This is a genomic window from Klebsiella sp. MISC125 (assembly GCF_051131775.1).
Taxonomy (GTDB): Bacteria; Pseudomonadota; Gammaproteobacteria; order Enterobacterales; family Enterobacteriaceae; genus Klebsiella.
In genome coordinates this window covers 4,988,076-5,045,746 of record NZ_CP180448.1, presented here as the reverse complement: position 1 = coordinate 5,045,746, position 57,671 = coordinate 4,988,076, and the positions used below count along the sequence as shown (strand labels likewise).

General features: G+C 53.8%; 46 protein-coding genes (2 of these 46 cut by a window edge). 28 read left to right on the top strand and 18 right to left on the bottom strand.

Features of this window, described 5'->3' with window-relative positions; translation table 11 throughout:
- The 7 genes in view from gspI to gspC are tightly spaced (at most 20 nt apart) and all read right to left on the bottom strand, a layout consistent with a single transcriptional unit that may run on beyond the window.
- A protein-coding gene (gene gspI / locus ACMYSL_RS23660; RefSeq protein ID WP_434660082.1) for a type II secretion system minor pseudopilin GspI crosses the window boundary here: on the bottom strand, positions 1-144 show its start. The gene continues 222 nt to the left of window position 1, outside the view; only the first 144 of its 366 coding nucleotides appear in the window; its start codon is at positions 142-144; the stop codon falls past the left edge of the window.
- Positions 141-653, bottom strand: a complete 513-nt coding sequence (gene gspH / locus ACMYSL_RS23655; RefSeq protein WP_434660081.1) for a type II secretion system minor pseudopilin GspH — start codon at positions 651-653, stop codon at positions 141-143. Before gspH ends, gspI begins: the two co-directional genes overlap by 4 nt.
- On the bottom strand, positions 653-1,075 hold the full coding sequence (gene gspG, locus ACMYSL_RS23650; RefSeq protein WP_110272498.1) for a type II secretion system major pseudopilin GspG: 423 nt from the start codon (positions 1,073-1,075) through the stop codon (positions 653-655). Before gspG ends, gspH begins: the two co-directional genes overlap by 1 nt.
- Before the next feature lie 20 nt (positions 1,076-1,095).
- Positions 1,096-2,304, bottom strand: coding sequence for a type II secretion system inner membrane protein GspF (gene gspF, locus ACMYSL_RS23645; RefSeq protein ID WP_434660080.1), 1,209 nt, complete (start codon positions 2,302-2,304; stop codon positions 1,096-1,098).
- 1 nt (position 2,305) lies between these two features.
- Entirely contained in the window at positions 2,306-3,799 is a 1,494-nt protein-coding gene (gene gspE, locus ACMYSL_RS23640; protein ID WP_182236415.1) for a type II secretion system ATPase GspE, read from the bottom strand.
- Complete coding sequence (pulD, locus tag ACMYSL_RS23635) at positions 3,796-5,763, bottom strand: GspD family T2SS secretin variant PulD (protein ID WP_434664237.1); 1,968 nt, start codon at positions 5,761-5,763, stop codon at positions 3,796-3,798. The genes gspE and pulD overlap by 4 nt, the downstream gene beginning before the upstream one ends.
- Positions 5,764-5,778: 15 nt before the next feature.
- Positions 5,779-6,618 (bottom strand): type II secretion system protein GspC, encoded by an 840-nt coding sequence (gspC, locus tag ACMYSL_RS23630; RefSeq protein WP_434660079.1) that lies wholly within the window; start codon positions 6,616-6,618, stop codon positions 5,779-5,781.
- Between the two features lie 353 nt (positions 6,619-6,971).
- On the opposite strand from gspC, the gene pulA reads away from it, so the two are divergent.
- Complete coding sequence (gene pulA / locus ACMYSL_RS23625; RefSeq protein ID WP_434660078.1) at positions 6,972-10,241, top strand: pullulanase-type alpha-1,6-glucosidase; 3,270 nt, start codon at positions 6,972-6,974, stop codon at positions 10,239-10,241.
- An 81-nt stretch (positions 10,242-10,322) separates the two neighbouring features.
- The gene (gspB, locus tag ACMYSL_RS23620) at positions 10,323-10,862 is read left to right on the top strand and encodes a type II secretion system assembly factor GspB (RefSeq protein WP_434660077.1); all 540 of its coding nucleotides are present in this window, start codon (positions 10,323-10,325) and stop codon (positions 10,860-10,862) included.
- A gap of 29 nt (positions 10,863-10,891) precedes the next feature.
- Here the strand turns inward: gspB and pulS are convergent, their stop codons facing one another.
- A complete protein-coding gene (gene pulS / locus ACMYSL_RS23615; RefSeq protein WP_304256270.1) occupies positions 10,892-11,266 on the bottom strand; it encodes a GspS family T2SS pilot lipoprotein variant PulS in 375 nt (124 codons plus the stop codon).
- Positions 11,267-11,848: 582 nt separating this feature from the next.
- On the opposite strand from pulS, the gene mrcB reads away from it, so the two are divergent.
- The 5 genes from mrcB (at position 11,849) to fhuB (ending at position 20,760) form a co-directional block, all read left to right on the top strand.
- Entirely contained in the window at positions 11,849-14,407 is a 2,559-nt protein-coding gene (gene mrcB, locus ACMYSL_RS23610; protein ID WP_182236425.1) for a bifunctional glycosyl transferase/transpeptidase, read from the top strand.
- A gap of 430 nt (positions 14,408-14,837) precedes the next feature.
- Positions 14,838-17,048 (top strand): ferrichrome porin FhuA, encoded by a 2,211-nt coding sequence (fhuA, locus tag ACMYSL_RS23605; protein WP_434660076.1) that lies wholly within the window; start codon positions 14,838-14,840, stop codon positions 17,046-17,048.
- A gap of 45 nt (positions 17,049-17,093) precedes the next feature.
- Entirely contained in the window at positions 17,094-17,891 is a 798-nt protein-coding gene (gene fhuC, locus ACMYSL_RS23600; RefSeq protein WP_434660075.1) for a Fe3+-hydroxamate ABC transporter ATP-binding protein FhuC, read from the top strand.
- Entirely contained in the window at positions 17,891-18,781 is an 891-nt protein-coding gene (gene fhuD, locus ACMYSL_RS23595; RefSeq protein ID WP_434660074.1) for a Fe(3+)-hydroxamate ABC transporter substrate-binding protein FhuD, read from the top strand. The genes fhuC and fhuD overlap by 1 nt, the downstream gene beginning before the upstream one ends.
- On the top strand, positions 18,778-20,760 hold the full coding sequence (fhuB, locus tag ACMYSL_RS23590) for a Fe(3+)-hydroxamate ABC transporter permease FhuB (protein WP_434660073.1): 1,983 nt from the start codon (positions 18,778-18,780) through the stop codon (positions 20,758-20,760). The genes fhuD and fhuB overlap by 4 nt, the downstream gene beginning before the upstream one ends.
- A 42-nt stretch (positions 20,761-20,802) precedes the next feature.
- Here the strand turns inward: fhuB and hemL are convergent, their stop codons facing one another.
- Complete coding sequence (hemL, locus tag ACMYSL_RS23585; RefSeq protein ID WP_304256282.1) at positions 20,803-22,083, bottom strand: glutamate-1-semialdehyde 2,1-aminomutase; 1,281 nt, start codon at positions 22,081-22,083, stop codon at positions 20,803-20,805.
- Between the two features lie 372 nt (positions 22,084-22,455).
- On the opposite strand from hemL, the gene clcA reads away from it, so the two are divergent.
- Together clcA and erpA are read left to right on the top strand one after the other, a co-directional pair.
- The gene (clcA, locus tag ACMYSL_RS23580; RefSeq protein ID WP_434660072.1) at positions 22,456-23,874 is read left to right on the top strand and encodes a H(+)/Cl(-) exchange transporter ClcA; all 1,419 of its coding nucleotides are present in this window, start codon (positions 22,456-22,458) and stop codon (positions 23,872-23,874) included.
- An 81-nt stretch (positions 23,875-23,955) separates the two neighbouring features.
- Complete coding sequence (gene erpA / locus ACMYSL_RS23575) at positions 23,956-24,300, top strand: iron-sulfur cluster insertion protein ErpA (protein ID WP_110272482.1); 345 nt, start codon at positions 23,956-23,958, stop codon at positions 24,298-24,300.
- 87 nt (positions 24,301-24,387) lie between these two features.
- Here the strand turns inward: erpA and ACMYSL_RS23570 are convergent, their stop codons facing one another.
- Genes ACMYSL_RS23570 through mtnN form a run of 3 tightly spaced genes read right to left on the bottom strand, consistent with a single transcriptional unit; the run spans position 24,388 to position 26,529 of the window.
- Positions 24,388-25,011, bottom strand: a complete 624-nt coding sequence (locus ACMYSL_RS23570) for a TRIC cation channel family protein (protein WP_110272481.1) — start codon at positions 25,009-25,011, stop codon at positions 24,388-24,390.
- A 26-nt stretch (positions 25,012-25,037) separates the two neighbouring features.
- Positions 25,038-25,838: a vitamin B12 ABC transporter substrate-binding protein BtuF gene (gene btuF, locus ACMYSL_RS23565; RefSeq protein ID WP_110272480.1), complete on the bottom strand. Its 801-nt coding sequence runs from the start codon at positions 25,836-25,838 to the stop codon at positions 25,038-25,040.
- Positions 25,831-26,529, bottom strand: a complete 699-nt coding sequence (gene mtnN / locus ACMYSL_RS23560) for a 5'-methylthioadenosine/S-adenosylhomocysteine nucleosidase (protein WP_434660071.1) — start codon at positions 26,527-26,529, stop codon at positions 25,831-25,833. Before mtnN ends, btuF begins: the two co-directional genes overlap by 8 nt.
- Before the next feature lie 84 nt (positions 26,530-26,613).
- Here mtnN and dgt point away from each other — a divergent pair, with 84 nt between their 5' ends.
- The 3 genes from dgt (at position 26,614) to cdaR (ending at position 31,049) form a co-directional block, all read left to right on the top strand.
- Positions 26,614-28,128 carry a dGTPase gene (gene dgt / locus ACMYSL_RS23555; RefSeq protein ID WP_434660070.1) on the top strand — a complete coding sequence of 505 codons (1,515 nt, stop codon included), beginning with the start codon at positions 26,614-26,616 and terminating at the stop codon, positions 28,126-28,128.
- 134 nt (positions 28,129-28,262) lie between these two features.
- Positions 28,263-29,702, top strand: a complete 1,440-nt coding sequence (degP, locus tag ACMYSL_RS23550) for a serine endoprotease DegP (protein WP_182236443.1) — start codon at positions 28,263-28,265, stop codon at positions 29,700-29,702.
- 189 nt (positions 29,703-29,891) lie between these two features.
- On the top strand, positions 29,892-31,049 hold the full coding sequence (cdaR, locus tag ACMYSL_RS23545; protein WP_110272476.1) for a DNA-binding transcriptional regulator CdaR: 1,158 nt from the start codon (positions 29,892-29,894) through the stop codon (positions 31,047-31,049).
- A gap of 32 nt (positions 31,050-31,081) precedes the next feature.
- Here the strand turns inward: cdaR and ACMYSL_RS23540 are convergent, their stop codons facing one another.
- From ACMYSL_RS23540 to ACMYSL_RS23515, 6 genes are all read right to left on the bottom strand, one after another.
- A complete protein-coding gene (locus ACMYSL_RS23540) occupies positions 31,082-34,066 on the bottom strand; it encodes a putative mucin/carbohydrate-binding domain-containing protein (protein ID WP_434660069.1) in 2,985 nt (994 codons plus the stop codon).
- A 182-nt stretch (positions 34,067-34,248) separates the two neighbouring features.
- Positions 34,249-34,638: a DUF3461 family protein gene (locus tag ACMYSL_RS23535; RefSeq protein ID WP_110272475.1), complete on the bottom strand. Its 390-nt coding sequence runs from the start codon at positions 34,636-34,638 to the stop codon at positions 34,249-34,251.
- Between the two features lie 107 nt (positions 34,639-34,745).
- A complete protein-coding gene (gene dapD / locus ACMYSL_RS23530; RefSeq protein WP_110272474.1) occupies positions 34,746-35,570 on the bottom strand; it encodes a 2,3,4,5-tetrahydropyridine-2,6-dicarboxylate N-succinyltransferase in 825 nt (274 codons plus the stop codon).
- Between the two features lie 155 nt (positions 35,571-35,725).
- Positions 35,726-38,389, bottom strand: a complete 2,664-nt coding sequence (gene glnD, locus ACMYSL_RS23525) for a bifunctional uridylyltransferase/uridylyl-removing protein GlnD (RefSeq protein ID WP_434660068.1) — start codon at positions 38,387-38,389, stop codon at positions 35,726-35,728.
- A 62-nt stretch (positions 38,390-38,451) separates the two neighbouring features.
- Positions 38,452-39,246 (bottom strand): type I methionyl aminopeptidase, encoded by a 795-nt coding sequence (map, locus tag ACMYSL_RS23520; protein WP_110272472.1) that lies wholly within the window; start codon positions 39,244-39,246, stop codon positions 38,452-38,454.
- Between the two features lie 131 nt (positions 39,247-39,377).
- Entirely contained in the window at positions 39,378-41,105 is a 1,728-nt protein-coding gene (locus tag ACMYSL_RS23515) for a hypothetical protein (protein ID WP_434660067.1), read from the bottom strand.
- A gap of 349 nt (positions 41,106-41,454) precedes the next feature.
- Here ACMYSL_RS23515 and rpsB point away from each other — a divergent pair, with 349 nt between their 5' ends.
- The 16 genes from rpsB to dnaE form a co-directional block, all read left to right on the top strand.
- The gene (rpsB, locus tag ACMYSL_RS23510; RefSeq protein WP_110272470.1) at positions 41,455-42,180 is read left to right on the top strand and encodes a 30S ribosomal protein S2; all 726 of its coding nucleotides are present in this window, start codon (positions 41,455-41,457) and stop codon (positions 42,178-42,180) included.
- Positions 42,181-42,300: 120 nt separating this feature from the next.
- On the top strand, positions 42,301-43,152 hold the full coding sequence (gene tsf, locus ACMYSL_RS23505) for a translation elongation factor Ts (protein WP_110272469.1): 852 nt from the start codon (positions 42,301-42,303) through the stop codon (positions 43,150-43,152).
- Between the two features lie 148 nt (positions 43,153-43,300).
- On the top strand, positions 43,301-44,026 hold the full coding sequence (pyrH, locus tag ACMYSL_RS23500; protein WP_110272468.1) for a UMP kinase: 726 nt from the start codon (positions 43,301-43,303) through the stop codon (positions 44,024-44,026).
- 203 nt (positions 44,027-44,229) lie between these two features.
- Entirely contained in the window at positions 44,230-44,787 is a 558-nt protein-coding gene (gene frr / locus ACMYSL_RS23495) for a ribosome recycling factor (RefSeq protein ID WP_110272467.1), read from the top strand.
- 227 nt (positions 44,788-45,014) lie between these two features.
- Positions 45,015-46,214, top strand: a complete 1,200-nt coding sequence (ispC, locus tag ACMYSL_RS23490) for a 1-deoxy-D-xylulose-5-phosphate reductoisomerase (protein WP_434660066.1) — start codon at positions 45,015-45,017, stop codon at positions 46,212-46,214.
- Positions 46,215-46,456: 242 nt separating this feature from the next.
- Complete coding sequence (gene ispU, locus ACMYSL_RS23485; protein ID WP_181483504.1) at positions 46,457-47,215, top strand: (2E,6E)-farnesyl-diphosphate-specific ditrans,polycis-undecaprenyl-diphosphate synthase; 759 nt, start codon at positions 46,457-46,459, stop codon at positions 47,213-47,215.
- Between the two features lie 12 nt (positions 47,216-47,227).
- Positions 47,228-48,085, top strand: coding sequence for a phosphatidate cytidylyltransferase (cdsA, locus tag ACMYSL_RS23480; RefSeq protein ID WP_434660065.1), 858 nt, complete (start codon positions 47,228-47,230; stop codon positions 48,083-48,085).
- Positions 48,086-48,096: 11 nt separating this feature from the next.
- Complete coding sequence (gene rseP / locus ACMYSL_RS23475) at positions 48,097-49,449, top strand: sigma E protease regulator RseP (protein ID WP_181483502.1); 1,353 nt, start codon at positions 48,097-48,099, stop codon at positions 49,447-49,449.
- Positions 49,450-49,480: 31 nt separating this feature from the next.
- A complete protein-coding gene (gene bamA, locus ACMYSL_RS23470) occupies positions 49,481-51,898 on the top strand; it encodes an outer membrane protein assembly factor BamA (protein WP_182236454.1) in 2,418 nt (805 codons plus the stop codon).
- 124 nt (positions 51,899-52,022) lie between these two features.
- Positions 52,023-52,508: a molecular chaperone Skp gene (gene skp / locus ACMYSL_RS23465; RefSeq protein ID WP_110272461.1), complete on the top strand. Its 486-nt coding sequence runs from the start codon at positions 52,023-52,025 to the stop codon at positions 52,506-52,508.
- Positions 52,509-52,511: 3 nt separating this feature from the next.
- Positions 52,512-53,537, top strand: a complete 1,026-nt coding sequence (gene lpxD, locus ACMYSL_RS23460; RefSeq protein ID WP_434660064.1) for a UDP-3-O-(3-hydroxymyristoyl)glucosamine N-acyltransferase — start codon at positions 52,512-52,514, stop codon at positions 53,535-53,537.
- Positions 53,538-53,638: 101 nt separating this feature from the next.
- Positions 53,639-54,094 (top strand): 3-hydroxyacyl-ACP dehydratase FabZ, encoded by a 456-nt coding sequence (gene fabZ, locus ACMYSL_RS23455; protein WP_004145858.1) that lies wholly within the window; start codon positions 53,639-53,641, stop codon positions 54,092-54,094.
- Positions 54,095-54,097: 3 nt separating this feature from the next.
- Entirely contained in the window at positions 54,098-54,886 is a 789-nt protein-coding gene (lpxA, locus tag ACMYSL_RS23450; RefSeq protein WP_434660063.1) for an acyl-ACP--UDP-N-acetylglucosamine O-acyltransferase, read from the top strand.
- Positions 54,886-56,034 carry a lipid-A-disaccharide synthase gene (lpxB, locus tag ACMYSL_RS23445; protein WP_434660062.1) on the top strand — a complete coding sequence of 383 codons (1,149 nt, stop codon included), beginning with the start codon at positions 54,886-54,888 and terminating at the stop codon, positions 56,032-56,034. Before lpxA ends, lpxB begins: the two co-directional genes overlap by 1 nt.
- On the top strand, positions 56,031-56,627 hold the full coding sequence (gene rnhB, locus ACMYSL_RS23440; RefSeq protein ID WP_434660061.1) for a ribonuclease HII: 597 nt from the start codon (positions 56,031-56,033) through the stop codon (positions 56,625-56,627). Before lpxB ends, rnhB begins: the two co-directional genes overlap by 4 nt.
- Positions 56,628-56,665: 38 nt before the next feature.
- On the top strand, positions 56,666-57,671 hold the 5' end (the start) of the coding sequence (dnaE, locus tag ACMYSL_RS23435; RefSeq protein WP_182236460.1) for a DNA polymerase III subunit alpha. The gene runs 2,477 nt beyond the window's last position; 1,006 of the gene's 3,483 nt are visible here — the first part of the coding sequence; its start codon is at positions 56,666-56,668; its stop codon lies off the right edge, out of view.

Genomic DNA, 57,671 nt, shown 5'->3' with positions numbered 1-57,671 from the left:
CCAGCTGGCGAGAGTTTTCTCTTCCATTCGTCCCAGCTGGCGGGTTTGCTGGAGCGTAGCCTGCATCACCGCCAGCCCGGCGAGGGCGAACACCACCAGCGCAACCATCACTTCAATCAGCGTCATGCCGGACTGGGGTTTCATTGCGCCTCCTGCGATTCGGTCAGGCTTTCGCCGCGGGCATTAAACGCGATACCCGGCGCATCGCCTATGCTGAGCTGGAACGGCGTCATTTCGCCGCCGGGGAAAATCAATACGTCGGGATTGTTGCCAGGCGTCCAGACCTCGCCCTGTGGGAAAGTAAGGTTCAGCTTGCCCTGATTGAGATTGCCCGAGGTGGCGACGCGCCCGGCCTGCAGCGGTAGCCAGCGATAGCCGTTCCAGCTGTCGCTGGCGGGTGTCGGATCGTTGCTTTCACGGGCTTGCAATACCAGGAACTGCCAGCCATCGGGATGCACCGAGACGCCAAAGAACTGGCCGGTTTGCAGTCCTCGCTGCTGGACAAAACGCAGTTGCGCTTGAAAGCGCGCCAGCGTTTGTTCCGCGCCATCGTCACGTGAAGCCGGGAACGCCAGCATCACCATGCCCGCGCTGACGCCCATTAGCAGCAAAATGAGCATCATCTCCAGTAGCGTAAAGCCGCGCTGGCGCACTATTTCTTCCCGATCGTCCAGTTGCCGATATCGTCATTGCTCTCCGGGACGCCGTCCGGTCCGAGGCTGAAAATATCCACCTGTCCGTGCTGACCGGGGCTTAACAACTGGTAATCGCCGCCCCACGGGTCCTGCGGCAGACGGCGGATATAGCCGCCCTCCGGATAGTTTCGTGCGTGCGGCTCGGCGGACGGCGCAGTGACCAGCGCCTGCAGCCCCTGTTCGGTGCTTGGATAGCGGCTGTTGTCCAGTTTGTACATGTCCAGCGCCCCCTCCAGCGCGACCAGGTCGCTGACCACTTTTTGCCGGTCGGCTTTTTCCTTATTACCCATCAGGTTGGGCACCACCAGGCTGGCGAGCACGCCGAGGATAACAATCACCACCATGATTTCCAGTAAGGTGAATCCGCGCTGTCGTTGCATATTTTTCTCCATTAGAACAATTACATACTCATCAGGGTGTTGAGTTGCAGTATCGGTTGTAGGATGGCGAGGACGATAAACAGCACCATTCCGGCCATCGCCACCACCAACAGGGGTTCAAACAGGCTGAGCGCCAGCTGGATTTGCGCGCTCAGTTCCCGGTCCTGATTATCCGCCGCGCGTTCCAGCATGCCGTTGAGCTCGCCGCTCTGTTCGCCGCTGGCGACCATGTAGCGCATCATCGGTGGGAATAGCTGGGTCATTTCGAGGGCGCGGTGCAGGCTGACGCCTTCGCGAACCGCGTCGCTGGCGGCTTCCAGCTGGTGCTTCGCCCAGGCATTGCTTAACACTTCTGCGCTGATGCGCATCGCCAGCAGCAGCGGCACGGCGCTGGCGTTGAGAATGCTCAGGGTGCGGGCGTAGCGGGCGCTATTGACGCTGCGCGCGACCCTGCCAATCAGCGGCAGACGCAGCAGCTGCTTATGCCAGGCCAGCCGCTTTGCGGGCTGACGCAGCAGGTAGCGCAGCAGCAGAATGACCAGCACGATGACCAGCAGCAGCCATGGACCGGCGGTGCGAACCAGGTCGCTCATCGCCATCAGCAGGCGGGTGGAAAACGGCAGCGCCTGTTTGAGATGCACAAACTGGTCGACGACTTTCGGCACCACCGTCGAGAGCAGGATCACAATCACGCTGACGGCAACAAAGGTCAGTACGATGGGGTAAATCATCGCCTGCAGCAGTTTGGCGCGAAGCTGCTGGCGCTGTTCGGTGTAATCCGCTAGCCGGTTCAGCACGCCATCGAGGTGGCCTGAGGCTTCCCCGGCGGCGACCATCGCACAGTAGAGCGCGTCGAAACAGCCAGGATAGCCGCGCATGGCTTCCGCCAGGGAATGGCCTTCCAGCACTTTGCCGCGCACCCCGGCGATAATCGTTTTTAGCTGCGGTTTCTCACACTGCTGGGCCACCGCGTCGAGGGCTTTTTCCAGCGGGATGGCGGCGGCGACCAGGGTTGCCAGTTGGCGGGTCAGCAGGGCGAGATCGCTTGCGCTGGTGCGGCGGATAAAGCGTGGACGTCCGCTGCTGCTGTTGGTTGTCGGGTCGACTTCCAGCGCCAGCCATCCCTGCTCCCGCAGCAGCTGGCGCGCGTGGCGGGCGGAGTCAGCCTGCTGGACGCCGCGCCGGGTTTTGCCGTTTTCGTCGAGGGCCTGGTAACGAAAAAGCGCCATCTCAGGAGGCCTCCGTGGTCTGCTGCTCGGTGACTCTGAGCACCTCTTGCCAACTGGTGATCCCCGCCAGCGCTTTTTCCCGCCCGGAACGGCGCAGGGTCATATAGTCCGCCCCCAACTGTTGGATCAGCGTCACCTCGTTTTCACCACGATGGATAGCCATGCGCACGCGATCGTCCACCAGCAGCAGTTCGTGAATGCCGGTGCGCCCGCGATAGCCGGTAAAACCACACTCGGCGCAGCCTTGAGGCCGCCAAAGCGCAGTGCCGGGGGCGATATCCATCTGGCGGGCAGCGTCGATATTCGCCGGTTCCTGCTGACGGCAGTGCGGGCAGAGTCGGCGCACCAGCCGCTGCGACATCACCGCCAGCAGCGAGGTGGAGAGCAGAAAAGGTTCCACGCCCATATCCTGCAAGCGCGAGATAGCGCCCAGCGCGCTGTTGGTGTGTAGCGTAGAGAGCACCAGATGGCCGGTTAGCGAGGCCTGGACGGCAATCTGCGCCGTCTCGCCATCGCGGATTTCACCCACCAGCACCACGTCGGGATCCTGGCGCAATATGGCGCGCAGCCCGCGGGCAAAGGTCATATCGACTTTACTGTTAACCTGGGTCTGACCAATGCCCTCCAGCTCGTATTCGATAGGGTCTTCAATGGTCATGATGTTGCGCTCGCGGGCGTCGAGGCGGCTCAGCGCAGCGTAAAGCGAGGTGCTTTTACCCGAACCGGTTGGCCCGGTCACCAGCACGATGCCGTGCGGGCGGGCGATCAACCCATCCACCTGCTGAAGCAGGGCGGGCGACATCCCCAGGGTCAACAGATCGAGATTAACGCTGTTCTTGTCGAGCAGGCGCAGTACCACTCGTTCGCCGTAGCTTGAGGGTAGCGTCGAAACGCGCACGTCGACGGCTCGTCCGCCAATGCGCAACGCCATGCGTCCGTCCTGAGGAATACGCTTTTCGGCGATATCGAGGCTCGCCATTACCTTAATGCGCGAGATCAGCAGCGCGGCGAGGCGGCGCTGGGGGCGCAGGATTTCGCGCAGCACGCCGTCGACGCGAAAGCGAATTTGCAGGTGGCGTTCATAGGTTTCGATATGAATATCCGAGGCTTTCTCTTTGATGGCCTCGGTGAGCATGGCGTTAATCAGGCGAATAATCGGCGCGTCGTCTTCGCTATCCAGCAGGTCGTCGGTGTCCGGCAGCTCTTCGGCAAGGGTGTATAAATCCAGCTCGTTGCCGATATCGGCCATCATCCGTCGCGCCTCAGCGGAATCGCGCTGATAGCTCAGCACCAACAGCTTTTCGAACGCCTCTTCCTCCAGGCTTTCGAGGCTGAACGGCATCGCGGCGACCCGGCGGGCTTCCAGCAGCGCCTGCGGCGCGGTGGCGGCGAGGCAGAAAACCTCGCAGCTTTCGCCGTTGCTCAACAGCATCACGTTATGCATGCGGGCGTAGCTGAAAGGTAGCAGCGGACGGCGTTCGGCGGCGGGGGTCATAGATTTCCTCCCAGATTGAACGCGTCGATAGCGGCGCTCACCTGACGGAATGCGGCGGTGTCCTGGCGCGGATAGATCTCCAGCAGATCGTTACTCAGCATCGCGTCGTTGCTCTCCTTGCCACGCTGTTTGGTCTGGGCATCGTTAAAGGCGGTGTACTGGCCGGATGATGCCTGGCGGTACTCGTCGCGGTCGCGGATCACCGTCGGGCGAATAAACAGCATCAGGTTGCGCTTGGAGACCTTTTTGCTGGTGGAGCGGAACAGCGCGCCAATCACCGGAATATCGCCGAGTAACGGGACTTTATCGGCGGTGTCGGTGACGCTTTTATCCAGCAGGCCGCCGACCACTACCGTTTCGCCGCTGCCGACCAGCACCGCGTTATTCACCGTGCGGGTATTGAAGGTCGCGCCGAGATCCGAGCTGGTGCTGGAAGCGGCATCCGCCACGCTGGAGACCTCTTGTTCGATCTCCAGCAGTACCGAATCACCTTCGTTAATTTGCGGCTTGACCTTCAGCTTGATGCCGACGGTTTTGCGCTCAACGGTATTGAAGATGTTATCTCCGGAGGTGGTTTGCGAGCCGGTGAGCACCGGGACTTCCTGGCCAACGTTAAAAGTGGCCTCCATGTTGTCGAGGGTGACGATGCTCGGGGTGGCAAGAATATCGTTTTTGGTGCTGCTGGAGAGGGCGGTTAAAAGCATCGCCCAGTTGCCCTGATAGAATCCGGCGGCAATGCCGTTGAAGGAACCCAGGGCGCTGGCCAGCGAACTGGTGAGGGTGCCATCTTTGTTGTACTGATTGGCTCCGGCAATCGCTGTGGATATCGGCAGGCCGCTGTTGGTGAACTGAGTCATCCCGGCATTTTTATTGGCCCACTGGATACCAAGGTTAAGACCGTCGGCATCCTGCACTTCAGCGATAATCGCCTCCACCAGCACCTGCGGGCGGCGGATATCAAGCTGGGCGATCACCCGCTCAAGGTCGTTCATCACGTCCGGCGCTGCGGTGACAATCAGGGCGTTGGTCTGACCGTGGGCTTTGATAATGATGTTTTTATCCAGCGCCGCCACCGGCTTCGCGGCCTGCTTTTCGCTCTGAATCGTGCTGCTGATGCCGGTCAGCACTTCCACCAGATCGGACGCTTTGGCGTATTTCAGGTAGATAACTTTGGTATTGCCCTGCGTCGCCTGCTGGCGGTCGAGCTGCTTGATCATCGCGATGATCCGCTGGCGGGAGTTGGGTTCGCCGCTGACCAGCACCGCGTTGGTGCGCTCATCGGCCACTACGTTGGCGACCATTGAGCCGGGAAGCGCCGATTTGCTGGTGTCTTTGTTGAGTTCAGTCACCAGCTTGACCACATCGGCGGCGGAAGCCCAGGAGAGGGGAACGGTCACCACGCTGCGGTCTCCGGCGTTATCGACGCGCTCAACAATGGTCAACAAGCGTTTGATCACCGCCGCGCGGCCTGTCATTAACAGGACGTTGGAGGGTTCGTAATGCACCACGCTGCCCGCTCCGGCGTTATCGTTGAGCTGGCGCAGCAGTGGTGCTAAATCGCGGGCGGCGACGTTGGTCAGCGGTACCACGCGGGTGACGACTTCATCGCCGATTCCCGGCGCGGCATCGCTGGCGACCGGCACGGCGGCGGTTTTCGCATCCTTCGAACGCACCACTTTCAGCACGCCGTTATTCATATTAATCACGGCGAAGCCATACACATCGAGGACGCTGAGGAAGAATTGATAATATTGCTCTTCATTGAGCATATCGTAGCTGCGCACGGTAATGGTGCCGCGCACGCTGGGGTCGATAATCACCGTTTTATTCAGGTTTTTACTCACTGTATTGATAAATTCCTGAATATCGGTTCCCTTAAAGCTGGCAGAGAATTCTTCCGCGCCAGCCGGTCTGAATAACAGGGATGAGAATATAAGTAGCGCCAGGAAAAATGGGCGGATAATGGTAGTGATGTTCAATTATTCATCCCTCAGGGCCAGGTAAATATCGTGTTTCTGACCATCGCGTTCAACGGTAAGGGTTATTTCACTTAATTCCGGAAGCTGAGTTAACGCCTGCTGGGCCTGTTCTCTGTCGCGTAAATCCAGGCCGTTCAGGGCAATAGCTAAGTCGTTTTCCTGGAGACCGGCCTCACGAAATAATGCCGGGTCTTTGCCTGGATTCAGGCGATATCCGCTCAGTTTGTCATTGGTCATCACCGGCGAAATATTGAGGTAGTGAAGAATATTTTGCGGTTGCTTGCGCAGTTCCTGAGCTAATTGTTGGGTTGGGGTCATCGCGCTATTTTTTGCGCCAGTAGGTTGGTCGTTAAACAGCGGGATGGCCTCATTGCTGCCGCGATAATTGACGATCAGTCGGTCGGGAAAAATAGCGACGATTTTGGCCTCTCCACCCGGTGTGTTATCGCCAACGCTGAGGCTAACCTGTTGATTGCCTTTCATCATGATGGCAATGGCGCGGGCCGGGTCGGTGCTGGCGAGCAGGCCGGTCACGCGCAGTTTTAAAGCTGAAATGGGGGCCTGCTGAAGGTCATTAACGCTTGCGGGCGCGGCGGTCTTCTCCGCGATGCCAAACAACGTAAAGCGCGGAAGCGCTGTTTTAGATGGAACATCGGGAGGTGGCGTCAGGCTGCTATGAGGGCGTTCGTTATCCGTAAAGTTTACCGGGAAAATTATTTTCCAGGTTAATTGAGCGAGCTGTTGGCAGAGAATTAATAATATGATGGAGGTCACAATATGAGGCATGTAATTAATTATTTTTTTATTTGATATTGTTAATCTCATCACGGAATTATGCATTTTCATTCCTTTGTTCATTCTATTTCCCTCAGCAAAAGGTACAGCCCTACCGATATTGGTGGGGCGTTTTTTTATTCTAAGTATGCTTATTGCGGGAATCTGTGTTGGTCGCTGCGAATCATAATGAGTTTCGCTATTGCGGTCGTCATTCCCTTTTTATTTTTTCTCCCCCGGCCGCCTACGCCCCCAGGGGATGAGTGAATGGATGATTGAACCGAAGAGAGCAAGAATATCTAATTATCGACGCTTTAAAGATATGCTCGTTATTTTTTCATGGTGCTTAAGTGCGCCAGGAATAGTTTCGCGTATATACCACTCCATATAATTTAATCAGCATGTATAGGGACTATCGAATGCTCAGATATACCCGTAATGCCCTGGTTCTGGGATCGCTGGTTTTGCTTAGCGGCTGCGATAACGGATCCTCTTCTTCCTCTGGAAATCCTGACACGCCTGATAATCAGGATGTCGTTGTACGTTTACCTGACGTTGCGGTGCCCGGTGAAGCGGTCACGGCGGTAGAAAACCAGGCGGTCATCCACCTGGTGGATATTGCCGGGATCACCAGCAACAGCGCGGCGGACTACAGCAGTAAAAACCTCTATCTGTGGAATAACGAAACCTGCGACGCGCTGAGCTCGCCGGTTGCTGACTGGAACGATGTCAGCACCACGCCGACGGGCAGCGACAAATATGGCCCGTACTGGGTGGTTCCGCTCAATAAAGAGAGCGGCTGTATTAACGTGATTGTTCGCGACGGCACCAATAAGCTGATCGACAGCGATCTGCAAGTGTCGTTTGGTGACTTTACCGATCGCACGGTTTCCGTTATCGCTGGTAACAGCGCGGTCTACGATTCCCGCGCCGATGCCTTCCGCGCCGCGTTTGGCGTGGCGCTGGCCGAAGCCCACTGGGTCGATAAAAACACGTTGTTGTGGCCGGGCGGTCAGGATAAGCCCATCGTGCGCCTGTACTACAGCCATAGCAGTAAAGTGGCGGCCGATAGCGAAGGTAAATTTACCGACCGCTATCTGAAGCTGACGCCGACCACCGTTAGCCAGCAGGTCAGCATGCGCTTCCCGCATCTTTCCAGCTATGCGGCCTTTAAGCTGCCGGAAAATGCCAACGTTGATGAACTGTTGCAGGGTGAAACGGTTGCCATTGCCGCAGAGCAGGACGGGATCCTGATTTCCGCTACCCAGGTACAGACGGCAGGCGTACTGGATGATACCTATGCTGAAGCGGCAGAAGCGCAGAGTTACGGGGGGCTTCTGACCGACGGCGGCGTGAACTTCCGCGTCTGGGCACCGACCGCTCAGCAGGTGGATGTGGTGGTGTACAGCGCCGATAAGAAAGTGACCGGCAGCCATCCGATGACCCGCGACAGCGCTTCTGGCGCATGGTCGTGGCAGGGCGGTAGCGACCTGAAAGGGGCATTCTACCGCTATGCGATGACGGTGTATCACCCGCAGTCGCGTAAGGTTGAACAGTACGAAGTTACCGACCCGTACGCGCACAGCCTGTCGACCAACTCGGAGTACAGTCAGGTCGTTGACCTCAACGACAGCGCGCTCAAGCCTGACGGTTGGGACAGCCTGACCATGCCGCATGCGCAGAAAACCAAAGCGGATTTAGCGAAGATGACGATCCATGAATCGCATATTCGCGATCTCTCCGCCTGGGATCAAACCGTCCCGGCAGAACTGCGCGGTAAATACCTCGCACTGACCGCCGGCGACAGCAATATGGTGCAGCACCTGAAGAAGCTCTCGGCTTCAGGCGTCACGCACATTGAGCTGCTGCCGGTCTTCGATCTGGCGACGGTCAATGAGTTCAGCGATAAAGTGGCCGATATTCAGCAGCCGTTCAGCCGCCTGTGTGAAGTGAACAGCGCGGTGAAAAGCAGCGAATTCGCCGGGTACTGCGACAGCGGATCCACGGTGGAAGAGGTGCTGAATCAGCTCAAGCAGAACGATAGCCAGGATAACCCGCAGGTGCAGGCGCTGAATACGCTGGTGGCGCAGACCGACTCCTATAACTGGGGTTACGATCCGTTCCATTACACGGTTCCTGAAGGATCTTACGCGACCGATCCGGAAGGCACGACGCGTATCAAAGAGTTCCGCACCATGATTCAGGCGATCAAGCAGGATCTGGGGATGAACGTCATTATGGACGTGGTGTACAACCACACCAATGCCGCCGGGCCGACCGATCGCACCTCGGTGCTGGATAAGATTGTGCCCTGGTACTATCAGCGCCTGAATGAAACCACCGGCAGCGTTGAATCCGCTACCTGCTGTTCAGACTCCGCGCCGGAGCATCGGATGTTCGCCAAGCTTATCGCCGACTCTCTGGCGGTATGGACCACCGATTATAAAATCGATGGCTTCCGCTTCGACCTGATGGGCTATCACCCGAAAGCGCAAATTATCTCGGCGTGGGATCGCATCAAAGCGTTGAACCCGGATATCTACTTCTTCGGTGAAGGCTGGGACTCTAACCAGAGCGATCGCTTTGAAATCGCTTCGCAGATCAACCTGAAAGGCACCGGTATCGGTACGTTCTCCGATCGCCTGCGCGACTCCGTGCGCGGCGGCGGGCCGTTCGACTCCGGCGATGCGCTGCGTCAGAACCAGGGCGTCGGCAGCGGCGCGGGCGTATTACCAAACGAAATTACCAGCCTGAGCGATGATCAGGTTCGCCACCTGGCCGACCTGACCCGTCTGGGAATGGCCGGTAACCTTGCCGATTTTGTGATGATCGATAAAGACGGCGCGGTGAAGAAAGGCAGCGAAATTGACTATAACGGCGCGCCTAGCGGTTATGCCGCAGACCCGACGGAAGTCGTCAACTATGTTTCGAAGCACGACAACCAGACCCTATGGGACATGATCAGCTATAAAGCGTCCCAGGAAGCCGACCTGGCGACCCGCGTTCGCATGCAGGCGGTTTCACTGGCGACGGTGATGCTGGGGCAGGGGATTGCGTTCGACCAGCAGGGCTCTGAACTGCTGCGCTCGAAGTCCTTCACCCGCGACTCCTACGACTCCGGCGACTGGTTCAACCGCGTTGATTATTCTATGCAGGATAACAACTACAACGTCGGGATGCCGCGCAGCAGTGATGACGGCAGCAACTATGATGTGATTTCTCGCGTCAAAGATATGGTTGCCACGCCGGGCGAAGCTGAGCTGAAGCAGATGACCGCGTTCTACCAGGAACTGACCGAGCTGCGTAAATCCTCGCCGCTGTTCACGCTAGGAGACGGTAGCACGGTGATGAAGCGCGTTGATTTCCGCAATACCGGTTCTGATCAGCAGGCAGGTCTGCTGGTTATGACCGTGGATGATGGCGTGAAAGCGGGTGCCAGCCTGGATAGCCGCCTTGATGGTCTGGTGGTGGCGATTAACGCCGGACCGGAAAGCCGGACGCTGAATGATTTTGCCGGGGAAACGCTGCAGCTGAGCGCTATCCAGCAGACAGCGGGTGAAAACTCGCTGGCAAGCGGCGTACAGATTGCTGCCGACGGTACCGTTACGCTTCCGGCCTGGTCCGTTGCGGTACTGGAACTGCCGCAAGGCGATGCCCAGGGCGCTGGCCTGCCGGTGAGCAGTAAGTAAATTAAGTTAGTCCTGAACCTCCCGGTCTGCGGTGTGAAAACCGCAGGCCGGGATGGCGTTTCTTTATTAAGGAGAAAGCCAGTGCTTGTTCGCCAGCAAGAGCCGTTTCCTCAACCTGATGAGCCCCCGGTGGTGATCGGGAGAATGGTGCAAATCCCGTATGTAACCGTGCCACTGTATGCCGCATTGTTGATTGCGCTGGGCTGGTTTGGCGGTGAGCAATGGCGTAACAAACCTGAGCCGCAGCCGATGACGCTGCCGGTAGCCCATGCGGCGCTGATGCCGCTCAGTCAGCCTCCCGATCAACCAGTGGTAAAAAAAGCGGCGGTGCCGGTTAAAGCTGAGGCAGAAATACAGACCGAGGCGGAAACTGAGGTTGATGAAGATAATCTGCCGCCTTTGCGCTACAGCGCGCACGTCTACGCCTCGCTGGCGGAGAAGCGCAGCATTGTATTGAACGGACAATCATGGAAGGAGGGCGATTCGCCGCTGCCGAACCTGGTTATCGAGCAGATTCAACAGGATGTCACCGTGTTTAGTTTTAATGGTCAAACTTTTACCCTGGCGGCGCTGGACGACTGGCCGGGCGGGACCATTGAGGAGAGCCAGCAGGGAGAATAAAAATATCGCGATCGAAATTAAGAAAATAGCTATTTTCCGCGCAGACTATCAATAAATGGTGCTAACTGGCGATTAAATTGACTGCATTTTGTGGCTTCTGGCGTACTGTCCTGCTGAAGCTGCTGATATAGCTGCGCGCTGCGCTGGCTTAGCATATTTCCATCAATATTTTCCCATCCACGTTTTTTACCCACATTTATTGCCGCGCGGTTAATGACATCATCGGCGGGAAGATCGCTACGGTTGCATTTATTCTTTAGATAGCGTGCCCCGGCAGCAACGGAGGCGAGTTGCTCAAGCTGGGCCTGGCCGCTAACGGCAGGGCTAAGGGATGTCGAACGATTTTGCTGACAGCCTGCGAGCAGGGCGACCGCCAGAAACGGAAATATAACGAAATTGCGCATAATATATTAATCGGGAAAAATTAATTGGCTGACAGTTTAACAAATATTTATGTGGAGTCATCACAAAATCTGCCAAATTATAAATGTTAAGTGGCTCTCGTTTTTATCATTGCGGTCTTTTAAAACTCTTTTTCTTTCGGCCGAGATGACTCTCTTTTCCTGACTAAAATAATATTTTCTGCTGCTGTGATTCCCGTTTCCGCTGGCAGTCAGCTGCTGTTGCGATGGGTACAGGCTTAACTATTTATGTTATTAAAAAACATACTAATTTCCCTTTTGTTACCCGATGAGCATGTAAAATGCTGGTTAAGAATGTCGCGGTTTAGTGCTATCCTGTGTCTCCTGGACAATAAATGCTGTGTCCCGAATTATTCTGCCAATGAAGCGTGTAACAATGTGATTTGTATGGTGAATTTTTAAAGTGAAAATCATGCGAGCGACATGATAAGACGTCGCGCAGTCCATAAATGGATGCCTGAAAACGAAGACATTCAGGCGTCAATTTGAGAGATTTCTTCTTCCTCCTGTCGGGGGAAACATTGAGAATCAGGCTTTTACGCCTGAAAGTTGCGGAGAAAAAGCATGGCGGGAGATGACCGCGAGCCGATCGGACGTAAGGGGAAACCCACGCGTCCGACAAAACAAAAGGTAACTCGTCGTCGGGTTCGGGAAGAGGACTACGACGACGATTACGATGATGATGACTATGAGGATGAAAAACCGATGCCGAAGAAAGGAAAAGGCAAAGGCGGTAAACCCCCTCGTCGCAAACGCACCTGGCTATGGTTGCTGATTAAGATTGGTATCGTCTTTGCGGTGATCATTGCCGCCTACGGCGTCTATCTCGATCAGAAAATCCGTAGCCGCATTGACGGTAAAGTTTGGGATCTGCCTGCCGCGGTATATGGCCGGATGGTTAACCTTGAACCGGATATGCAGATCAGCAAAAACGAAATGGTGCGGCTGCTTAACGCCACGCAGTATCGTCAGGTGAGCGCGATGACGCGCCCGGGCGAATACACCGTGCAGGCCAACAGCATTGAGATGATCCGCCGTCCGTTCGATTTCCCGGACAGTAAAGAAGGCCAGGTGCGCGCGCGTCTGAGCTTTTCCGGCGATCGTCTGGACACCATCGAGAATATGGATAACAACCGCCAGTTCGGTTTCTTCCGCCTCGATCCGCGTCTGATTACCATGCTGCAGTCGGCCAACGGCGAACAGCGCCTGTTCGTGAAGCGTAACGGCTTCCCGGATCTGCTAGTCGATACGCTGCTGGCGACCGAAGACCGCCATTTCTACGAGCACGACGGGATCAGTCTTTACTCGATTGGCCGTGCGGTGCTGGCTAACCTGACCGCTGGTCGTACGGTGCAGGGGGCGAGTACGCTGACCCAGCAGTTGGTGAAGAACCTGTTCCTCTCCAGCGAACGTTCATACTGGCGTAAAATTAACGAAGCCTATATGGCGCTGATCGTTGATGCGCGTTACAGCAAGGATCGCATCCTTGAGCTGTATATGAACGAGGTGTACCTCGGTCAGAGCGGCGATAACGAAATCCGCGGCTTCCCGCTGGCGAGCCTGTATTACTTTGGCCGCCCGGTAGAAGAGCTGAGCCTCGATCAGCAGGCGCTGCTGGTAGGAATGGTTAAAGGCGCATCGGTCTATAACCCGTGGCGTAACCCGAAGCTGGCGCTGGAGCGACGCAACCTCGTGCTGCGTCTTCTGCAACAGCAGCAGGTTATCGATCAGGAACTGTATGACATGCTGAGCGCGCGTCCACTGGGCGTGCAACCGCGCGGCGGGGTTATCTCTCCGCAGCCTGCGTTTATGCAGATGGTGCGTCAGGAGCTGCAGGCGAAGCTGGGCGATAAAGTGAAAGAGCTCTCCGGCGTGAAGATCTTTACCACTTTCGACTCAGTCGCGCAGGATGCGGCGGAAAAAGCGGCGACAGAAGGCATCCCGGCGCTGAAGAAACAGCGTAAGCTGCCGGATCTGGAAACCGCAATGGTCGTCGTCGATCGCTTCACCGGCGAGGTGCGGGCGATGGTCGGCGGGGCGGAGCCGCAGTTTGCCGGTTATAACCGTGCGATGCAGGCGCGTCGTTCGATTGGTTCTCTGGCAAAACCGGCGACCTATTTGACCGCCCTGAGCCAGCCGAATCAGTATCGACTCAACACCTGGATTGCCGATGCGCCAATCGCGATTCGTTTGTCCAACGGACAGACGTGGTCGCCGCAGAACGATGATCGTCGCTACAGCGATAGCGGTAAAGTGATGCTGGTTGACGCCCTGACCCGTTCAATGAACGTGCCGACGGTGAACCTCGGGATGGCGCTGGGCCTACCGGCGGTGGTCGATACCTGGACTAAACTGGGCGCACCGAAGAATCAGCTCAATGCAGTTCCGGCTATGCTGCTGGGGGCGCTGAACCTGACGCCGATTGAAGTGGCCCAGGCGTTCCAGACCATTGCCAGCGGTGGCAACCGCGCACCGCTCTCGGCGCTGCGTTCGGTTATTGCCGAAGATGGTACCGTGCTGTATCAGAGCTATCCGCAGGCTGAACGCGCGGTTCCGGCACAAGCGGCGTATATGACGCTCTGGACCATGCAGCAGGTTGTGCAGCGTGGTACCGGCCGCCAGCTGGGCGCGAAGTATCCGGGTCTGCATCTGGCGGGTAAAACCGGGACCACCAACAACAACGTTGATACCTGGTTTGCCGGTATTGACGGTGGTCAGGTGACGATTACCTGGGTGGGTCGCGATAATAACCAGCCGACCAAGCTGTACGGTGCCAGCGGTGCGATGTCGATTTATCAGCGTTATCTGGCTAACCAGACCCCGACGCCGCTGGTGCTAACCGCGCCGGAAGACGTGGTGGATATGGGCGTCGATGGCAGCGGTAACTTCGTCTGTGGCGGCGGAATGCGTTCGCTTCCGGTATGGACGACTTCACCGGATACGCTGTGCCGCCAGGGCGAGCAGATGCAACAGCAGCAGCTCGAACAGCAGCAGGCGAATAACCCGTTCAATCAGTCCGGGCAGCAGCCGCAACAGCAGCAAAATCAGCAGCAGCAACCGCCGAAGCAGGAGAAGAGCGATGGCGTAGCAGGCTGGATTAAGGATATGTTCGGCAGCAATTAATTATCCGCTTCATCCTTAAAGCCGCCTCTTTGTTGGCTGCGGATTACTCGGCCCGTCCCTGGGCCTCGCCCCTTACGGGGCCGCTGCAAAAAGCGTTCAAATCTGCTCCCGGCAGATTTGTCAGAAACCCCAGTCACATAGTTATCTATGTTCCTGGGGATTTCTTCTCTTGCCGCCTCGATGCGGCTTGAATGATTTTGCGGATTATAAATAAGCCCTCTAATACCTCAGTATTAGAGGGCTTATTTATATCTGTAAAAAACTTAACAGCAGTTTAACTCCACAATTACCGTCTGGTTATTAATTCAGCCTTTGACACGTAATCAGGGGCATATTTCTTGCCATATATTCTGCGTTTCGCCTATCATGGCATCCGTCATAATAATAATTCTCGTTTACGTTATCATTCACTTTTATTAGAGATATACCCATGGCGCGTCCAAAAACTGCTCAGCCAAACCACTCGCTGCGTAAAATCGCAGTCGTAGTAGCCACGGCGGTTAGCGGCATGTCTGTCTATGCACAGGCGGCAGTTGAACCGAAAGAAGAAACGATTACCGTTGTTGCGGCACCATCCAGCCAGGAAAGTGCCTGGGGACCGGCTCCGACAATCGCGGCAAAACGTTCGGCTACCGCAACAAAAACTGATACCCCGATAGAAAAAACGCCGCAGTCTATTTCCGTGGTCACCCGCCAGGAAATGGAGATGAAGCAGCCGACAACGGTCAAAGAAGCGCTGGCATATACGCCGGGCGTGTTCTCTACCCGCGGTAGCTCAACCACCTATGATGTGGTGACAATTCGTGGCTTCACCACCTCCACAACGGTGAATACCAACCAGTATCTGGATGGTATGAAGCTGCAGGGTAATAACTATTCTGAAGTATCGATGGACCCTTATTTCCTCGAACGTGTGGAAGTCATGCGCGGGCCAACCTCGGTGCTTTACGGCAACAGCAACCCTGGCGGCATCGTCAGTATGGTCAGCAAACGCCCAACCACAGAGCCGCTGAAAGAAATCCAGTTCAAAATGGGTACCGATAACCTGTGGCAGACGGGCTTTGACTTCAGCGACGCCATTGATGATGACGGCGTATGGTCATATCGTCTGACCGGGTTAGGCCGCAGCCAGGATGCCCAGCAGCAGATGGCGAAATCTACTCGCTACGCGGTAGCACCGTCCTTTAGCTGGCGTCCGGATGACAAAACCGATTTCACCTTCCTGAGTAATTTCCAGAACGATCCGTATGCCGGTTATTACGGCTGGCTGCCGCGTGAAGGGACCGTGGTGCCGTATTACGACGCCAACGGCAACGCCCATAAGCTACCGACGGATTTCAATGAAGGTGAATCGGATAATAAGATGGCGCGCCGCCAGCAGATGGTTGGCTACAGCTTCTCGCATCAGTTTGATGACACCTTCACCGTGCGTCAGAACCTGCGTTATGCCGACGTGCATACCCTGTATCGTTCGGTCTATGGCAACGGTTATGCTCCGACAGGGAAAATCAACCGTGCGTATGTGCGCTCTGATGAACATCTTAATACGTTCACCGTTGATACCCAGCTGCAGTCAGATTTTGCCACCGGCGCGGTAGGCCATACTCTGCTAACCGGCGTGGATTATTCGCGCATGCGTAATGATGTTGATGCTGATTATGGTTCAGCTTCTGCGATTGATATGCAGAATCCGCAGTATGGTAATCCAAACGTCAACGTCAATTTCCCCTATGCGGTGTTGAATCGTATGGAGCAAACCGGCCTGTATGCGCAAGATCAGATGGAGTGGGATAAGTGGGTGATGACGCTGGGCGGTCGCTATGACTATGCGATGGCTTCAACATTAGCTCGTTCGGATAACTCTTTAGCAAAAAATCACGATCAGCAGTTTACCTGGCGCGGTGGTATTAACTATCTGTTTGATAATGGTATCTCGCCATATTTTAGCTATAGCCAGTCCTTCGAACCAGTTTCCGGTTCCGGGGCTAATAAAAAGCCGTTCGATCCCTCTCGTGGCGAACAGTATGAAACGGGCGTGAAGTACGTGCCGAAAGATATGCCGATAGTGCTGACGGCGGCGGTATATCAGTTGACCAAAGACAAAAACTTGACGGCGGATCCTAATGATTCGTCCGGGCTATTTAGCGTTCAGACCGGTGAGATCCGCTCTCGCGGTATTGAGCTGGAAGCGAAAGCAGCAGTGAACGCCAATATCAACGTCACCGCGTCCTATACCTACACTGACGCTGAGTACCAGCACGACACCACATTTAACGGCAAGCGTCCGGCGGAAGTACCGCGCAATATGGCCTCGCTGTGGGCGGATTACACCTTCCACGAAACCGCGCTGAGCGGCCTGACGGTGGGTGCCGGTGCGCGTTATGTCGGTTCAACGGTGAGCTATTATAAGAATGACACATCTACGGGGAATAAAAATGATTCCTTCAATGTGGCAAGTTACGCTGTAATGGATGCCACCGTGAAATACGATTTAGCGCGCTTTGGTCTGCCAGATTCGTCGATAGGGATCAACGTCAACAACCTGTTCGATCGCGAATACGTTTCCAGCTGCTACAGCGAATACGCATGCTACTGGGGCGCAGAGCGTCAGGTCGTGGCGACCGCAACTTTCCGTTTCTAACCACTTAACGGGCGCGGTTCGCCGCGCCTCTCATCAGGTCCCGTTATGCAGGAAAACACTCCGCACTCTGATACTACGTTTTCGCTGGACCGCGTGACCTTCCGCGTGCCCGGTCGCACGCTATTGCATCCTCTCTCATTAACCTTCCCGGCGGGAAAAGTGACTGGCCTGATTGGCCATAACGGCTCCGGAAAATCGACGCTGCTAAAAATGCTGGGTCGCCATCAGCCGCCCTCGGAAGGCGATGTCCTGCTTGACGGCCAGCCGCGCGATAGCTGGAGCAGCAAAGCGTTTGCCCGCAAAGTGGCCTATCTGCCGCAGCAATTGCCGCCGGCGGAAGGCATGACGGTGCGTGAACTGGTGGCTATCGGCCGCTATCCGTGGCACGGAGCGCTGGGACGTTTTGGCGCGGCGGACCGGGAAAAAGTCGAAGAGGCGATCGCGCTGGTTGGCCTGAAACCATTAGCCCATCGGCTGGTGGATAGCCTCTCCGGCGGCGAGCGCCAGCGAGCGTGGATTGCCATGCTGGTAGCCCAGGATAGCCGCTGCCTGCTGCTCGACGAGCCGACCTCGGCGCTGGATATCGCCCACCAGGTGGATGTTCTGGCACTGATTCACCGCCTTAGCCAGCAGCGCGGACTGACGGTTATTGCCGTACTGCATGATATCAATATGGCTGCCCGTTACTGCGACTATCTGGTGGCCCTGCGCGGTGGTGAAATGATTGCTCAGGGAACGCCTGCGGAGCTGATGCGTAGTGAAACCCTGGAACAAATTTACGGTATCCCGATGGGAATTCTGCCGCATCCGGCTGGCGCAGCGCCGGTAAGTTTTGTCTATTGATGGAAAACCTGAATTTAATCACGCGGCGGCGCCTGCTGACCGCGATGGCTCTGTCGCCGCTACTGTGGCAGATGCGCGGCGCGCAGGCGGCGGAAGTTGACCCGCAGCGCATTGTCGCTCTGGAATGGCTGCCGGTCGAACTGCTGCTGGCGCTGGGCGTTATGCCCTATGGCGTCGCCGATATCCCGAACTACAGGCTGTGGGTTAACGAACCTGCGCTGCCGCCATCGGTGATTGATGTTGGACTGCGCACCGAGCCGAATCTTGAACTACTGACGCAAATGAAGCCGTCGTTTCTGGTCTGGTCGGCAGGATACGGCCCTTCGTCGGAAAAGCTGGCGCGCATTGCGCCCGGGCGAGGATTCACCTTCAGCGATGGTAAGCGTCCGCTGATGATGGCGCAACAGTCGCTCAATGAAATGGCTGAACTGATTGGCAAGCAGCAGGAGGCGAAGCGCCATCTGGCGGAGTTTGACGCGCTGATGGAGAGCCTGCGGCCTCGCTTTGCCCGGCGCGGCGATCGCCCTCTGCTGATGATTACCCTGCTTGATACCCGTCACGTGCTGGTCTTTGCGCAAAACTGTCTGTTCCAGGAAGTGCTCGATCGCTTTGATATCAAAAACGCCTGGCAGGGCGAAACCACCTTTTGGGGCAGCGTCACCGTCGGGATCGACCGGCTGGCGGCCTATAAAGATGCCGATGTCCTCTGTTTCGATCATGGTAACGAGCGGGAAATGGCGCAATTAATGGCGACGCCGCTATGGCGAGCGATGCCTTTTGTTCGCTCTGGGCGTTTTCAGCGCGTCCCGGCGGTGTGGTTCTACGGCGCGACGCTATCAGCGATGTATTTTGCTCGCGTGCTGGCCGATGCGCAGGGAGTCCCGGCATGAGACAGCGAATTTCTCCGTTGGCGGTATTGTTGCTCTCTGTTTTGCTGATCGCCGCTTTTACGCTAACGCTGTTCAACCTCAGCGTGGCGCTGCCGCGAAACGAGTGGGGGCTGGCGCTTTGGCTGCCGGATATCGATAATATTTCCCAGATGCTGTTTCACTACAGCCTGCTGCCGCGGCTGGCGATATCGCTGCTGGTCGGTGCCGGGCTGGGGCTGGTGGGCGTGCTGTTCCAGCAGGTGTTGCGTAATCCGCTGGCGGAACCGACAACGCTTGGCGTCGCGACTGGTGCGCAGTTAGGGATGACGGTTACTACGCTGTGGGCGATCCCCGGCGTGTTGGCTTCGCAGTTTGCCGCACTGGCCGGGGCATGCCTCGTCGGCGCACTGGTATTTGGCGTCTCCTGGGGTAAACGCCTCTCGCCGGTGACCTTGATTCTGGCGGGGCTGGTGGTTAGTTTGTACTGCGGTGCGCTCAACCAGCTGATGGCGATTTTCCATCACGATCAGTTGCAAAGTATGTTCCTGTGGAGCACCGGCACCCTGACGCAGACCGACTGGAGCGTGGTGCAGCGGCTGTGGCCGCAGTTGCTCGGCGGGGCGATTTTAACGCTACTGCTGCTGCGTCCGCTAACCCTTATGGGGCTGGATGACGGCGTGGCGCGTAATCTCGGACTGGCGCTCTCGCTGGCGCGGCTGGGGGCGTTGACACTGGCGATTATCATCAGCGCGCTATTGGTCAATGCGGTAGGAATTATTGGCTTTATCGGTCTGTTTGCGCCGTTGCTGGCGAAGATGCTGGGGGCTCGTCGTCTGTTATCGCGCTTGTTGCTGGCAGCGTTGATTGGCGCGCTGCTGCTGTGGATTTCCGATCAGGTTATTCTGTGGCTCACCCGGGTGTGGATGGAAATCTCTACCGGCTCGGTAACCGCGCTGATTGGCGCGCCCTTGCTGCTATGGCTGCTACCGCGCCTGCGCAGCATTAGCGCGCCGGTGATGAACGGTGGCGATAAGGTATTGGCTGAACGGCAAAATGTGCTGTGGTTTGCGTTGGGCGGCCTGGTGATTTTGCTGCTGGCAATTGTCGTGGCGCTGACCTTTGGCCGCGACGCGCAGGGCTGGCACTGGGCTAGCGGTACGTTACTGAATGAGCTGATGCCCTGGCGCTGGCCGCGTATTCTGGCGGCGTTGTTTGCCGGCATGATGCTGGCGGTGGCGGGCTGCATCATTCAACGTCTGACCGGTAATCCGATGGCCAGCCCGGAAGTGCTTGGGATCAGCTCCGGCGCGGCGTTCGGCGTGGTGGTGATGCTGTTTTTTGTGCCGGGCAATGCGTTTGGCTGGCTGTTGCCTGCCGGTAGCCTCGGGGCCGCGGCGACGCTGCTGGTTATCCTGATTGCTGCCGGACGCGGCGGGTTCTCGCCGCATCGTATGCTGTTGGCGGGGATGGCGCTGAGCACCGCGTTTACCATGCTGCTGATGATGCTCCAGGCCAGCGGTGACCCGCGAATGGCGCAGATCCTGACGTGGATCTCCGGTTCAACCTACAGCGCAACGCCGGAATTAGTAGTGCGCAGCGGCGTGGTGATGATCATCCTGCTGGCGCTGGCCCCGCTTTGTCGACGTTGGCTGACGATTCTACCGTTGGGTAGTGAGGCGGCAAGGGCCGTTGGGGTAGCGCTGACGCCGTCGCGCATCGCGTTACTGCTACTGGCGGCGTGCTTAACCGCCAGCGCAACGCTAACCATTGGCCCGCTTAGCTTCGTGGGTCTGATGGCACCGCATATCGCTCGTATGATGGGTTTCCGCCGTACGATGCCGCATATGGTGATGTCCGGGTTGATTGGCGGGGTGCTGTTGGTGTTTGCCGACTGGTGCGGGCGGATGATGATGTTCCCTTACCAGATCCCGGCGGGGCTGCTGTCGACCTTTATCGGCGCACCGTACTTTATCTATCTGTTAAGAAAGCAGAGCCGATAGTGCCTTGGCATCGCCGGGGCAGCGTTGCCCCGGCGTTTAGGGTTACAGCTTCGCGAAGGCGTTACGCGCTGCGGCGATGGTGTTATCGATATCTTCTTCACTGTGGGCGATAGACATAAAGCCCGCTTCAAACGCTGACGGCGCCAGGTAGATGCCTTCCTCCAGCATCAGGTGGAAGAAGCGCTTAAAGCGCTCCACGTCGCACTTCACCACGTCCTGATAGCAGGTCACGGTTGGCGCATCGGTAAAGAAAATGCCGAACATGCCGCCGACGTTATTCACGACCAGTGGAATACCGGTATCACGGGCGGCGTCCAGCAGACCCTGAGCCAGCTGATTGGTCAGATCGGTCAGGGTTTCATGCACGCCAGGCTGCGCCACTTCGGTTAAGCAGGCGAAGCCCGCCGCCATGGCGATCGGATTACCGGACAGCGTTCCCGCCTGGTAAACCGGGCCGGTCGGGGCGAGCGCATCCATCACTTCGCGACGGCCGCCGAATGCGCCAACCGGCATGCCGCCGCCGATGATTTTGCCCAGGCAGGTCAGATCCGGTACCACATCGTAGTAATCCTGCGCACCGGCCAGCGCCACGCGGAAGCCGGTCATCACTTCATCGATAATCAGCAGCGCGCCGAATTCATCGCACAGCGCGCGCAGGCCCGGCAGGAATTCAGGCTGTGGCGGGATGCAGTTCATGTTACCGGCGACCGGCTCAACGATGATGCAGGCGATATCCTGCGGATACTGTTCGAACGCGGCGCGAACCGAATTGAGATCGTTATAGGTGCAGGTCAGGGTGTGTTTGGCGAAATCTGCCGGAACGCCCGGAGAGTTCGGTTGGCCCAGAGTCAGCGCGCCGGAACCGGCTTTCACCAGCAGGCAGTCGGCGTGGCCGTGGTAGCAGCCTTCAAATTTGATGATTTTGTCGCGGCCGGTAAAACCGCGCGCCAGACGAATGGCGCTCATCGTCGCTTCGGTACCGGAGTTCACCATGCGGACCATATCCATGGTCGGCACCAGTTCAGTGACCAGCGCCGCCATTTTGACTTCCATCTCCGTTGGTGCGCCGAAGCTTAAACCGCGTCCTGCCGCTTCGATCACGGCGTTGCGAATTGCCGGATGGTTGTGACCGAGTACCATTGGGCCCCAGGAACCAACATAATCGATATACGCTTTGCCATCGACGTCGTAGAGATATGCGCCGTCAGCGCGCTCGATAAACAGCGGCGTACCGCCGACGCCGGTGAAGGCGCGTACCGGAGAGTTCACGCCGCCGGGGATAAGTTCACGCGCAGCGTTATACAGATTTTCAGATTTGCTCATAGCCAGGGTCCTGGTTCGTGAAAAATGTTTTGTCGGCTATTCTAGGTTATTCCAGGAAGGTTATATACCCGTCATACTTCAAGTTGCAGGTGTGTTGGCTGCGCTCGTTCACCCGAATCACTTACCAGAGTAAGCTCATCGGGATTCACTCCTTTGCCGCGTGATTCGGCCTACGGCCTCACCCCTTCGGGGCCAGCACAAGTGCTGTTCAAAACGGTTAACCGTTTTGTCCTGCAACTCGAATTATTTAGGGTATGAAAGTTTTGCCCAATTGAAACAATGTGGTCGCGGCGCATTTTTTTGACGACGGGGCCTGTTCGGTTGGCTAGAATGCCCTTCTTTCCATTTGTATTACTAATCATTGATAATGGCATGAAAGCAGAAAATCCCTCTTCTTCAACACATCAGTTTGTGCGGATTCGCCGTGGTGATGCCGTGCGCCGGTTGATACAGCGAGATAAAACGCCGCTGGCGGTCTTATTGATGGCGGCCGTTGTAGGGACGCTGGCAGGGCTGGTAGGCGTCGCGTTTGAGAAAAGTGTCAATTGGGTGCAAAACCTGCGTATTGGCGCGCTGGTTGCGGTAGCAGACCATTGGTTTCTGGTCTGGCCGCTGGCTTTTATTTTCTCTGCGCTATTGGCGATGGTGGGGTATTTCCTCGTACGTCGTTTTGCCCCGGAAGCGGGCGGATCGGGGATCCCGGAAATAGAGGGAGCGCTGGAAGAGCTGCGTCCCGTTCGCTGGTGGCGCGTGCTGCCGGTGAAGTTTATCGGCGGGATGGGGACGCTGGGCGCAGGAATGGTGCTGGGTCGTGAAGGGCCGATGGTGCAACTGGGCGGCAATCTTGGCCGCATGGTGGTGGATGTGTTCCGCATGCGCAGCCCGGAGGCGCGCCATACGCTATTGGCGACCGGTGCAGCAGCGGGTCTCTCCGCCGCGTTTAATGCGCCGCTGGCCGGTATTCTGTTTATTATTGAAGAGATGCGTCCGCAGTTTCGCTACAACCTGATCTCCATTAAAGCCGTGTTTACCGGCGTGATTATGTCGACGATTGTCTTTCGTATTTTTAATGGCGATCACGCGGTTATCGAGGTTGGCAAGCTGAGCAACGCGCCGGTTAACACGCTGTGGTTATATTTGGTGCTGGGGATGATTTTCGGTTGTATCGGCCCGCTATTTAACACTCTGGTGTTGCGTATCCAGGATATGTTCCAGCGTATTCATGGTGGAAATATCAAAAAGTGGGTGTTGATTGGCGGATTAATCGGCGGCAGCTGCGGCGTGCTTGGGCTAATTCAGCCAACGGCGGCAGGCGGCGGATTTAACCTGATTCCCATCGCTGCTGCGGGCAACTTTTCCGTTGGCCTGCTACTGTTTATTTTTATCGCAAGGGTGATTACCACGCTGCTTTGCTTCTCTTCCGGCGCGCCCGGCGGTATCTTCGCACCGATGCTGGCGCTGGGAACATTGCTGGGAACGGCCTTCGGCATGGCGGCAACGCCGCTGTTTCCGGCGTATCATCTGGATGCGGGGACGTTTGCCATTGCTGGTATGGGCGCACTCCTCGCCGCCTCGGTTCGTGCGCCGTTGACCGGCATCGTGCTGGTGCTGGAGATGACCGATAACTATCAGCTCATTTTGCCAATGATTATTACCTGCCTGGGCGCAACACTATTGGCACAATTCCTTGGCGGCAAGCCTTTATACTCGACAATCCTGCAGCGCACCCTGGCGAAACAGGAAGCCGAGCGGGCGGCAAAGGCACAGCCGGTTGGCGGGGAGAATACTTGAACGATTTACTCGGGTATTGGATAATGGCTCAAAAGGTCGGGTTATTCTTTAACCGGTCAGAAGTAGCAATGGGAGCATAAAATGAGTGATGACGTAGCGTTGCCGCTGGAGTTTACCGAAGCCGCAGCGATTAAAGTAAAAGACCTGATCGCGGATGAAGATAATCCGAACCTGAAACTGCGCGTGTATATCACCGGCGGTGGCTGCAGCGGTTTCCAGTACGGCTTTACCTTTGACGATCAGGTAAACGATGGGGATATGACTATCGAGAAGCAGGGCGTAGGCCTGGTGGTTGACCCAATGAGCCTGCAGTATCTGGTCGGCGGGGCTGTCGATTATACTGAAGGTCTGGAAGGTTCACGCTTTATCGTGACCAACCCGAATGCGAAAAGCACCTGCGGTTGCGGCTCTTCATTCAGCGTCTAAAGTGAGTGCGGCACCTCAGCCCTTTCCCGCAGGGAGAGGGAGCAAACAACTAAAAACGGTAACCTTAAAGTTACCGTTTTGCTTTTATTAACGCCCATTCTCATCTAGCGCAAACGTCGGTAGCTTCAGGTGCCAGCGGATTGCCGCCAGGCGAATTACCAGCGTGACCACCATTCCTAGCATTGCCGCGTTTTCTAACGGAACGTGGAAAGTGTAGTACGCCGTTGCGTGAACGATACCGCCTGCGATACAGGCTGTGGCGTAGATTTCCGTGCGCAGGATCATCGGGATTTCGCGCGCCAGCACATCGCGGATAATCCCCCCGCCAACGCCGGTGACAACGCCCATACAGACGGCGACCAGCGGCCCGCTATGGGCAAGAAACGCTTTATTGACGCCGATACCGACAAATACCGCCAGCCCAACGGCATCCAGTACCGGCAGCACCCATTTAGGCAATCGGCGCGGCTGACGTACCAGCAGAATGGTGAGCATACTGGTGACCATTGCCACCACCAGATCGGTCGGGTCTTTCACCCAAAATACCGGGCCGTTGGCGAGAGCCATATCGCGAATGGTTCCGCCGCCTACCGCGGTCACCACGCCTAATACCAGTACGCCAAAAGGGTCCATGCGCAGCTTTCCTGCCAGCAAGACGCCGGAGATGGCAAACACCGCGGTGCCAATAATATCCAGCCAATAGACAAGCATCGTGAGTTCCCTGGGTTATCAGGTAATTATTTTACCTGCTCGAGCGCAGTACAGAGTTGTTTTGCGGCGAGGATAATACGTGGGCTCGCGCGTTCAAACCAGTCACCATGTAGGACAATAAACGAAATTTTTAGCTGATTCTGCCAGTAGCGCTCAACGGCGGGAAGTTTGCTGGCATCACCGGTAATGACAATGGCCTGCGGCTGCCTTGCCAGCACCTGCTCACGGCTGACCTGCGGCCAGGGAACCCGGCTGGCGGCAAAGATATTTTCCCCTCCGCATAGCGTCAAAACCTGATCCTGAATCGACCCTTTGCTGCTGGTAAAGAGCGGGTTAGCGCCAAACTGTAAAAAGACACGCTTTTTAGGGACGCTGGCATAGCGGGCTTTCAGCGTCTGATAATCATCCTGCATCTTTTGGGCCGCCTGCCGTGCCTTTTCCGGTTGTGGGCTCCATTGCGCCAACTGGCGAAGCGTGGTGATGATATCTTCGATAGTCGTCGTTTCGACCCAGATAACTTTAATACCGAGCGAATTTAGCTGGTTAACCTGCCGCTCGGCATTACCGCCGCGCCAGGCCAGTACCAGGTCGGGTTTAAGTGCGACGATCCGTTCCAGATTCATCCCTTGCCAACTGGAGACCTGCTCTATCTTTGCGGCTTCTGGCGGGTAATCAGAATAGCTACTGACGCCAATCGGCGTAATACCGGCGGCAAACGCCAGTTCGGTATTGGCGGGGGAGAGCGTAATCACCCGCGGCGCAGCGAATAGCCACGCCGGGACGAGCAGTAGCAGGGCGGCAAGAGCCGTTTGAAGTGACTTAGCCACGAGCCAGGCGCTGCACCAGGTTTTCCACCATCAGGGTGGACTGCTTTGCGGCAACGGCGAGGAACTCGTCGAAGCTCAGATGGGACTGCTGGTCGGCAACATCGGAAATGGCGCGAACGACAACAAACGGCACGCCGTAGCTGTGGCAGACGTGAGCGATGGCTGTTGCTTCCATCTCGACCGCCACGGCCTGCGGGAAGTTCTGACGGATTTTCGCCAGGCCGACGGAACCGTTGATAAAGGCGTCGCCGCTGACAATCAGACCGCGTACTGCGTTAAGATCCAGCGCTTTGATGCAGATTTCCGCAGCGGCAATCAGTTTTTCATCAGCTTTAAAACCGGCAGGGCAGCCTGGCAGCTGGCCATATTCATAGCCGAATGCGGTGACGTCAGCATCGTGGTAGCGCGCTTCGTCAGAAACAACGATATCGCCAACCTTCAGGGTAGATGCCAGCCCGCCCGCCGAACCGGTGTTAATAATCACATCCGGCTTGCAGTGCTCCATCAGCAGGGTTGCGCCCATGGCGGCAGCCACTTTACCAATACCCGACTTCAACAGAGCGACGTCGGTACCTTGAAGTTGTCCGGTATAGATTTCGCTACCGCCGATAGTGATGGTCTGGCGGTTGTCGATTTTGTCGCGCAGAAGGGTAACTTCTTCTTCCATAGCGCCAATAATGCCGATTTTCATAGATTTACTCGCGATGTGTGGGTTTTAGCGGCATAGTCTATCATGCGCTTAGAAGGAAACGTTATTGCTCGCACGGGGAAGGCCATGGCAAAGATCGATTTTCGCAACAAGATTAACTGGCGTCGCCGCTATCGTTCACCGCAAGGGGTTGAGACGGAACATGAAATCCTGCGCATTTTCGAAAGCGATCGCGGGCGTATTGTTAACTCGCCGGCGATCCGCCGATTGCAGCAAAAAACTCAGGTATTCCCGCTAGAGCGTAACGCGGCGGTGCGCACCCGTCTGACCCACTCTCTTGAAGTTCAGCAGGTTGGCCGCTATATCGCTAAAGAAGTGCTAAGCCGCCTGAAAGAACAGAAGCTGCTGGAGAGCTATGGGCTGGATGAGCTAACCGGTCCATTTGAAAGTATCGTCGAGATGGCGTGCTTGATGCACGACATCGGCAATCCGCCATTTGGCCATTTTGGCGAAGCGGCAATCAACGACTGGTTCAGCCAGCGGCTGTTTCCCGGCGATGCCGCCAGCCAGCCCCTAACCGAAGACCGTTGCGTGGTCGAAGCGCTGCGTTTGCAGGAGGGGGATAGCCAATTAAATGAGCTACGCCGCAAGGTTCGCCAGGATTTGTGCTGGTTTGAAGGAAATGCGCAGGGAATTCGTTTAGTGCATACCCTGATGCGGATGAATCTGACCTGGGCGCAGGTGGGTTGTATACTTAAATATACCCGTCCGGCGTGGTGGCGAGGGGAACCGCCTGCCAGCCACAGTTATTTAATGAAGAAACCTGGTTATTATTTAGCCGAAGAGGGCTATGTTGCGAGGTTGCGTAAAGAACTGGATCTGGCTCCTTACAATCGGTTCCCATTAACGTGGATTATGGAAGCCGCAGATGACATCTCGTATTGCGTTGCCGACCTTGAGGATGCAGTAGAAAAACGTATTTTCAGCGTGGAGCAGCTTTATCAGCATCTTTACGAGGCCTGGGGGGAGCACGAAAAAGGCTCTTTGTTTAACATGGTTGTTGAAAATGCCTGGGATAAATCTCGTGCGAATTCTCTTAGTCGAAGTACTGAAGATCAGTTCTTTATGTATTTACGGGTCAATACGCTGAATAAGCTGGTACCGTATGCGGCGCGTCGCTTTATTGATAATTTGCCAAGGATCTTTACCGGTGATTTTAATCACGCGCTGCTTGAAGACGAAAGTGATTGCAGCCAGTTGCTTGAGCTTTATAAAAATGTTGCAGTAAAACATGTGTTTAGCCATCCGGATGTTGAGCAGCTGGAATTGCAAGGTTATCGTGTTATTAGCGGCCTGTTGGATATCTACCAGCCGTTGTTAAAATTATCGCTGGATGAGTTTAGTCTGTTGGTGGAAAAAGAACGGGTACGAAGTTTGCCGATCGCCTCACGCTTGTTCCAGAAACTTTCGGCTCGCCATCGTCTGGCCTACGTAGAAGCCGTAAATAAGATACCGCGCGATAGCGCTGAATTTCCGCTATGGGAATATTATTATCGCTGTCGTCTCATTCAGGACTATATCAGCGGAATGACGGACTTGTATGCATGGGATGAATATCGGCGATTGATGGCCGTAGAATAAGCATGAGTTTTGTAAAGACGAACAATAAATTTTTACTTTTGCCAAAACTTCATTCCGGAACTTCGCGCTATAAAATGACTCTCATAGTCACGTAAACAGCAACTATTCGTTATCTGAAATCGAGATTGAAACATATGAAAAAAACCACGTTAGCAATGAGTGCTCTGGCTCTTAGTTTAGGTCTGGCGTTGTCCCCTCTCTCTGCGAGCGCGGCGGAAACAGCTTCTTCGGCTACTAATGCACAGCAGATGCCGAGTCTGGCTCCTATGCTGGAAAAGGTGATGCCGTCTGTCGTGAGCATCAACGTTGAGGGGAGCACCACCGTTAATACCCCGCGGATGCCACGTAACTTCCAGCAGTTCTTTGGTGATAATTCACCGTTCTGCCAGGACGGTTCACCGTTCCAAAGCTCTCCGTTCTGTCAGGGCGGCGGGCAGGGTGGCGCTCCGGGTAGCGATGGCGGCCAGCAGCAGAAATTTATGGCCCTCGGTTCTGGGGTGATCATTGATGCCGCTAAAGGTTATGTCGTCACCAACAACCACGTCGTGGATAACGCGACGACGATCAAAGTTCAACTGAGCGATGGCCGTAAGTTTGAGGCAAAAGTGGTCGGTAAAGATCCGCGTTCTGATATCGCGTTGATTCAAATTCAGGATCCGAAAAACCTGAGCGCAATCAAGCTGGCGGACTCTGATACCCTGCGCGTCGGTGATTACACCGTGGCGATCGGTAACCCGTTTGGCCTCGGTGAAACCGTGACCTCCGGGATTGTTTCCGCGTTGGGCCGCAGCGGCCTGAACGTTGAAAATTACGAGAACTTTATCCAGACCGATGCGGCGATTAACCGCGGTAACTCCGGCGGCGCGCTGGTTAACCTGAACGGCGAGCTGATCGGTATCAACACCGCGATCCTGGCACCGGACGGCGGTAATATCGGTATCGGCTTTGCGATCCCGAGCAACATGGTGAAAAACTTGACCGATCAGATGGTGAAGTTTGGCCAGGTTAAGCGCGGTGAGCTGGGTATCATGGGAACCGAGCTGAACTCCGAATTGGCGAAAGCGATGAAAGTCGACGCTCAGCGCGGGGCTTTCGTAAGCCAGGTCATGCCGGGTTCTGCGGCGGGTAAAGCAGGTATTAAAGCCGGTGACGTGATCACCACGCTGAACGGTAAGCCAATCAGCAGCTTTGCCGCACTGCGTGCACAGGTCGGCACCATGCCTATCGGCAGCAAAATTGAACTTGGCCTGCTGCGTGACGGTAAACCAGTAACGGTAACTGTAGAGCTGCAGCAAAGTAATCAGACTCAGGTTGACTCAAGCACCATCTTCAACGGTATTGAAGGTGCGGAAATGAGCAACAAGGGTCAGGATAAAGGCGTCACGGTGAGCAACGTGAAGGCGGGGACTCCGGCTGCGCAGATTGGCCTGAAGAAAGGCGATATTATCGTTGGCGCTAACCAGCAGCCGGTGAAAAATATTGCTGACCTGCGCAAAATCTTCGATGCTAAACCTTCGGTTCTGGCGCTGAACATTCAGCGTGGTGATACCTCTATCTACCTGCTGATGCAGTAATCGCTGGCAAATCGTAAAGCCCCTTGTCTCCTTGTGAGGCAAGGGTTTTTTTTGCTCTGAGGGTCATTCTATCTGGCGTTCTGTGACCCCTTCCACAACTCCATACTTCTCACCCCTGCTTTGTGCGAATGCACAATGCAGCGTTTTGCCAACTCTTCTATGCTGGTAACCTGCTCACGGGAGGGTTACATGGCTGGCTGGCACCTTGATACCAAAATGGCGCAGGATATCGTGGCGCGCACGATGCGCATCATTGATACCAATATCAACGTAATGGATGCTCGCGGGCGCATTATCGGCAGCGGAGATCGCGAGCGAATTGGTGAATTGCACGAAGGTGCGCTGCTGGTCCTTTCACAAGGGCGTGTTGTCGATATTGATGATGCCGTGGCGCGACATCTGCACGGCGTGCGCCAGGGCATCAACCTGCCGCTGCGTCTGGAGGGGGAAATCGTCGGCGTTATCGGTCTGACCGGCGAGCCGGAATCGCTGCGCAAATACGGTGAGCTGGTCTGTATGACGGCTGAAATGATGCTGGAGCAGTCGCGGCTGATGCACCTTCTGGCCCAGGATAGCCGTCTGCGTGAAGAGCTGGTGATGAACCTGATTCAGGCGGAGGAGAACACCCCAGCGCTGACCGAATGGGCGCAGCGGTTGGGAATCGATCTGAATCAGCCGCGCGTTGTGGCGATGATTGAGGTGGATAGCGGCCAACTTGGCGTAGACAGCGCGATGGCGGAGCTACAGCAGCTACAAACCGCGCTGACGACGCCGGACCGTAATAATCTGGTGGCCATTGTTTCACTGACCGAAATGGTGGTGCTGAAGCCTGCGTTGAATGCTTTTGGCCGCTGGGATGCAGAAGATCATTGTAAACGGGTCGAGCAGTTGATCAGCAGGATGAAAGAGAATGGTCAGCTGCGTTTTCGTGTGGCGCTGGGTAACTTCTTTACCGGACCCGGTAGCATTGCACGTTCTTACCGTACCGCCCGAACCACAATGATGGTCGGTAAACAGCGAATGCCGGAGAGTCGGAGCTATTTTTATCAGGACCTGATGCTGCCGGTGCTGCTGGATAGCCTGCGCGGCGGCTGGCAGGCCAACGAGCTGGCGCGTCCGCTGGTTCGTTTGAAAGCGATGGATAATAACGGTCTGTTACGGCGTACCCTACAGGCGTGGTTCCGCCACAACGTGCAACCGCTAGCGACCTCAAAGGCACTATTTATTCACCGTAATACGCTGGAATATCGTCTGAATCGTATTTCTGAACTGACTGGGCTGGACCTGGGGAGTTTTGACGACCGTTTGTTGTTGTATATTGCTTTACAGTTGGACGAGCAGCGTTAAAAAACTCCCGCCAGCGGCGGGAGTGATTGATGTTACAGGCGTTGCAACCCGAGGGCCGTGACTTGCCAGGTCACGGTATTCGGCTGTTGCCAGGTTTTATTATTTAACGGATTGATAATAGTAGAACGATGTTCGCCTTCGGCATGGAACACCTCGATGGTGTAGCCTTCATCCAGTATTGCCGTATCAATATAATCGCCAAGCTGCGCCGAGCCTTTAATTGACTGGCGATAAACGACGCTACCGCGTGTGTTGTAGACGTTGACCGTTGTATACGTCGTAGTGAAGTCTTTATGCGGCACAACGGAGTTGGCGGTAAAAGTAAGCTGTTTGCTGCCGATATCCATATCCATGCTGGCAAAACAGATATCATTGTCGCCAAGCAGCTGCCATGTGAATTGATCGCCGTACAATGCGGTCACATCTCGCGTTTCTTCCTCTGTATCTGCAGCCTCCTCTTCATCAACCGGTGCTAGCGAATAGACTTCCAGCCCATCGCTCACCACGCGCCAGCGGTTGTTTTTCTTTAGCGTGATGGTGCCCTGAGTTGTGCCATTGCTGGCGCAGGAGCGGAACGGTTCATCAAGGAAAACATCAATAATCATATTTTCCTCTAAGACGAGCTCCTCACTTTTTGCCAGATTGTCTGTACCGCCTGTGTAGTTACGGTTAAAGGCTATGGTACCGTTCGGTTCTGTCACCGTGATATTGGCGTAAGTGTTAGCAGTGTAGTACGGATGCGGCGTACCGGAACGTGTCGCGATGGTCATCATGCGCTGTTTGTTATCAATGGCTATCTGGCAAAACGTCTTACTACCTTGTCCTTTCAGATCCAATGTGATGCATTTCCCCGTCAACTCGTCAGGTTCGCCGTTATCCTGAGGGAGCACATCGGCATACTCTTTGAGCTGCGCGCTATAGGTAGGTTCCTCGAAATGGGACAGCATCAGCCAGAGATCGTTTTTAGCCGTGGAGTTCTCTTGTGCCAGCAGTGAAGGCTGGTTACGAATTTTCTGGGCTTGCTGGTGGAATGTCGCCAGTAAATCTTCTTCCGGATTATTGTTAAGGATAAAGTTGTAGAGCCCATTATCATCGATGCGTAGCAACTGGTATTTCTCACGCGCGACCAGTGCCAGGTAAGTCGGAGAGGCTTTCAGGCGTCCAGGCTCAGCATGATAAATATATAAATGATATTCCGTGTTGAATGGAACGATGACTTTACCCGTGGTGCAACTGGTCCCATTCATTTTTCGCTCAAAGACTTTTTCGCCGTTGGCGGAGAGCACTGCGACGCTGGCGTAAAGCGTATTCGGGAAGTAGCTATGCGGAGTGGCGTCAGTAATATCCAGAATCAGTTGCTTATTTTCGTAATCAACGTCAAGGGTTGCAAACTGGTCGTCACCAAGACCTAAAAAGCGCAGCGTCACATTACGGGTGCTTGTGTCGTTTCGTTGGCTATAGACTACGCTAACGGCATTAACACCTTCCCGGATAGTAATATGGCTGATATTTGGCAGATATTTTTGCGAACGGCCCTGTGGCAAATCGACCTGATAAACGCCAACAGGAATGCTGTTTAGTGTCAAAGTATCATCATTGATCGGCACGGAATATTGGGTTCCGCAGTTATCTTTGATGATTATCGTGCGGCCATAAATCTGTTGCGCATCATCGATATCGAACGTCAGAACCAGCGTTCCCGTTTTGTTTAATGTCGCCAGCTGGCTGTTATCGACCAGCCATACGGAGGAATCCAGCCCTAATTGTTGGCGCGCGTTTTCCCATTCGCTTTGTGGCAATAAATCGTAAAGTGGCCACAGCGGTTTTGTTGCCAGTGACGCGACCTTTTCTTGGGTTGTTGTTTTCAGTTTCAAGCCGCACAGGTTGATAAAGGCGGTGACGTCATAGCCTGAAGCGGTGGCGATGGCTGTCGCCAGCATATCGGCAAGACGATGTTCTGTCGGCTGAAAGTTGTCTCCGTTGGCCAGTTGACGATAATTTTGGTTAAAGGCAACAAAGGCTTTAGTGCCAGCTTTTAGCAACATAAGCATCAGGAATTGCAAGCGCGGACGTAGCCCCCAACTGCTGACGGGGTCCTGATTGGTAATATGGGTAATTAACTGCTGTTCCTGTGCGGCCAGTTTGCCGTAGTTATATAGCCAACCGCCGGTATAAAGACGGTTATCCTGGCCAAGCATGAGCTGCTGGTAGTAAGAGGCGTAAATATTGTTCCATACCTCGCCAGTGGGAAGATCGGTATCTTGCATAAAGGAGCCTTGATACCCATGACCAATCTCATGAAGAATAACCCACTGTGTTGAGACGCTGTCGATCCAGCCTTCACCAATCGTTGAAGAGGTTTGCGCGCACCACCCGGAGGAGTAGTAGGCCGCGCCAACACCATGTTTATCCGCATGGATAAAGTAGCGGTTGGCAATATCCTGATTCAGCGGCGAGTCTGGATTGTCACTTAATCCAGCCCATTCGTTATAGCACTTGAAGAGCTGGGTGTAGTAGCTGTGCAGTGTTGACAGGCCGGCGTTGAGCGCATTATCACGATCGGCGTAGGGCAGCAGCATGTTAATAACGTCTAAATCCACCAGCGCAAACGCCGAGCTGTTTTTCTCCCAGGAGAGGAAAAATTCATCTTCGGATTGCCCCATTTTCCAGCACGGCAGCAGTTTTGTCGTGGCGGGTTGCTGGTAAGTGACGATGAACTCGCCAGGTTGCTCTGTAAATAGCGTATCAATAAAGGGGACGGTATCGACAGTTGTACTCACCGTTTGCCAACTGGTGCTCAACGTTATCGTTTTCTCTCCTTCTGAATCGTTGCATAGCAGGCGCAACCTTGCTTTGCCCTTGCTGACGTCCGGCTGACGAATCTGTAATTGCACGTTGGCAGGCAGAATAAAGCCTAGCGCCTGACGATCGTGTTCTCGCCCTTTTTGAAAACCTGCATTATCCAGCCAAGGGGCAGATTGCAGCATATAACATGTTTGTTCAATTTCCTGTGTCATCGTATGACCTCCTTTTAGGTGGGAAATGAACATACATGAAGTATTTAATTAATTAATTCATATGGATAGTAAGGTGATGTGAAATGATGTTTGATAAGAAAAATTGAGGTTTGATGATGAGAAAATGAAGGAGAAGAGACAGAAAGGTGGAAAACAGGGCCAGTATTTGGCCCATAGCAAACTTATTTATTGCGCGTCAGTTTTTCCAGATCGGATTCAATTTCGCTGATCTTATTGGTAACTACGCTTTCCAGATGACGCAGATCGTCGAGGATTTTACGCTTAAGATCGATTTCAGTGCGATCGCGCTGGCAGATCTGATCCAGCTCATCAATGATATAGCGGAGGTTTGGACTGATCTCCTGGACTTCTTTATATCCCTGACCAATGCCGTCTGCGACAACGGTTTTACGCTGACGCGGGTACTTAAACTTGACGCTTTTGGCGAAGAACTCGCCTTTGTCCTTCTGAAAATAGATTTTCAGAATGTCGTTGTTGGCTTCCTGCCGCAGGCTATAGCGATCGATTTCATCAGGATTGGTAATACCAAGACTTTTCAGATTATCGTACATAACGGTACCTTTGATATCATCGTAATCTTTGAATAATTAACGAAAAAATCTATCTTCGCCAGCTTAATATATAAAAAAAGCGGGATGCCTCCCGCTTTTTATACTGCTTAGTCGATGGTACGCAGAAGTTCGTTGATTCCGACCTTGCCGCGCGTTTTGGCGTCGACCTTCTTCACGATAACGGCGCAATACAGGCTGTACTTGCCATCTTTCGACGGCAGGTTGCCGGATACGACTACGGAGCCAGCCGGTACGCGGCCATAGAACACTTCGCCGGTTTCGCGATCGTAGATTTTGGTGCTCTGGCCCAGGTACACGCCCATGGAGATCACGGAACCTTCTTCGACGATCACGCCTTCGACGACTTCAGAACGCGCGCCGATAAAGCAGTTATCTTCGATGATGGTCGGGTTCGCCTGCAGCGGCTCCAGTACGCCACCGATGCCGACGCCGCCGGACAGGTGAACGTTTTTACCGATCTGCGCGCAGGAGCCGACGGTCGCCCAGGTATCAACCATGGAGCCTTCATCAACGTATGCGCCGATGTTCACGTAAGACGGCATCAGAACCGTGTTGCGAGCGATAAACGCCCCCTGACGGACAGCTGCCGGTGGAACCACGCGGAAACCTTCTTTCTGGAAACGCGCTTCATCATAATCCGCGAATTTCATCGGAACTTTATCGAAGTAGCGGCTTTCCGCACCATCGATAACCTGGTTATCGTTAATACGGAAAGAGAGCAGAACCGCTTTCTTCAGCCACTGATGGGTTACCCACTGGCCGTCGATTTTTTCAGCGACGCGCAGTGCGCCGGAATCAAGCAGAGAAATCACCTGATTAACCGCTTCGCGGGTTACGGTATCCACATTTGCCGGCGTGATGTCGGCGCGACGCTCAAAGGCGGACTCAATAATATTCTGTAATTGCTGCATCGTTTCTCTTTCCATTTATACACTTCATCCTTCAAGCTGCCTCTGCGTTGGCTGCGCTTGTTCGCCCAGTCACTTACTATCGTAAGCTTCTTAGACTCTCTCCCTGGCCGCCTTGATGCAGCTCGAATGACTTTGTGTATGTACATTTAAATTCGCTACCCTTTATCGTTTGGATTGAGGGCCTCTGTCAACCGTTGTTGCACTTCTTGTTGCAGCTCATTATTAAGGGCACGCCGGTCTGCCGTGGCGATTATAAATAAATCTTCTACTCGCTCACCAATTGTCGTAATTCGCGCTCCGTGGAGCGAAATTCCGAGGTCGGCAAACACCTGGCCGACGCGCGCTAACAGACCAGGTTGATCGAGGGCGATCAGCTCAAGGAACGATTTTCGATCGGTATGCGTTGGCAGGAAGTTAACCTCCGTCGGGACGGAAAAATGCCGTAATTTTGCCGCCTGACGACGCGGGGCTGGTGGCTGCCAGCTACGTTGGGTAATGGTCTGTTCCAGGCCCAGGCGAATAATCTCGTGCCTGTCGGCGGAAAGCGGACTGCCGTCCGGTTCAAGAACAATGAAGGTATCCATTGCCATACCGTCGCGTGTTGTAAAGATCTGCGCATCGTGGACGCTAAGGTTACGGCGGTCCAGTTCACCGCAAACGGCAGCGAACAGGTACGGTCTGTCCGGGCTCCAGATAAAAATTTCGGTGCCACCACGCGTTGCCTGAGAACTCAGTAAAATCATCGGTTTGCTGAGATCGTGCTGGAGTAAGTTGCGCGCATGCCAGGCGAGCTGGTTCGGCGTATGGCGTACGAAATAGTTGGCGCGGCAGCGGTTCCAGATCAGGTGCAGAGCTTGTTCATTAATATTTTCCATCCGCAGCAGCGCCAGCGCCTGAAGCTGGTGATGGCGTACTCGTTCGCGCATGTCTGGGGTATTTTGCATTCCCCGGCGCAGCTGTTTTTCGGTGGCGAAATAGAGTTCGCGAAGCAGGCTTTGCTTCCAGCTGTTCCACAGGTTTTCGTTAGTGGCGCAGATATCGGCGACGGTCAGACAGACCAGATAGTGCAGACGGTTCTCCGTTTGTACCTCTTCGGCGAACTGTTTAATCACTTCCGGGTCCTGAATATCGCGACGCTGAGCGGTAACCGACATCAGTAAATGATGACGCACCAGCCAGGCGACAAGCTGCGTTTCACGTGAATTGAGACCATGAAGTTCGGCAAATTTGAGTACGTCCTGGGCGCCGAGGATCGAATGGTCGCCGCCACGTCCTTTGGCGATGTCGTGGAACAGGGCGGCAATAAGGATCAGTTCTGGATGCGTCAGGCGTGGCCACAGCTCAACGCATAGCGGGTGGCGGCTGCGGGTCTCTTCTTTGGCGAAACTCTCGAGCTTCAGCATGACGCGAATAGTGTGTTCATCAACGGTATAGGCGTGAAACAGGTCGAATTGCATCTGACCGACAATATGTGACCATTGCGGCATATACGCCCACAGCACGCTATGGCGGTGCATTGGCAGCAGACCGCGGCTTACCGCACCCTGATGGCGCAACATGCTGAGGAACAGGGTTCGCGCCTCCGGGATGTAGCAAAGCGGCTGCGTTAGATGGCGACGGGCGTGGCGCAGATGGCGAAGCGTGGTGGAGTAAATACCGGTGATGCTGCTGTTACGCACCATCATATAGAACATGCGCAGAATGGCCTGCGGCTCGCGGATAAACAGCGTGTCGTCGCGCAGGTCGATAAGCGTGCCGCGCAGTTGAAAATCATCATCAATCGGTCGTGGCTTCTCGTCCTCTGTGAGAGCGAGAATCGCCTCTTCGAACAGTTGGATTAGCATATGGTTCAGCTCGCTCACCCGGCGCGTGACGCGGAAGAAATCCTTCATCATGTGCTCGATGGGCTGGTTGCCTTCGCCTTCATAGCGCAGGCGACGGGCGACGCTGAACTGTCTGTCGAAAAGCAGGCGGTTATCGTAGCGGTTTAGCTCAAGATGCAGGGCAAAGCGAATCCGCCAGAGCTGGTGCAGGCATTCGTTAAGCTCGTTACGCTCGGCCTCGGTGAGGAAGCCGAAGCCGACCATTTCATCAAGAGAAGTGGCGCCAAAATGACGGCGTGCGATCCACTGGAGAGTGTGAATATCGCGCAGGCCGCCAGGACTACTTTTGACATCCGGCTCCAGGTTATAGCTGGTGCCGTGATAGCGTTGATGGCGTATGTTCTGCTCTTCGACTTTTGCGGCGAAGAACTTTTCTGATGGCCAGAAGCCGTCGCTAAATATGTGTTTTTGTAATTCAAGGAATAGCGCGACATCGCCGATGAGCAGGCGCGATTCGATCAGGTTGGTGGCGACGCTGAGATCTGACAACCCCTCCAGCAGGCACTCTTCGAGGGTGCGCACGCTGTGGCCGACTTCCAGTTTGATATCCCACAGTAGCGTCAGCAGTTCACCGACTTTTTGCGCCTGTTCATCGGGCAGCTTTTTGCGGCTTAGAATTAGCAGGTCAATGTCGGAGAGCGGATGGAGCTCGCCACGACCATAGCCGCCTACCGCGACCAGGGCGGTATCGTTGACCGAGCCGAAGCCGTATTCGACCCATAGTCGCTGGAGCAACTGGTCGATAAATTCGGTACGTGCTTCTATTAATCGTTCGGCGGCGATGCCGTTATCAAAAGCCTCGCCCAGCCAGCGCTGGAATGTATCGATATGCGCCTTGATGGCGGCACAGTTGAAATCGCTTTGCGACCAGTCGTCTGGATTATCCGGCTGACCGGACAGAGCAGGGGAGACAGTGTCAGGTAAAGAGTTGCTCATCGCGCCACCATAAGAAAAAACTATCGCCCGTCATAAAAAAGCCGGCTGGCGCCGGCTTTTCATCATTCGTCGTGCGAGATTATCGCCGGGATGGTGTCATCCTTGCGTAACGTCAGAATTTCGCAGCCGTTGTCTGTCACCACAATAGTATGCTCGTACTGTGCAGACAAGCTCCGGTCTTTGGTTTTTACCGTCCAGCCGTCTTTCATGCTGCGGATCTCTTTTTTGCCCGCGTTGACCATCGGCTCAATAGTGAAGGTCATGCCCGGTTTGAGAACCACGTTGGTTTCCGCTGAATCATAGTGCAGAACCTGCGGCTCTTCATGGAAACCGCGACCGATGCCGTGACCGCAATATTCGCGCACCACGGAGAAACCTTCCGCTTCAACGAATTTCTGAATCGCAGCACCGATGGTGCGCAGGTTGATGCCTGGCTTGACCATTTTCAGCGCCAGATACAGGCTTTCTTGGGTGATGCGGCACAGGCGCTCGCCAAGGATGGTTGGCTTGCCGACGATGAACATCTTCGAGGTGTCGCCGTGGAAATCATCTTTAATCACAGTGACATCAATATTGACGATATCGCCATCTTTCAGCAATTTTTCGTCATCCGGGATCCCGTGGCATACCACTTCATTAATAGAGATGCAGACAGATTTCGGGAAACCGTGATAGCCCAGGCAGGCGGAAACGGCTTTTTGCTCGTTAACGATATAATCGTTGCAGATGCGGTCCAGTTCGCCGGTGCTGACGCCCGGTTTTACGTAAGGTTCAATCATTTCCAGCACTTCGGCGGCCAGGCGACCGGCGACGCGCATTTTTTCGATGTCTTCAGATGTCTTGATAGAAATAGCCATGGATAGTGTCCAGCAGTGTCGATTTTTCGACAATAATAGGTAAGTCACATCAATGTTAACAGCGCAGCGACGTCAGTGCCAGATGTTGAACATTCTGGTAACGCCGCCGTCTGCATTGTTCATCAGGTTGATTAGGGTTTTTTAACGGCCTTACCGTGGCGGTCAAAGCTAAAATGTTGGTCGGTTCTGCTGTATACACCTTCCCCTTCAGATTTAGAAAAGGTGGCAACAATATAGGGTGGTTGCCATTTGAACGAATAAACGCCATTTTTAGGCATAGGAATGAGCAAATTACCGTCATTATCGATAAAACCATCGCCAACCTCAAACCCGATATCGGCAATAGCTTCAGGGAAAGGTTTATATTTAAAGAGGTTTTTCTGTTCGCTGACGGGTATTTTTGGCAGCTTACTGAAATCGAGATGCTTAAATACCTGAGCCAGAAATAGCTGGCTCTCCAGCGATGTTGCATCCCAGCCTGGAAACTCCAGCGTCAGATTATCGGCCAGTTGGTAGTACCAGGAATAATCAGCATTATCTCCGTTCATCGCAAAAATAAAGACGTTTTCCAGGCGCTTACCGTTGGGGTGTTTCTGTTGGTTTTTCGCCATCACCTCGTCAAGGCTGGCATGATGAACGTTGATATCGACATTAACATAATTGGAAAAGTTACTGTTGTATTTTACTGACATTCGCGGTGAAAGAGGCTTAATAAAACGCTGTGGTTTTTCCAATAGCGGCATTAATGTCTTTTCGAGACTGCGCTGGGTTTCAGCAATATCGAATAGCTGGTTCATGCTGGTCTGATAACGTGATTCTAGCTCTTTTTCCGGCAGAGACAGGTCGGCTAGCGACAGTACATCCTTACCGCGATATTGTGGATCCATTGTGCGCAGAATAGCCCAGGCTCGCGCGACGGTTGTAAGCTCGCCGTCTACGGCACTGGCTCGGGCGACAAGCCAGGTCCCGGTGGCATCGTCATACTGAAAATAAACGGCTTCCGGATTGTTGTCTTCGTTGTAGTAGATAGCGCCGTTGTCGGTGCGGGAAATAATGCCTTTCTGGCTGGCAAGCCATCTGTCCAGATAGGCTGGGTCTTTTGCCGTTTTAACCACAAAAATCTCGCCGTCAATGATTTCTGCCGACCCATGATGTGGTGTGTTTTTTCCGCGCTCTTTAAAACTGTAAACCCGGGTACCTTCATCTTTTATATTGATATAAAGCCCTTTATTTCCCATACGGCGGAAATAGACGCCGGTATCCCATAAATCAAGGGAGCTATAGATTGGCAAAGGGAGTTTTATCGCCAGATTTGGGGTGATGGAAAAAATGACGCCGGGAAAATCATCTTTCTGAGGGAGGGCGGCCAACTGTTCGCGTTCCTGAGCGAGGCGAGCCTGCCATTTTTGTTGCCGCTCAGCGAAGCGTGTTTTGATTTTCTGCAGTGCCGGGGTGTTGTCATCGGCCCGCTGGAGCTTCAACGTAATAACACAGTCAAAAAAGCCGCAGGCGAGCTTTGGTGCGCTAATCAGGCGTAACGTCTTACCGTTGTTTTCCGTTTTGAGGGAGTAGGTTATCCCCTCGATTTCTAGTTGTTGGTTTTTGATCTCATAGCGTGAAGTTGTATTCCAACGATTAGCCGCCAGCGCCTCTGGCGTCAGGTTAAACCAAACCTGTTCTTTACTTTTCTCAAAGGCCGAAGTGATACGCTGTTGTGTTTCTGCGCTGATGTGTTGGGTGTTAACACTGAAATCAACGTGAGTTTCGTCTGTGAGGTAAGTCTGCGCTGTAGCATAAGTGGAAGAGATACAGCTCCCTGTTAATAATATTAATGTATTGATAAATATATTTTTATTCATTAACTAAATCCTTTATGAATATTTTTACTCCATGTGCCGCGATTGTAGATGAACTCTCCTGTTGGTGAATTGATCCTGATAAAGCTCTGCTATGCTTCTTTTGAGCCTAAATCGGACCACCTGAAGCGTCCTTTGGTTGAACAACTGTTGGTTTCCAGCCCCGTTTTGTGGTATAAAGCGCGCCGGACTTCCGTTCCATTCTCAGATACACAAGATGGACTGAAGCGATAAATCTCACTTTGTGTAACAACACACACGTATCGGCACATATTCCGGGGTGCCCCTTGGGGTCGGTAATATGGGATACGTGGAGGCTTAACCCCAACTTTCTAATATAGAGGTTTTAAACATGGCAACTGTTTCCATGCGCGACATGCTCAAGGCTGGTGTTCACTTTGGTCACCAGACCCGTTACTGGAACCCGAAAATGAAGCCTTTCATCTTCGGCGCACGTAACAAAGTTCACATCATCAACCTTGAGAAAACTGTACCGATGTTCAACGAAGCTCTGGCTGAACTGAACAAGATCTCTTCTCGTAAAGGCAAAATCCTTTTCGTTGGTACTAAACGCGCTGCAAGCGAAGCGGTGAAAGAAGCTGCTAACAGCTGCGACCAGTTCTTCGTGAACCATCGCTGGCTGGGCGGTATGCTGACTAACTGGAAAACCGTTCGTCAGTCTATCAAACGTCTGAAAGATCTGGAAATTCAGTCTCAGGACGGTACTTTCGACAAGCTGACCAAGAAAGAAGCGCTGATGCGTACTCGTGAGCTGGGCAAGCTGGAAAACAGCCTGGGCGGTATCAAAGACATGGGCGGCCTGCCGGACGCACTGTTCGTTATCGACGCTGACCACGAACACATCGCTATCAAAGAAGCAAACAACCTGGGTATTCCGGTATTTGCTATCGTTGATACTAACTCCGATCCGGACGGTGTTGACTTCGTTATCCCGGGTAACGACGACGCAATCCGCGCAGTTACCCTGTACCTGGGTGCTGTAGCGACTACCGTGCGTGAAGGTCGTTCGCAGGATCTGGCTTCTCAAGCGGAAGAAAGCTTCGTAGAAGCTGAATAATAAGGTTATCCCCTTATTTAGTACCGTGTATAAATAGGGGCCTCTTAGCGGCCCCTTTTTCACTTTTAAATTCGTTTGGTTCCTGGAACCGGGCGAGTCAAATCTCCCGAGGATTAAAGAATGGCTGAAATTACCGCATCCCTGGTAAAAGAGCTGCGCGAGCGTACTGGCGCAGGCATGATGGATTGCAAAAAAGCGCTGACCGAAGCTAACGGCGACATCGAGCTGGCAATCGAAAACATGCGTAAATCCGGTGCTATTAAAGCAGCGAAAAAAGCAGGCAACGTTGCTGCTGATGGCGTGATCATCACTAAAATTGACGGCACCTACGGCATCATTCTGGAAGTTAACTGCCAGACTGACTTCGTAGCTAAAGATGGTGGTTTCCAGGCATTCGCTAACAAAGTACTGGACGCTGCTGTTGCAGGCAAAATCACTGATGTCGAAGTACTGAAAGCACAGTTCGAAGAAGAACGCGTTGCGCTGGTTGCTAAAATTGGTGAGAACATCAACATTCGTCGCGTTTCTTCCCTGGAAGGCGAAGTTCTGGGTTCTTACCAGCACGGTGCGCGTATCGGTGTTCTGGTTGCGGCTAAAGGCGCTGACGCTGAACTGGTTAAACAGCTGGCTATGCATATCGCTGCAAGCAAGCCTGAATTCGTTAAGCCGGAAGATGTTTCTGCTGACGTAGTAGAAAAAGAGTACCAGGTTCAGTTGGACATCGCCATGCAGTCTGGCAAGCCGAAAGAAATCGCAGAGAAAATGGTTGAAGGCCGCATGAAGAAATTCACCGGCGAAGTTTCTCTGACTGGTCAGCCTTTCGTTATGGATCCGAGCAAATCTGTTGCTCAGTTGCTGAAAGAGCACAATGCTGACGTGACTGGCTTCATCCGCTTTGAAGTGGGTGAAGGCATCGAGAAAGTTGAGACTGACTTTGCAGCAGAAGTTGCTGCGATGTCCAAGCAGTCTTAATTTTCAAAAAAGGAGCCGCCTGAGGGCGGCTTCTTTTTGTGCCTAACTTGTAAATTCAGCCAACCGCTCTGGTGGCTACGCTGGAAAGCGACGTACAATGTCGCCGGAAATAATTCATCTCATTCGTTGACAGTCTCAGGAAAGAAACATGGCTACCAATGCAAAACCCGTCTACAAACGTATTCTGCTTAAATTAAGTGGCGAAGCTCTGCAAGGTTCAGAAGGCTTCGGTATTGATGCAAGCATACTTGACCGTATGGCTCAGGAAATCAAAGAACTGGTTGAACTGGGTATTCAGGTTGGCGTAGTGATTGGTGGCGGTAACTTGTTCCGTGGAGCTGGTCTGGCGAAAGCAGGTATGAACCGCGTTGTGGGCGACCACATGGGCATGCTGGCAACGGTCATGAACGGCCTTGCAATGCGTGATTCTCTCCATCGCGCCTATGTGAACGCCCGCCTGATGTCAGCTATTCCGCTGAACGGCGTGTGTGATAACTACAGTTGGGCGGAAGCCATCAGCCTGCTGCGTAACAACCGCGTGGTGATTCTGGCCGCCGGTACGGGCAACCCTTTCTTTACCACTGATTCCGCAGCTTGCCTGCGCGGTATCGAAATCGAAGCTGATGTTGTGTTGAAAGCGACGAAAGTTGATGGCGTATTTACCGCTGACCCGGCCAAAGATCCTTCTGCCACCATGTACGATCAGCTGACCTACAGCGAAGTACTGGATAAAGAGCTGAAAGTGATGGATCTTGCAGCCTTCACCCTGGCCCGTGACCATAAATTGCCGATTCGCGTGTTCAACATGAACAAGCCAGGCGCGCTGCGCCGTGTGGTGATGGGCGAAAAAGAAGGCACATTAATTACGGAATAATTCCCGTCAGCGTCAAATGCGGGTAATATTCGGCCTTACTTTTACGGGTTTATGGCCCGATGGTTTTCAACATGCTTGTGGATGGAATACTGCGGCTGACCCGTAGTATGAAAGACGTTGAGCATAAACATGACTATACTTAGCTCACTTTTGTGTGGGCGACCGTCTGGTCTGTCTGAGACAAGTTTTCAAGGATTCGTAACGTGATTAGCGATATCAGAAAAGATGCTGAAGTACGCATGGAAAAATGCGTCGAAGCGTTCAAAACCCAAATCAGCAAAATACGCACGGGTCGTGCTTCTCCCAGCCTGCTGGATGGCATTGTCGTGGAATACTACGGCACGCCGACTCCGCTGCGTCAGCTAGCAAGCGTAACGGTAGAAGATTCCCGTACTCTGAAAATCAACGTGTTCGATCGCTCGCTGAGCCCGGCCGTTGAAAAAGCGATTATGGCATCTGACCTCGGTCTGAACCCAAGCTCTGCGGGCACCGATATCCGCGTTCCGCTGCCGCCGCTGACTGAAGAGCGTCGTAAAGATTTAACCAAAATTGTGCGCGGCGAAGCCGAGCAGGCGCGCGTTGCCGTACGTAACGTCCGCCGCGATGCCAACGATAAAGTGAAAGCATTGCTGAAAGAGAAAGAGATCAGTGAAGATGACGATCGCCGCTCTCAGGATGATGTGCAGAAAATGACCGATGCTGCTATCAAGAAAGTTGATGCGGCGCTGGCGGATAAAGAAGCGGAACTGATGCAGTTCTGATCCTCTGCCGACACGTAGATTCGAAGTATGGATCTACGTAAAGTCTGAAACGCCGTACAGGAGACCGTACGCTCAATTTTCGGGATTGCGTTTAGACGGCTGGCCTTGTAGCCTTTGGCGCCATGTCAAAGGTTCAATGCTTCCGTTCTGTAACCCGATGATTGATGCATAGGGGCTTGCTGGCGGCGTTTTGCTTTTTATTTTGTCATAATTCTTCTGGACGTCTCATGAAGCAATTAACCATTCTCGGTTCGACGGGTTCTATTGGCTGCAGCACGCTGGATGTGGTGCGCCATAACCCCGGTAGCTTTTCCATCGCCGCGCTGGTCGCGGGGAAAAATGTCGACCGTATGGTTGAACAATGTCTGGAGTTCGCCCCTCGCTACGCGGTAATGGACGATGCGCAAAGCGCTGAGTCGCTGCGGGTCAGGTTGCGTGGGCACAGCAGTCGTACTGAAGTGATGAGCGGTCAGCAGGCTGCGGCAGACGTTGCTGCGCTGGACGATGTCGATCAGGTTATGGCGGCAATTGTTGGTGCCGCAGGTCTGGTACCGACTCTCTCGGCAATACGCGCAGGAAAAACGGTCCTGCTGGCGAACAAAGAGTCGCTGGTAACCTGCGGGCGTCTGTTTATGGATGCTGTTCAGCAACATGGCGCGCGTCTATTGCCTGTTGATAGCGAGCATAATGCGATTTTTCAGAGTATGCCGGAAACAATTCAACATAATTTGGGATACGCTGATTTAACGCAGAATGGTGTGCTGTCGATTTTGTTGACCGGCTCAGGCGGACCCTTCCGGGATACGGCAATTGGCGAACTGGCGGCAATGACACCGGATCAGGCCTGTCGTCATCCAAACTGGTCAATGGGGCGTAAAATCTCTGTCGATTCTGCCACCATGATGAATAAAGGGCTGGAGTATATCGAAGCCCGTTGGTTGTTTAATGCTTCGGCGCAGCAAATGGAAGTGCTTATCCATCCGCAATCAGTGATTCATTCGATGGTGCGTTATCAGGACGGTAGCGTCCTGGCACAGCTCGGTGAGCCGGATATGCGTACGCCGATTGCCCACACAATGGGTTGGCCTAAGCGTCTGAACTCAGGGGCAAAACCGCTGGATTTCTGTCAATTAAGTAACCTGAATTTCTCGACGCCGGATTACGGGCGTTATCCGTGCCTGAAGCTGGCGATGGATGCCTTTGATGTTGGTCAGGCGGCAACAACGGCGCTTAATGCGGCGAACGAAGTCTCCGTAGCCGCATTCCTGAATGGCGATATTCGTTTTACCGATATCGCGGCGGTTAACCAGTCAGTGCTGGATCAACAAGCGTTGAATGAACCGCAAAGTATTGATGAAGTACTGGCGATTGACGCTATGGCTCGGGCTTGCGCAAGCCAGATATTGGCGTCTCGAAGCAAATTCTGATACTCGTTGTGATATTTGTGGGCGCTGGGCTTCAGTGATATAGTCTGCGCCATCCGATCGTTGCATTTTGTTGTGAAAGATTACGGTGGCCGTGGCAAGACACGGCTTTTTTGCGTAAAGCTTTTGGTTGTTCTCTGCGATTGGCCGTAGCTCCGGTACCGGATAAAAATGCGTATCCAGCGCTGACCGGTGACCCGTGTTTGGTAGCTTAGCTAATCCTTATTATGGACTTAAAACGCGTTATGTTGTCTGCTAATCAAACTGTCAGCGAAATGTCGTCCGCACATGGCTGTCGTCATGTTGCCATTATTATGGACGGCAACGGTCGTTGGGCGAAACGGCAAGGAAAAATTCGCGCCTTTGGCCATAAAGCCGGGGCGAAATCTGTTCGTCGAGCCGTCTCTTTCGCGGCGAACAATAGTATTGAAGCGTTGACGTTATACGCATTCAGTAGTGAAAACTGGAATCGTCCGGCGCAGGAAGTCAGTGCGCTGATGGAGTTGTTTGTCTGGGCGCTGGATAGCGAAGTGAAAAGCCTGCACAGGCACAACGTTCGTCTGCGTATTATCGGCGAGACAACACGTTTTAATGCACGTTTGCAGGAGCGTATCCGTAAAGCGGAGGCGTTGACTGAGAACAATACAGGTTTGACCCTGAACATTGCTGCGAACTATGGCGGCCGCTGGGATATCGTCCAGGGCGTTCGCCATTTGGCCCAACAGGTACAGGACGGGGTGCTGCAACCCGATCAAATCACGGAAGAGATGCTGAGCCAGCAGGTTTGTATGAATGAGCTTGCACCCGTAGATTTAGTTATTAGGACCGGGGGAGAGCATCGCATTAGTAACTTTCTGATTTGGCAAATTGCCTATGCCGAACTTTACTTTACAGATGTTCTTTGGCCCGATTTCGCTGAACAGGACTTTGAAGGTGCACTCCATGCCTTTGTTAATCGAGAGCGTCGTTTCGGCGGCACTGAGCCGGGTGGCAACAATGCCTGATGGGGGTCACTTTTGCTGAAGTATCGCCTGATTTCTGCTTTCGTCTTAATCCCCGTCGTTATAGCGGCGCTTTTTCTATTGCCGCCCGCGGGTTTTGCCATCGTCACGCTGGTCGTGTGTATGCTCGCCGCGTGGGAATGGGGGCAATTTAGCGGGTTCACTTCAACTACGCAGAGAGTCTGGCTGTCGGTGCTATGCGGCCTGCTGCTGGCGCTGATGCTTTTCCTGATGCCGGAATACCATTATGACGTCCATCAACCGCTGGTTGAAGGATCGCTTTGGGCATCATTTGGTTGGTGGATTGTCGCGCTACTTCTGGTGCTGACCTACCCGGCTTCTGCAACATTTTGGCGGAATTCAAAAACATTGCGCCTGATTTTTGGCGTCCTGACTATCGTGCCATTCTTCTGGGGCATGCTGGCCCTGCGGGCCTGGCATTACGCCGATGACCATTACAGCGGTGCGCTGTGGTTGCTGTATGTGATGATCCTGGTCTGGGGAGCTGATTCCGGCGCTTATATGTTCGGTAAAATGTTCGGTAAACATAAGCTGGCGCCGAAGGTTTCCCCGGGTAAAACCTGGCAGGGTTTTTTCGGCGGTCTGCTGACGGCCGCGGTGATTTCCTGGGCTTACGGCTGGTGGGCGCATCTGGATGTGACGCCGACGGTCCTGCTGGTTTGTTCTGTCGTTGCCGCGTTGGCTTCAGTGCTTGGCGACCTGACCGAGAGCATGTTCAAACGTGAAGCGGGTATTAAAGATAGTGGAAATCTGATTCCTGGACATGGTGGTATTCTGGATCGTATCGATAGCCTGACGGCTGCGGTCCCTGTGTTTGCGTGTCTGCTTTTGTTAGTTTTCAGGACGATTTGACGGAAAATTTTATGCTGAGCGTTCTCTGGAATTTGGCTGCTTTTATTATTGCGCTGGGCGTGTTGATCACCGTCCATGAGTTTGGCCATTTCTGGGTAGCTCGTCGCTGTGGCATTCGCGTTGAGCGTTTCTCCATCGGTTTTGGTAAGGCACTCTGGCGGCGCTTTGATAAACAGGGCACGGAATTTGTTATTGCCCTTATCCCGTTAGGTGGCTATGTCAAAATGCTCGACGAACGCGTCGAGCCGGTGGCGCCAGAGATGCGCCACTACGCTTTCAACAACAAAACCGTTGGTCAGCGTGCTGCTGTTATTGCCGCTGGGCCTATCGCCAACTTCCTTTTTGCCATTTTTGCCTACTGGTTGGTCTTCATTATTGGTGTCCCTGGCGTTCGTCCGGTTGTTGGCGATATAACGCCCAACTCGATAGCCGCGCAAGCACAAATTGCAAAAGGAACGGAACTTAAAGCGATAGATGGCATCGAAACGCCTGATTGGGATGCTGTGCGTATGGCGCTGGTGGCGAAGATAGGCGATCGGCAAACAATACTTACCGTTGCCCCTTTCGGGACCAATCAACGTCAGGATAAAATCCTCGATCTGCAGCATTGGGCGTTCGAGCCGGATAAACAAGATCCGGTCGCATCACTGGGCATTCAGCCCCGTAGTGCACAGATTGATACGGTCCTGGCGGAAGTACAATCTGACTCGGCAGCACAAAAGGCGGGTTTGCAAGCGGGCGACAGGATCGTTAAAGTCGATGGTCAACCGTTAACGCAGTGGATGACGTTTGTTAATCTGGTGCGTGATAATCCGGGCACGGCCTTAGTTCTGGAGATCGAACGGCAGGGGAATCCCTTGTCCGTGACGCTGACGCCAGATACGAAGTCTGCCAAAGGTAAATCTGAGGGGTTTGCAGGGGTCGTACCTAAGGTCATCCCGCTGCCTGATGAATATAAGACAGTGCGTCAGTACGGACCGTTTGCCGCCATCGCTGAAGCCACGGATAAAACCTGGCAACTGATGTCGTTAACGGTCAGGATGCTGGGCAAATTGATAACCGGTGATGTCAAACTGAACAACCTCAGCGGGCCGATTTCTATCGCCCAAGGGGCTGGAATGTCAGCGGAATTTGGGTTGATTTACTATCTGATGTTCCTTGCGCTGATTAGCGTGAACCTTGGAATAATCAACTTGTTCCCGCTTCCCGTTCTTGACGGGGGGCATCTGCTGTTTTTGGCGATTGAAAAGCTGAAGGGCGGACCGGTATCCGAGCGAGTTCAAGACTTTAGTTATCGCATTGGCTCAATATTGCTGGTGTTGTTAATGGGGCTTGCACTTTTCAATGATTTCTCTCGGTTGTAAGAGAGTTTGTTAGGAAGAACGCATAATAACGATGGCGATGAAAAAGTTGCTCATAGCGTCGCTGCTGTTTAGCAGCGCAACCGTATACGGTGCTGAAGGGTTCGTGGTGAAGGACATTCATTTCGACGGCTTGCAGCGTGTCGCTGTTGGTGCGGCCCTCCTCAGTATGCCAGTGCGTCCTGGCGATACCGTAACCGATGATGATATCAGTAACACCATCCGTGCTCTGTTTGCCACTGGCAACTTTGAGGATGTCCGCGTCCTGCGCGATGGTGATACCCTGCTGGTGCAGGTGAAAGAGCGTCCAACGATTGCCAGCATCACTTTCTCCGGCAATAAGTCGGTGAAAGATGACATGCTCAAGCAAAACCTTGAGGCATCCGGCGTGCGCGTAGGGGAATCTCTCGATCGCACCACGCTCGCTGATATTGAAAAAGGGCTGGAAGATTTTTACTACAGCGTCGGCAAGTACAGCGCCAGCGTAAAAGCTGTCGTGACGCCGCTGCCGCGTAACCGTGTCGACCTGAAACTGGTATTCCAGGAAGGCGTATCGGCTAAAATCCAGCAGATCAATATCGTCGGCAATCATGCTTTCAGCACGGATGAACTGATTTCGACATTCCAGCTGCGCGATGAAGTGCCATGGTGGAACGTGGTTGGCGATCGCAAATACCAGAAACAGAAGCTGGCAGGGGACCTCGAAACTCTGCGTAGTTACTATCTGGATCGCGGCTATGCCCGTTTCAACATTGATTCCACGCAGGTTAGCCTGACGCCGGACAAAAAGGGCATCTACATCACCGTCAACATTACCGAAGGCGATCAGTACAAGCTTTCTGGTGTGCAGGTGACGGGCGATCTGGCGGGACATTCGGCAGAAATCGAAGCGCTGACCAAAGTGGAGCCGGGCGAGCTGTATAACGGCACCAAAGTGACCAAAATGGAGAATGACATTAAGAAACTCCTCGGTCGCTATGGCTACGCCTATCCGCGCGTTCAGTCCCAGCCGGAAATTAACGATACCGACAAGACTGTGAAGCTACACGTTAACGTGGATGCGGGTAACCGTTATTACGTGCGTAAAGTGCGTTTTGAAGGTAACGATACCTCGAAAGATTCCGTTCTGCGTCGCGAAATGCGTCAGATGGAAGGTGCCTGGCTGGGTAGCGACCTGGTTGACCAGGGTAAAGATCGTCTGAACCGTTTGGGCTATTTTGAAACGGTTGATACCGATACGCAGCGCGTACCGGGTAGCCCGGATCAGGTTGACGTAGTTTACAAGGTTAAAGAACGTAATACCGGTAGCTTTAACTTTGGTGTTGGTTACGGTACTGAAAGCGGCGTTAGCTTCCAGGCTGGCGTTCAGCAAGATAACTGGCTCGGTACCGGCTATTCTGTTGGTATTAACGGCACCAAAAACGATTACCAGACCTATACTGAACTGTCGGTGACTAACCCGTACTTTACCGTGGATGGCGTCAGCCTCGGTGGTCGTGTCTTCTATAACGACTTCGATGCTAACGATGCGGACCTGTCTGACTATACCAACAAAAGTTATGGTACAGACATCACGCTGGGCTTCCCGGTCAACGAATACAATTCGCTGCGCGCGGGTCTGGGCTACGTGCATAACAAGCTGTCCAATATGCAGCCTCAGGTCGCTATGGATCGTTACCTTGCATCAATGGGGGCAGATAATACCAACAGCTTCTCTGCTGATGATTTCACCTTCAACTACGGTTGGACGTATAACAAGCTCGATCGTGGTTTCTTCCCGACCGAAGGTTCACGTGTCAACCTGAATGGTAAAGTGACAATTCCGGGCTCTGACAACGAATACTACAAAGCGACGTTGGATACGGCAACCTATGTGCCGATTGATGACGATCACAAATGGGTAGTTTTGGGACGTACCAGACTGGGTTATGGTGACGGTATTGGAAGCAAAGAGATGCCGTTCTATGAGAACTTCTATGCGGGTGGTTCCAGCACCGTGCGCGGCTTCCAGTCTAATACCATCGGTCCGAAGGCGGTCTATAAATCAGGGGCCTATGCTGGGGATGATGATGACTACGAAGAGTGCTCCAATTCTGACGGTAAAGACTGTAAATCAGATGATGCGGTGGGCGGTAACGCCATGGCGGTTGCCAGCCTCGAGTTTATCACCCCAACGCCGTTTATTAGCGATAAATATGCGAACTCGGTCCGTACTTCCTTCTTCTGGGATATGGGTACCGTGTGGGATACGAACTGGCAGAATACTGCGGCGACGAGAGCCGCTGGAGTTCCTGACTACAGCGATCCGAACAACATTCGTATGTCTGCGGGTATCGCAGTTCAGTGGATGTCGCCGTTAGGGCCGTTGGTATTCTCCTACGCCCAGCCGTTTAAAAAGTACGATGGAGACAAAGCTGAACAGTTCCAGTTTAACATCGGTAAAACCTGGTAATTGTGTTGGCTGCAATGGAATGCAAGAGCAGTATAGCGCTGACTATTGGCGATAACTGAGGTTATCGCCTGGCCACGCAAATAACGGTACCTCAGGGTACTCATGGGATGGTAAGGAGTTTATTGTGAAAAAGTGGTTATTAGCTGCAGGTCTGGGTTTAGCAATGGTAACTTCCGCTCAGGCGGCAGATAAAATTGCAATGGTTAACATGAACAACTTGTTCCAACAGGTTGCCCAGAAAACAGGCGTTTCTAACACGCTGGAAAACGAGTTTAAAGGCCGCGCAAGCGAGCTGCAGCGTATGGAAGGCGACCTGCAGTCTAAAATGCAGCGTCTGCAGTCCATGAAAGCCGGTGCTGATCGTACCAAACTGGAAAAAGACGTGATGGCTCAGCGCCAGACTTTCTCCCAGAAAGCCCAGTCTTTCGAGCAGGACCGCGCACGTCGTTCTAACGAAGAACGTGGCAAGCTGGTGACTCGTATCCAGAGCGCAGTACAGAGCGTTGCTAAAGATCAGAGCATCGATCTGGTTGTTGACTCTAATGCCGTGGCATACAACAGCAGCGATGTAAAAGACATCACCGCTGATGTGCTGAAACAGGTTAAATAAGTAATGCCTTCAATTCGACTGGCTGATTTAGCACAACAGTTGGATGCAGAACTACACGGTGATGGCGATATCGTCATCACCGGCGTTGCGTCCATGCAATCCGCTAAAACGGGCCATATTACTTTCATGGTAAATCCTAAGTACCGTGAACACCTGGCCGCTTGCCAGGCGTCTGCTGTCGTGATGACGCAGGATGATTTGCCCTTTGCCCATAGTGCCGCGCTGGTAGTGCGTAATCCCTACCTGACATATGCGCGCATGGCTCAAATTCTTGATACCACGCCGCAGCCGGCGCAGAATATCGCGCCCAGCGCGGTTATTGACTCCACGGCTAAGCTGGGTACTGACGTTGCTATTGGCCCGAATGCTGTTATTGAATCGGGCGTTGTGCTCGGCGATAACGTTGTTATCGGCGCGGGATGCTTCGTTGGGAAAAATACGAAAATTGGTGCTGGCTCGCGTTTGTGGGCCAATGTGACCGTTTACCACGATATTGAGATCGGCGAGAATTGTCTGATCCAGTCCAGTACGGTAATTGGTGCGGATGGCTTTGGTTACGCCAACGATCGTGGTAATTGGGTTAAGATCCCACAATTGGGTCGCGTTATTATTGGCGATCGTGTGGAGATTGGCGCTTGTACTACCATTGATCGTGGTGCGCTGGACGATACTGTCATCGGCAACGGTGTGATCATCGATAATCAATGTCAAATTGCGCACAACGTGACAATTGGTGACAATACTGCCGTTGCTGGCGGTGTGATCATGGCGGGCAGCCTGAAAATTGGCCGTTACTGCATGATTGGCGGCGCCAGCGTGATCAACGGACACATGGAAATCTGCGATAAAGTTACCGTAACGGGGATGGGAATGGTTATGCGTCCAATCACCGAGCCGGGAGTTTACTCTTCAGGTATTCCGCTGCAACCGAATAAGGTTTGGCGAAAAACGGCTGCGTTGGTGCTGAATATTGATGATATGAGCAAGCGTCTCAAAGCTATTGAGCGCAAGGTTAATCAGCAAGATTAGTGCTTCACCCGACACATTAAATTTTCGGCCTGTTGCATTCATGAGATTGCCGCAGGCCGTGTTATTATTGCCCTTTAGTATATTTAGACAGGAAGAGTATTTTGACTACTGACACTCATACTCTGCACATTGAAGAGATTCTGGAACTTCTCCCTCACCGTTACCCGTTCCTGCTGGTAGATCGCGTGCTGGATTTTGAAGAAGGTCGTTTTCTGCGCGCAGTAAAAAATGTTTCTGTAAATGAGCCGTTTTTCCAGGGACACTTCCCTGGTAAGCCGATTTTACCGGGCGTACTGATTCTGGAAGCAATGGCGCAGGCCACCGGCATTCTGGCATTCAAAAGCGTGGGAAAACTGGAGCCGGGCGAGCTGTATTATTTTGCCGGGATCGACGAAGCGCGTTTCAAACGTCCGGTCGTACCTGGCGATCAAATGATTATGGAAGTCACTTTTGAGAAAACCCGTCGCGGCCTGACTCGTTTCAAAGGCGTTGCGCTGGTTGATGGAAAAGTGGTTTGCGAAGCAACGATGATGTGTGCCCGTAGCCGGGAGGCCTGATACGTGATTGATAAAACCGCCTTTATTCATCCTTCCTCCATTGTAGAAGAAGGCGCCGTTATTGGTGCTAACGTTCACATTGGTCCGTTTTGTATTGTTGGCGCTAACGTCGAAATTGGCGAAGGCACCGTACTGAAGTCTCATGTTGTCATTAATGGTCATACCAAAATTGGCCGCGATAATGAGATCTATCAGTTCGCTTCCATCGGCGAAGTTAACCAGGATCTGAAATATGCTGGTGAACCAACCCGCGTGGAAATTGGCGATCGCAACCGCATCCGCGAAAGCGTCACCATTCATCGTGGCACAGTACAGGGCGGTGGATTAACGAAGGTGGGCAGCGATAACCTGCTGATGATCAACGCACACGTGGCGCACGATTGTACGCTTGGCAACCGCTGTATTCTGGCCAATAACGCGACGCTTGCTGGCCATGTTTCGCTGGATGATTTTGTTATCATCGGCGGCATGACCGCAGTACATCAATTCTGCATCATCGGCGCACATGTCATGGTTGGCGGCTGTTCCGGTGTTGCGCAAGACGTTCCGCCGTTTGTTATTGCTCAGGGCAACCACGCAACGCCGTTTGGCGTCAATATCGAAGGGCTGAAACGCCGTGGCTTTAGCCGTGAAGCGATCACGGCCATTCGCAACGCGTATAAACTGCTGTATCGCAGTGGCAAAACGCTGGACGAAGCAAAACCTGAGATCGCCGAACTGGCGATTCAGCACCCTGAAGTTCAGGCATTCACTGACTTTTTTGCCCGCTCAACGCGCGGCCTGATTCGTTAATGATTGAATCGCGTCCCCTGACTATTGCCCTGGTCGCCGGAGAAACTTCCGGCGATATTCTTGGCGCAGGTCTTATCCGTGCGCTTAAAGCCCGTATACCTGATGCACGCTTTGTCGGCGTTGCTGGGCCGCTGATGCAGGCCGAGGGCTGTGAAGCCTGGTATGAGATGGAAGAGCTGGCGGTAATGGGCATTGTCGAAGTGCTCGGACGCCTGCGTCGCCTGCTGCATATCCGTGCCGATCTTACCCGCCGATTCACCGATCTTAAGCCCGATGTATTCGTTGGAATCGATGCGCCTGATTTCAATATCACTCTTGAAGGTAATCTGAAGAAGCAGGGTATCAAAACTATCCATTACGTCAGTCCCTCCGTTTGGGCATGGCGGCAAAAACGCGTTTTCAAAATTGGCAGATCGACCGATCTGGTACTGGCATTTCTGCCTTTCGAAAAAGCGTTTTATGACAGATTTAATGTCCCTTGTCGGTTTATCGGCCACACGATGGCGGACGCGATGCCGCTGGATCCGGACAAAGGCGCGGCGCGCGAGCGTCTGGGGATCGCCCTGGATGTGCACTGCCTGGCGCTACTGCCGGGAAGCCGCGGCGCTGAAGTCGAGATGCTTAGCGCCGATTTCCTGAAAACGGCGCAGATCCTGAGGGGTTATTATCCTGACCTGGAAGTTGTTGTGCCGCTGGTCAATGCGAAAAGGCGGGAGCAGTTCGAGCGTATCAAAGCGGAAACGGCACCGGATCTTGCGGTGCATATGCTGGACGGCCAGGCGCGAGACGCGATGATAGCAAGCGATGCCGCGCTACTGGCTTCCGGAACGGCTGCGCTGGAGTGCATGCTGGCGAAGTGTCCGATGGTGGTTGGTTATCGTATGAAGCCATTTACCTTCTGGTTAGCTAAGCGGCTGGTTAAAACTGACTATGTGTCGTTGCCAAATCTCCTGGCCGGGCGCGAACTGGTCAAAGAACTGTTGCAGGATGAGTGCCAGCCGCAGGCGTTAGCCGACGCGCTGAAGCCGCTGCTGGCCGATGGTAAAACCAGCCACGATATGCATGAAACCTTCCGTGCGCTGCATCAGCAGATCCGCTGTAACGCTGATGAACAGGCGGCGGATGCAGTACTGGAGCTAGCAAAATGATGGAATTCGTTTATCCGCATACCCATCTGGTTGCCGGAGTTGATGAAGTCGGACGCGGTCCGCTGGTTGGCGCGGTGGTGACTGCCGCGGTCATTCTCGACCCGGCAAAACCGATTGTAGGTCTTAATGACTCCAAAAAGTTAAGCGAAAAACGCCGCCTGGCGCTATTCGATGAGATCAAAGAAAAAGCGCTGTGCTGGAGCCTCGGTCGTGCTGAGCCGCATGAAATCGATGAATTGAATATTTTGCACGCGACCATGCTGGCAATGCAGCGCGCTGTTGGCGGTTTGAGTATTCCTCCAGAGTATGTCCTGATTGATGGCAACCGCTGTCCGCCGCTGCCTGTACCTTCACTGGCAGTTGTCAAAGGCGATAGCCGGGTGGCGGAAATTAGCGCTGCGTCTATTCTGGCTAAAGTGACGCGCGATGCTGAAATGACCGAACTGGATCGGGCATACCCCCAGTACGGTTTTGCCCAACATAAAGGTTATCCCACCGCTTTCCACCTGCAAAAACTGCTGGAACATGGCGTAATCGAGCATCATCGGTGTAGTTTTGGCCCGGTGAAACGCGCGCTGGGCCTGGCGTCCTGAACCGACACGCAAGCAATTAAGTAACGCGGAATCTGAAGATGGCTGAACCACGTTTCGTACACCTGCGGGTGCACAGCGACTATTCCATGATTGATGGGCTGGCGAAAACCGGACCACTGGTGAAAAAGGCAGCCGGACTTGGCATGCCAGCGCTGGCGATCACTGATTTTACCAACCTCTGTGGGCTGGTGAAGTTCTATGGAACGGGACATGGCGCCGGGATTAAACCGATTGTCGGTGCGGATTTTCACGTCCAGAGCGATTTGATGGGTGATGAGCTGACTGAGCTAACGGTGCTGGCAGCGAATAACGTCGGCTATCAAAACCTGACGCTGCTAATCTCCCGCGCTTATCAACGCGGTTACGGCGCATTGGGGCCGTGGATCGATCGCGACTGGTTGGTCGAACATCAGGAAGGCCTCATTCTGTTATCTGGCGCGCGCAAGGGTGACGTTGGCGTAAGCCTGACGCGCGGTAACATGGCGTTGGTCGAGCAGTGCGTCTCTTTTTATCAGCAGTATTTTCCCGATCGTTACTATTTAGAGCTGATCCGCACTGGACGCGCTGATGAAGAGAGCTATCTTCATGCGGCTGTGCAACTGGCGGAAGAGTGCGGTTTACCCGTTGTCGCGACTAACGATGTCCGTTTTCTGGAGACCGGCGACTTTGATGCGCATGAAATTCGCGTAGCTATCCACGACGGTTTTACCCTTGATGATCCTAAGCGCCCGCGCAACTACTCGCCGCAGCAATATATGCGCAGCGAGGAGGAGATGTGCGAGCTGTTCTCTGATATTCCGGAAGCGCTGGAAAATACCGTTGAAATCGCCAAACGTTGCAACGTTACCGTGCGGCTTGGCGAATATTTCCTGCCGCAGTTCCCGACCGGGGAAATGTCGACAGAAGACTTTCTCGTCGTCAAATCAAAAGAGGGGCTGGAAGAGCGCCTCGAATTTTTATTCCCGGATCCTGAAAAGCGCGCAGAATCCCGCCCTCCATATGATGAACGTCTGGATATTGAACTCCAGGTTATCAACCAGATGG

Bases quoted from the DNA above. Each gene is read 5' to 3' on its own strand.
- gspG (WP_110272498.1), bottom strand. From the start codon at position 1,075: ATGCAACGACAGCGCGGATTCACCTTACTGGAAATCATGGTGGTGATT.
- gspF (WP_434660080.1), bottom strand. From the start codon at position 2,304: ATGGCGCTTTTTCGTTACCAGGCCCTCGACGAAAACGGCAAAACCCGG.
- gspE (WP_182236415.1), bottom strand. From the start codon at position 3,799: ATGACCCCCGCCGCCGAACGCCGTCCGCTGCTACCTTTCAGCTACGCC.
- gspC (WP_434660079.1), bottom strand. From the start codon at position 6,618: ATGCATAATTCCGTGATGAGATTAACAATATCAAATAAAAAAATAATT.
- pulA (WP_434660078.1), top strand. From the start codon at position 6,972: ATGCTCAGATATACCCGTAATGCCCTGGTTCTGGGATCGCTGGTTTTG.
- pulS (WP_304256270.1), bottom strand. From the start codon at position 11,266: ATGCGCAATTTCGTTATATTTCCGTTTCTGGCGGTCGCCCTGCTCGCA.
- mrcB (WP_182236425.1), top strand. From the start codon at position 11,849: ATGGCGGGAGATGACCGCGAGCCGATCGGACGTAAGGGGAAACCCACG.
- fhuA (WP_434660076.1), top strand. From the start codon at position 14,838: ATGGCGCGTCCAAAAACTGCTCAGCCAAACCACTCGCTGCGTAAAATC.
- fhuC (WP_434660075.1), top strand. From the start codon at position 17,094: ATGCAGGAAAACACTCCGCACTCTGATACTACGTTTTCGCTGGACCGC.
- fhuD (WP_434660074.1), top strand. From the start codon at position 17,891: ATGGAAAACCTGAATTTAATCACGCGGCGGCGCCTGCTGACCGCGATG.
- fhuB (WP_434660073.1), top strand. From the start codon at position 18,778: ATGAGACAGCGAATTTCTCCGTTGGCGGTATTGTTGCTCTCTGTTTTG.
- hemL (WP_304256282.1), bottom strand. From the start codon at position 22,083: ATGAGCAAATCTGAAAATCTGTATAACGCTGCGCGTGAACTTATCCCC.
- clcA (WP_434660072.1), top strand. From the start codon at position 22,456: ATGAAAGCAGAAAATCCCTCTTCTTCAACACATCAGTTTGTGCGGATT.
- erpA (WP_110272482.1), top strand. From the start codon at position 23,956: ATGAGTGATGACGTAGCGTTGCCGCTGGAGTTTACCGAAGCCGCAGCG.
- ACMYSL_RS23570 (WP_110272481.1), bottom strand. From the start codon at position 25,011: ATGCTTGTCTATTGGCTGGATATTATTGGCACCGCGGTGTTTGCCATC.
- mtnN (WP_434660071.1), bottom strand. From the start codon at position 26,529: ATGAAAATCGGCATTATTGGCGCTATGGAAGAAGAAGTTACCCTTCTG.
- dgt (WP_434660070.1), top strand. From the start codon at position 26,614: ATGGCAAAGATCGATTTTCGCAACAAGATTAACTGGCGTCGCCGCTAT.
- degP (WP_182236443.1), top strand. From the start codon at position 28,263: ATGAAAAAAACCACGTTAGCAATGAGTGCTCTGGCTCTTAGTTTAGGT.
- cdaR (WP_110272476.1), top strand. From the start codon at position 29,892: ATGGCTGGCTGGCACCTTGATACCAAAATGGCGCAGGATATCGTGGCG.
- ACMYSL_RS23540 (WP_434660069.1), bottom strand. From the start codon at position 34,066: ATGACACAGGAAATTGAACAAACATGTTATATGCTGCAATCTGCCCCT.
- ACMYSL_RS23535 (WP_110272475.1), bottom strand. From the start codon at position 34,638: ATGTACGATAATCTGAAAAGTCTTGGTATTACCAATCCTGATGAAATC.
- dapD (WP_110272474.1), bottom strand. From the start codon at position 35,570: ATGCAGCAATTACAGAATATTATTGAGTCCGCCTTTGAGCGTCGCGCC.
- glnD (WP_434660068.1), bottom strand. From the start codon at position 38,389: ATGAGCAACTCTTTACCTGACACTGTCTCCCCTGCTCTGTCCGGTCAG.
- map (WP_110272472.1), bottom strand. From the start codon at position 39,246: ATGGCTATTTCTATCAAGACATCTGAAGACATCGAAAAAATGCGCGTC.
- ACMYSL_RS23515 (WP_434660067.1), bottom strand. From the start codon at position 41,105: ATGAATAAAAATATATTTATCAATACATTAATATTATTAACAGGGAGC.
- rpsB (WP_110272470.1), top strand. From the start codon at position 41,455: ATGGCAACTGTTTCCATGCGCGACATGCTCAAGGCTGGTGTTCACTTT.
- tsf (WP_110272469.1), top strand. From the start codon at position 42,301: ATGGCTGAAATTACCGCATCCCTGGTAAAAGAGCTGCGCGAGCGTACT.
- pyrH (WP_110272468.1), top strand. From the start codon at position 43,301: ATGGCTACCAATGCAAAACCCGTCTACAAACGTATTCTGCTTAAATTA.
- ispC (WP_434660066.1), top strand. From the start codon at position 45,015: ATGAAGCAATTAACCATTCTCGGTTCGACGGGTTCTATTGGCTGCAGC.
- ispU (WP_181483504.1), top strand. From the start codon at position 46,457: ATGTTGTCTGCTAATCAAACTGTCAGCGAAATGTCGTCCGCACATGGC.
- rseP (WP_181483502.1), top strand. From the start codon at position 48,097: ATGCTGAGCGTTCTCTGGAATTTGGCTGCTTTTATTATTGCGCTGGGC.
- bamA (WP_182236454.1), top strand. From the start codon at position 49,481: ATGGCGATGAAAAAGTTGCTCATAGCGTCGCTGCTGTTTAGCAGCGCA.
- lpxD (WP_434660064.1), top strand. From the start codon at position 52,512: ATGCCTTCAATTCGACTGGCTGATTTAGCACAACAGTTGGATGCAGAA.
- lpxB (WP_434660062.1), top strand. From the start codon at position 54,886: ATGATTGAATCGCGTCCCCTGACTATTGCCCTGGTCGCCGGAGAAACT.
- rnhB (WP_434660061.1), top strand. From the start codon at position 56,031: ATGATGGAATTCGTTTATCCGCATACCCATCTGGTTGCCGGAGTTGAT.